The sequence below is a fragment of the Salinibacterium sp. NYA9b genome (genome assembly GCF_976973725.1).
In genome coordinates this window covers 1,595,890-1,653,114 of the sequence record NZ_OZ333476.1, presented here as the reverse complement: position 1 = coordinate 1,653,114, position 57,225 = coordinate 1,595,890, and the positions used below count along the sequence as shown (strand labels likewise).

At 60.0% G+C, this 57,225-nt stretch carries 55 protein-coding genes and 4 tRNA genes (1 of these 59 only partly in view); 50 read left to right on the top strand and 9 right to left on the bottom strand.

From position 1 onward, the window contains the following. Positions 1-592 carry the 5' portion of an HRDC domain-containing protein gene (locus tag ACWFSR_RS07920; protein ID WP_307783866.1) on the bottom strand. The gene continues 665 nt to the left of window position 1, outside the view, so 592 of the gene's 1,257 nt are visible here — the first part of the coding sequence; it begins with the start codon at positions 590-592; its stop codon lies off the left edge, out of view. Continuing rightward, positions 585-1,181: a DUF3000 domain-containing protein gene (locus ACWFSR_RS07915; RefSeq protein ID WP_197105733.1), complete on the bottom strand. Its 597-nt coding sequence runs from the start codon at positions 1,179-1,181 to the stop codon at positions 585-587. Before ACWFSR_RS07915 ends, ACWFSR_RS07920 begins: the two co-directional genes overlap by 8 nt. Positions 1,182-1,260: 79 nt before the next feature. Here ACWFSR_RS07915 and ACWFSR_RS07910 point away from each other — a divergent pair, with 79 nt between their 5' ends. Continuing rightward, positions 1,261-2,469: an alpha/beta hydrolase family protein gene (locus ACWFSR_RS07910; RefSeq protein ID WP_197109892.1), complete on the top strand. Its 1,209-nt coding sequence runs from the start codon at positions 1,261-1,263 to the stop codon at positions 2,467-2,469. 62 nt (positions 2,470-2,531) lie between these two features. On the opposite strand, the gene ACWFSR_RS07905 is transcribed toward ACWFSR_RS07910, so the two are convergent. Together ACWFSR_RS07905 and ACWFSR_RS07900 are read right to left on the bottom strand one after the other, a co-directional pair. Further along, complete coding sequence (locus tag ACWFSR_RS07905; protein WP_197105731.1) at positions 2,532-2,969, bottom strand: SufE family protein; 438 nt, start codon at positions 2,967-2,969, stop codon at positions 2,532-2,534. A 9-nt stretch (positions 2,970-2,978) separates the two neighbouring features. Beyond that, positions 2,979-3,878, bottom strand: a complete 900-nt coding sequence (locus ACWFSR_RS07900; protein WP_197105730.1) for a sulfurtransferase — start codon at positions 3,876-3,878, stop codon at positions 2,979-2,981. Positions 3,879-4,016: 138 nt separating this feature from the next. Between ACWFSR_RS07900 and zapE the strand changes: the two genes are divergently transcribed. Then, positions 4,017-5,027 carry a cell division protein ZapE gene (gene zapE / locus ACWFSR_RS07895; protein ID WP_197105729.1) on the top strand — a complete coding sequence of 337 codons (1,011 nt, stop codon included), beginning with the start codon at positions 4,017-4,019 and terminating at the stop codon, positions 5,025-5,027. Positions 5,028-5,118: 91 nt separating this feature from the next. Beyond that, positions 5,119-6,195 carry an ammonium transporter gene (locus ACWFSR_RS07890; protein WP_307784079.1) on the top strand — a complete coding sequence of 359 codons (1,077 nt, stop codon included), beginning with the start codon at positions 5,119-5,121 and terminating at the stop codon, positions 6,193-6,195. On the opposite strand, the gene ACWFSR_RS07885 is transcribed toward ACWFSR_RS07890, so the two are convergent. Beyond that, on the bottom strand, positions 6,118-6,948 hold the full coding sequence (locus ACWFSR_RS07885; RefSeq protein ID WP_447522138.1) for an EI24 domain-containing protein: 831 nt from the start codon (positions 6,946-6,948) through the stop codon (positions 6,118-6,120). The genes ACWFSR_RS07890 and ACWFSR_RS07885 overlap by 78 nt on opposite strands. An 82-nt stretch (positions 6,949-7,030) precedes the next feature. Beyond that, positions 7,031-7,103: transfer RNA gene (locus tag ACWFSR_RS07880), tRNA-Val, on the bottom strand. 115 nt (positions 7,104-7,218) lie between these two features. On the opposite strand from ACWFSR_RS07880, the gene ACWFSR_RS07875 reads away from it, so the two are divergent. The 18 genes from ACWFSR_RS07875 to ACWFSR_RS07790 all read left to right on the top strand — a co-directional run bounded on the left by ACWFSR_RS07875 (position 7,219) and on the right by ACWFSR_RS07790 (position 24,195). Further along, positions 7,219-7,290 (top strand) — tRNA-Gly (locus ACWFSR_RS07875). Positions 7,291-7,330: 40 nt separating this feature from the next. Continuing rightward, positions 7,331-7,401 (top strand) — tRNA-Cys (locus tag ACWFSR_RS07870). Positions 7,402-7,433: 32 nt separating this feature from the next. Continuing rightward, a tRNA-Val gene (locus tag ACWFSR_RS07865) sits at positions 7,434-7,505 on the top strand. A gap of 130 nt (positions 7,506-7,635) precedes the next feature. Further along, positions 7,636-9,495 carry a glycosyltransferase gene (locus ACWFSR_RS07860; protein ID WP_231599688.1) on the top strand — a complete coding sequence of 620 codons (1,860 nt, stop codon included), beginning with the start codon at positions 7,636-7,638 and terminating at the stop codon, positions 9,493-9,495. Further along, positions 9,488-10,642, top strand: coding sequence for a hypothetical protein (locus ACWFSR_RS07855; protein ID WP_197109895.1), 1,155 nt, complete (start codon positions 9,488-9,490; stop codon positions 10,640-10,642). The genes ACWFSR_RS07860 and ACWFSR_RS07855 overlap by 8 nt, the downstream gene beginning before the upstream one ends. A 95-nt stretch (positions 10,643-10,737) precedes the next feature. Continuing rightward, complete coding sequence (thrS, locus tag ACWFSR_RS07850; protein ID WP_231599966.1) at positions 10,738-12,651, top strand: threonine--tRNA ligase; 1,914 nt, start codon at positions 10,738-10,740, stop codon at positions 12,649-12,651. Positions 12,652-12,654: 3 nt separating this feature from the next. Further along, a complete protein-coding gene (locus ACWFSR_RS07845) occupies positions 12,655-13,218 on the top strand; it encodes an HIT family protein (protein ID WP_197105724.1) in 564 nt (187 codons plus the stop codon). A gap of 50 nt (positions 13,219-13,268) precedes the next feature. Beyond that, positions 13,269-14,171: a pyridoxal 5'-phosphate synthase lyase subunit PdxS gene (pdxS, locus tag ACWFSR_RS07840; RefSeq protein WP_197109896.1), complete on the top strand. Its 903-nt coding sequence runs from the start codon at positions 13,269-13,271 to the stop codon at positions 14,169-14,171. Beyond that, positions 14,161-14,772 carry a pyridoxal 5'-phosphate synthase glutaminase subunit PdxT gene (gene pdxT / locus ACWFSR_RS07835; protein ID WP_307783868.1) on the top strand — a complete coding sequence of 204 codons (612 nt, stop codon included), beginning with the start codon at positions 14,161-14,163 and terminating at the stop codon, positions 14,770-14,772. Before pdxS ends, pdxT begins: the two co-directional genes overlap by 11 nt. An 18-nt stretch (positions 14,773-14,790) precedes the next feature. Further along, entirely contained in the window at positions 14,791-15,405 is a 615-nt protein-coding gene (locus tag ACWFSR_RS07830) for a hypothetical protein (protein WP_447522137.1), read from the top strand. 51 nt (positions 15,406-15,456) lie between these two features. Continuing rightward, a complete protein-coding gene (locus ACWFSR_RS07825; RefSeq protein WP_197109899.1) occupies positions 15,457-16,215 on the top strand; it encodes a YebC/PmpR family DNA-binding transcriptional regulator in 759 nt (252 codons plus the stop codon). A gap of 9 nt (positions 16,216-16,224) precedes the next feature. Beyond that, a complete protein-coding gene (gene ruvC, locus ACWFSR_RS07820) occupies positions 16,225-16,842 on the top strand; it encodes a crossover junction endodeoxyribonuclease RuvC (protein WP_374058847.1) in 618 nt (205 codons plus the stop codon). After that, complete coding sequence (gene ruvA, locus ACWFSR_RS07815) at positions 16,839-17,456, top strand: Holliday junction branch migration protein RuvA (RefSeq protein WP_447522136.1); 618 nt, start codon at positions 16,839-16,841, stop codon at positions 17,454-17,456. Before ruvC ends, ruvA begins: the two co-directional genes overlap by 4 nt. Continuing rightward, entirely contained in the window at positions 17,456-18,484 is a 1,029-nt protein-coding gene (ruvB, locus tag ACWFSR_RS07810) for a Holliday junction branch migration DNA helicase RuvB (protein WP_197105717.1), read from the top strand. The genes ruvA and ruvB overlap by 1 nt, the downstream gene beginning before the upstream one ends. Positions 18,485-18,548: 64 nt before the next feature. Beyond that, the gene (locus ACWFSR_RS07805; RefSeq protein ID WP_197105716.1) at positions 18,549-18,968 is read left to right on the top strand and encodes a preprotein translocase subunit YajC; all 420 of its coding nucleotides are present in this window, start codon (positions 18,549-18,551) and stop codon (positions 18,966-18,968) included. A 109-nt stretch (positions 18,969-19,077) separates the two neighbouring features. Next, on the top strand, positions 19,078-20,820 hold the full coding sequence (gene secD / locus ACWFSR_RS07800) for a protein translocase subunit SecD (protein WP_197105715.1): 1,743 nt from the start codon (positions 19,078-19,080) through the stop codon (positions 20,818-20,820). Continuing rightward, positions 20,820-21,836, top strand: a complete 1,017-nt coding sequence (secF, locus tag ACWFSR_RS07795; protein WP_197105714.1) for a protein translocase subunit SecF — start codon at positions 20,820-20,822, stop codon at positions 21,834-21,836. Before secD ends, secF begins: the two co-directional genes overlap by 1 nt. 112 nt (positions 21,837-21,948) lie before the next feature. Continuing rightward, entirely contained in the window at positions 21,949-24,195 is a 2,247-nt protein-coding gene (locus ACWFSR_RS07790; protein WP_197105713.1) for a RelA/SpoT family protein, read from the top strand. On the opposite strand, the gene ACWFSR_RS07785 is transcribed toward ACWFSR_RS07790, so the two are convergent. The 3 genes from ACWFSR_RS07785 to ACWFSR_RS07775 all read right to left on the bottom strand — a co-directional run bounded on the left by ACWFSR_RS07785 (position 24,192) and on the right by ACWFSR_RS07775 (position 26,954). Then, a complete protein-coding gene (locus ACWFSR_RS07785; protein WP_447522135.1) occupies positions 24,192-24,764 on the bottom strand; it encodes a hypothetical protein in 573 nt (190 codons plus the stop codon). The genes ACWFSR_RS07790 and ACWFSR_RS07785 overlap by 4 nt on opposite strands. A gap of 82 nt (positions 24,765-24,846) precedes the next feature. Continuing rightward, entirely contained in the window at positions 24,847-26,076 is a 1,230-nt protein-coding gene (locus tag ACWFSR_RS07780; RefSeq protein ID WP_197105711.1) for a DUF349 domain-containing protein, read from the bottom strand. Between the two features lie 83 nt (positions 26,077-26,159). Further along, positions 26,160-26,954, bottom strand: coding sequence for a peptidylprolyl isomerase (locus ACWFSR_RS07775; RefSeq protein ID WP_447522134.1), 795 nt, complete (start codon positions 26,952-26,954; stop codon positions 26,160-26,162). Between the two features lie 152 nt (positions 26,955-27,106). On the opposite strand from ACWFSR_RS07775, the gene ACWFSR_RS07770 reads away from it, so the two are divergent. From ACWFSR_RS07770 to ACWFSR_RS07630, 29 genes are all read left to right on the top strand, one after another. Further along, the gene (locus ACWFSR_RS07770; RefSeq protein ID WP_447522133.1) at positions 27,107-28,438 is read left to right on the top strand and encodes a replication-associated recombination protein A; all 1,332 of its coding nucleotides are present in this window, start codon (positions 27,107-27,109) and stop codon (positions 28,436-28,438) included. A 252-nt stretch (positions 28,439-28,690) separates the two neighbouring features. Beyond that, on the top strand, positions 28,691-29,320 hold the full coding sequence (gene rpsD, locus ACWFSR_RS07765; protein ID WP_010202678.1) for a 30S ribosomal protein S4: 630 nt from the start codon (positions 28,691-28,693) through the stop codon (positions 29,318-29,320). Positions 29,321-29,438: 118 nt separating this feature from the next. After that, positions 29,439-29,801: a DUF948 domain-containing protein gene (locus ACWFSR_RS07760; RefSeq protein ID WP_197105708.1), complete on the top strand. Its 363-nt coding sequence runs from the start codon at positions 29,439-29,441 to the stop codon at positions 29,799-29,801. Between the two features lie 59 nt (positions 29,802-29,860). Beyond that, entirely contained in the window at positions 29,861-30,088 is a 228-nt protein-coding gene (locus ACWFSR_RS07755) for a hypothetical protein (RefSeq protein WP_197105707.1), read from the top strand. Positions 30,089-30,135: 47 nt separating this feature from the next. Further along, complete coding sequence (alaS, locus tag ACWFSR_RS07750; protein WP_197105706.1) at positions 30,136-32,790, top strand: alanine--tRNA ligase; 2,655 nt, start codon at positions 30,136-30,138, stop codon at positions 32,788-32,790. Between the two features lie 3 nt (positions 32,791-32,793). After that, positions 32,794-33,255 (top strand): Holliday junction resolvase RuvX, encoded by a 462-nt coding sequence (ruvX, locus tag ACWFSR_RS07745; protein ID WP_447522132.1) that lies wholly within the window; start codon positions 32,794-32,796, stop codon positions 33,253-33,255. Positions 33,256-33,258: 3 nt separating this feature from the next. Further along, positions 33,259-34,800 (top strand): endolytic transglycosylase MltG, encoded by a 1,542-nt coding sequence (gene mltG, locus ACWFSR_RS07740; protein WP_447522131.1) that lies wholly within the window; start codon positions 33,259-33,261, stop codon positions 34,798-34,800. Beyond that, entirely contained in the window at positions 34,794-35,678 is an 885-nt protein-coding gene (locus tag ACWFSR_RS07735) for a shikimate dehydrogenase (protein ID WP_197109905.1), read from the top strand. The genes mltG and ACWFSR_RS07735 overlap by 7 nt, the downstream gene beginning before the upstream one ends. Before the next feature lie 45 nt (positions 35,679-35,723). Further along, positions 35,724-36,929, top strand: a complete 1,206-nt coding sequence (gene aroC, locus ACWFSR_RS07730) for a chorismate synthase (protein ID WP_197109906.1) — start codon at positions 35,724-35,726, stop codon at positions 36,927-36,929. Then, entirely contained in the window at positions 36,919-37,428 is a 510-nt protein-coding gene (locus ACWFSR_RS07725; protein ID WP_447522130.1) for a shikimate kinase, read from the top strand. The genes aroC and ACWFSR_RS07725 overlap by 11 nt, the downstream gene beginning before the upstream one ends. Then, a complete protein-coding gene (aroB, locus tag ACWFSR_RS07720) occupies positions 37,425-38,501 on the top strand; it encodes a 3-dehydroquinate synthase (RefSeq protein ID WP_197105701.1) in 1,077 nt (358 codons plus the stop codon). The genes ACWFSR_RS07725 and aroB overlap by 4 nt, the downstream gene beginning before the upstream one ends. A 26-nt stretch (positions 38,502-38,527) precedes the next feature. Continuing rightward, on the top strand, positions 38,528-38,983 hold the full coding sequence (locus ACWFSR_RS07715) for a type II 3-dehydroquinate dehydratase (protein ID WP_197105700.1): 456 nt from the start codon (positions 38,528-38,530) through the stop codon (positions 38,981-38,983). 71 nt (positions 38,984-39,054) lie between these two features. Next, positions 39,055-39,618 carry an elongation factor P gene (gene efp / locus ACWFSR_RS07710; RefSeq protein WP_197105699.1) on the top strand — a complete coding sequence of 188 codons (564 nt, stop codon included), beginning with the start codon at positions 39,055-39,057 and terminating at the stop codon, positions 39,616-39,618. Continuing rightward, on the top strand, positions 39,619-40,032 hold the full coding sequence (gene nusB / locus ACWFSR_RS07705) for a transcription antitermination factor NusB (RefSeq protein ID WP_197105698.1): 414 nt from the start codon (positions 39,619-39,621) through the stop codon (positions 40,030-40,032). Between the two features lie 91 nt (positions 40,033-40,123). Then, on the top strand, positions 40,124-40,936 hold the full coding sequence (locus ACWFSR_RS07700; protein WP_447522129.1) for an ABC transporter ATP-binding protein: 813 nt from the start codon (positions 40,124-40,126) through the stop codon (positions 40,934-40,936). A gap of 54 nt (positions 40,937-40,990) precedes the next feature. Further along, positions 40,991-42,031 carry an aliphatic sulfonate ABC transporter substrate-binding protein gene (locus ACWFSR_RS07695; protein WP_447522128.1) on the top strand — a complete coding sequence of 347 codons (1,041 nt, stop codon included), beginning with the start codon at positions 40,991-40,993 and terminating at the stop codon, positions 42,029-42,031. Continuing rightward, entirely contained in the window at positions 41,994-42,872 is an 879-nt protein-coding gene (locus ACWFSR_RS07690; protein WP_447522127.1) for an ABC transporter permease, read from the top strand. The genes ACWFSR_RS07695 and ACWFSR_RS07690 overlap by 38 nt, the downstream gene beginning before the upstream one ends. A gap of 78 nt (positions 42,873-42,950) precedes the next feature. Next, the gene (gene pyrR, locus ACWFSR_RS07685) at positions 42,951-43,478 is read left to right on the top strand and encodes a bifunctional pyr operon transcriptional regulator/uracil phosphoribosyltransferase PyrR (RefSeq protein ID WP_447522126.1); all 528 of its coding nucleotides are present in this window, start codon (positions 42,951-42,953) and stop codon (positions 43,476-43,478) included. Beyond that, on the top strand, positions 43,475-44,422 hold the full coding sequence (locus ACWFSR_RS07680; protein WP_197105694.1) for an aspartate carbamoyltransferase catalytic subunit: 948 nt from the start codon (positions 43,475-43,477) through the stop codon (positions 44,420-44,422). Before pyrR ends, ACWFSR_RS07680 begins: the two co-directional genes overlap by 4 nt. A 58-nt stretch (positions 44,423-44,480) precedes the next feature. Next, positions 44,481-45,806 carry a dihydroorotase gene (locus ACWFSR_RS07675; RefSeq protein ID WP_197105693.1) on the top strand — a complete coding sequence of 442 codons (1,326 nt, stop codon included), beginning with the start codon at positions 44,481-44,483 and terminating at the stop codon, positions 45,804-45,806. Then, positions 45,799-46,293: a PH-like domain-containing protein gene (locus ACWFSR_RS07670; protein WP_447522125.1), complete on the top strand. Its 495-nt coding sequence runs from the start codon at positions 45,799-45,801 to the stop codon at positions 46,291-46,293. Before ACWFSR_RS07675 ends, ACWFSR_RS07670 begins: the two co-directional genes overlap by 8 nt. Continuing rightward, a complete protein-coding gene (gene carA / locus ACWFSR_RS07665; RefSeq protein WP_447522124.1) occupies positions 46,290-47,429 on the top strand; it encodes a glutamine-hydrolyzing carbamoyl-phosphate synthase small subunit in 1,140 nt (379 codons plus the stop codon). The genes ACWFSR_RS07670 and carA overlap by 4 nt, the downstream gene beginning before the upstream one ends. Further along, positions 47,429-50,743, top strand: coding sequence for a carbamoyl-phosphate synthase large subunit (carB, locus tag ACWFSR_RS07660; protein WP_197109915.1), 3,315 nt, complete (start codon positions 47,429-47,431; stop codon positions 50,741-50,743). Before carA ends, carB begins: the two co-directional genes overlap by 1 nt. Next, positions 50,736-51,578 (top strand): orotidine-5'-phosphate decarboxylase, encoded by an 843-nt coding sequence (pyrF, locus tag ACWFSR_RS07655; RefSeq protein ID WP_447522123.1) that lies wholly within the window; start codon positions 50,736-50,738, stop codon positions 51,576-51,578. Before carB ends, pyrF begins: the two co-directional genes overlap by 8 nt. Beyond that, positions 51,578-52,507 (top strand): guanylate kinase, encoded by a 930-nt coding sequence (gene gmk / locus ACWFSR_RS07650; protein WP_447522122.1) that lies wholly within the window; start codon positions 51,578-51,580, stop codon positions 52,505-52,507. The genes pyrF and gmk overlap by 1 nt, the downstream gene beginning before the upstream one ends. Next, complete coding sequence (gene rpoZ / locus ACWFSR_RS07645; protein ID WP_197105687.1) at positions 52,500-52,760, top strand: DNA-directed RNA polymerase subunit omega; 261 nt, start codon at positions 52,500-52,502, stop codon at positions 52,758-52,760. Before gmk ends, rpoZ begins: the two co-directional genes overlap by 8 nt. Before the next feature lie 9 nt (positions 52,761-52,769). Next, complete coding sequence (gene coaBC / locus ACWFSR_RS07640; RefSeq protein WP_447522121.1) at positions 52,770-53,969, top strand: bifunctional phosphopantothenoylcysteine decarboxylase/phosphopantothenate--cysteine ligase CoaBC; 1,200 nt, start codon at positions 52,770-52,772, stop codon at positions 53,967-53,969. A 29-nt stretch (positions 53,970-53,998) separates the two neighbouring features. After that, positions 53,999-55,195, top strand: coding sequence for a methionine adenosyltransferase (metK, locus tag ACWFSR_RS07635; protein ID WP_197105685.1), 1,197 nt, complete (start codon positions 53,999-54,001; stop codon positions 55,193-55,195). Between the two features lie 2 nt (positions 55,196-55,197). Beyond that, positions 55,198-57,174 (top strand): primosomal protein N' family DNA-binding protein, encoded by a 1,977-nt coding sequence (locus ACWFSR_RS07630; RefSeq protein WP_447522120.1) that lies wholly within the window; start codon positions 55,198-55,200, stop codon positions 57,172-57,174. The last annotated feature ends 51 nt before the right edge of the window (positions 57,175-57,225 follow it).

Here is a 57,225-nt window from a genome sequence, read left to right as displayed (position 1 = left end):
CGATCTCGCTCTTGTCGTCGCCCTCAAGTACGTCGCCGAGCGCCTCGCGAAGATCTACGAGCAACTCAACGTCGAGCGCGGCGTACACGAGCCACGACTGGGGAAGTGGCCGCGTAGACCAGTCCGCTGACGAATGTTCCTTTGCGAGATGGATGCCCAACAAGTGTTCCACGACGGTTCCGAGTCCCACCCGCGGGAGGCCAGCGATCCGCGCCCCCAGTTCGGTATCGAACAGGCGCGTTGGGTGGAGGCCAACTTCACGCAAGCAGGTGAGGTCCTGTGTCGCTGCATGCAGAATCCACTCTTCCTCAGCGATAACGTCGTTCAGCTCGCTAAAGTCACCAATGGCCGGCGGATCGAACAGAAAAGTACCCGCACCGCGACGGAAGATCTGGATGAGATAGGCGCGCTGCGAGTAGCGGTAGCCGCTTGCTCGTTCTGCGTCTATTCCGATAGGGCCATGGCCGGCAGCGATGGCTGCCACGGCGGCAAGATATTCGTCCCGATCGTCAATGACGTCAACGGGAACATGAGGGGCTTGGGTAGCGTGCGACTCGCCCTCGGGGGCTGCACTGTCGGTGGCGCTACTCACGCCCAGCTCTACGGGCCGACAACATAGTGACTCCTTCATTCGTGGGAGGAAGTCCGGCAAGCATGCAGACTAACTCGCTCCAGCCTTCCACATGTGCGGCGATATCGAGGTCTTGGGGGCTCCAAGACGCGCGAAGTTCGATTTGGGCGCCATCCGGTTGGGACTCAAGTTCGCCAAATCCAGTGGAGAGAATACGGGTCGCGGTTCCCGACACCTGGTCGTATTGTGCACCCCTGCTATCGAGAGCATCGACGAGCCAGGACCAGGTAACTTCACTCAGAAACTGGTCAACACCGATCTCGGGTTCGAGCGGCGCCTGAGCAAAACAGATGATCCGGAATTCGCCCTCCCACGCCTCGGGAGACGAGGGGTCATACAGAAGCACGAACCTGCCGGTGCCAAGATCGGAGTCTTCGCCGTGACGAGAGGGCGTGACATCCGCAGCCAAAGCAAAGGACCACGGGGCAATCTGCGTTGGTGCTGAAATCTCGGTAATGGCGAGCTCAGGGCGCAAAGTCGCAGCACGAAGCGACTCAACCGCTGAAGCAAATGCCGCGGGTGGTGTTGGTCCAGCTGGCGAATCGGGCACGAGTGAAGATTAGGCTTTAGGAGAACGATCGCTAGTGAGGCACGCCGCGCTAGGGCGGCTGCGAGACGGAGGTTTAGGGATGCGGGCACGGGATCGCTTGCGCATAGTCGCCGGAATCGCAGGCGGGGTCGCTATCGGGGCGGCCGCAATCGCCGCGATCGGAGTAGCGGTCGGTGCCGCGCTTTCAGTCTTTGTAGCGCGTCGTGTGGTGACGCCGCCGGGCCGAGCCGACAGTAACTTGCGAATTCTCGCTGTGGGGGAGTCCACGATCGTCTTGTCGTCGGCAGAGGAGAGCAGAGCACCCGGTCGATTCAGCCTGTGGTTCGCCGACGAAACCGGATTCGCACGCATCGGGCCCGTGGTTTCGCAGGGCGCGCAGTGGGTTGCGCGGGAACTCATCGACGTTGAAACCGGTGTTCCGCATCCGGGAGACAACGCGCGCACGAGTGGATGGTTTTATCTGACGCCGGCTGGGCTAGGGCTTAAGTACTCTGAGGTGCTGATTCGCACAGAGCTCGGCTTCGCGCCCGCGTGGTTGATCCCCGCGGATTCGCCGAGCGCCACGTGGGCAATCCACATTCATGGTCGAGGAGTGCAGCGGCCAGAGACAGTGCGCGCGCTAGGTGAGTTTCACGATGCTGGAATCACTTCGCTGTCAATTTCGTACCGGAACGACACTGAAGCGCCCGATTCGGCAGATGGCCGGTATGGCTTAGGTTCCACCGAATATCGCGATGTTGACGCCGCGATCGCCTACGCACGTTCCGCTGGTGCCGAGCGCATTATTCTCATGGGCTGGTCAATGGGCGGAGCGACTGCGCTTCACACGCTGATCCGATCTCGCTATCGAGACATGATTATGGGGCTGGTGCTCGACTCGCCTGTCATCGCCTGGGGTCCGACGCTCGCGCTGCACGGCGACTTGAACCGCATCCCGTCGTTGATTCCTCGTGCTGCGGTAGCTGTACTGGGGAGCGACCAAGCCCAGTTTCTCGTGGGAACGGAGAACCCACTCGACTTCGCCACGCTGAACTTCGTCGAGCGCGCTCACGAGCTGGATCGCCCTATTCTGCTTATGCACAGCGAAGACGATGGCTACGTTCCCGTCGAACCCTCTCGAGCGTTGGCCGAGGCTCGACCTGACATTGTCACCTACGAGGAGTTCGACACCGCAGGTCACACGCGATTGTGGAACTATGACAGCGAACGCTGGCTATTGGCCATCCGCTCGTGGCTCGCAATCCAACGGGGTGTGGATGCTGCCGCTGACGTCACCGACGTAGCGTAGGGCTAACAACACGGGGTCGATGCGCACTGTCCCGGCTGCGTGGCCTCTCTGAGCGAGAGCAGTTACGCGATGCTCTTCAGTCGAATTTGTCGCTTTGCCCGCGCCAACATGCCCGTCATGCCGCGCAATCTCAGCGGACTGACGGCTTTGGCAAGTCCCAGAGACTGCGGGTAATCGTCAGAGAGTTCTAATACCTCTTTGCTACTGAGGCCCGACAATCCTTGCGCCAAGATCGAAGCGAAGCCCCGAGTGGTCGGCGCCTCTGGTGGTGCCGTCGCGAACATGTGTACGACGTCGTTTTCAACCTCGATGAAGATGAAAACGGGGGACTGGCACTCCTCGACCCGTTCGAACAAATCGGGGTGGTCGCGGTACCGGTCTGGCAACTCCGGAAGCTCGTTCGCGAACTCCAGCAGGAGCTGCAGCCGATCCCGTAGTTCGAGCCCCAGAAAGTCGTCACGAATTTCGGCCAACTGGGATGGGATCTGCTGCTCACTCACCGCTTTAGTCTAACGGGACGGAACGTCGCCAGGTTCAGTGCCGACCGTGATCGGTACAGCAACCAAGGAGCCCCACTCGGTCCACGAACCGTCGTAGTTGCGCACGTTCTCGAAGCCCATCAGGTAGTTCAGAACGAACCAGGTGTGGCTCGAACGCTCGCCGATGCGGCAATAGGCCACTACTTGGTCGCCATTTTTGAGACCAGCGCCCTCACGATAGATCGCGTTGAGCTCATCGAGTGGACGGAAAGTTCCGTCTTCTGCAACTGCCTTTGACCACGGCACGCTCTGCGCGCTCGGGATGTGACCGGCACGCAGGGCGCCTTCTTCGGGATACGCGGGAGCGCTTGTGCGTTCGCCGCTGTACTCCTCGGGGGAGCGGACATCGATCAGTGGGTTTCCCAAGTGGGTCAGCACGTCGTCGCGGAACGCACGAATAACTGAGTCATCGCGCTCGATGATGGGGTACTCGGTGGGCGTCGGAGTGGGAACTTCGAGGGTGTATTCACGACCATCCGCTTCCCACTTGGCGCGGCCACCATCCATGAGGCGTACGTCTTCGTGGCCGAACAAGGTGAAGACCCAGAGAGCGTAGGCCGCCCACCAGTTGGTCTTGTCGCCATAAATGACCACAGTCGTGTCGCGCGCAATCCCGCTGCGTGACATGAGTTCGGCAAACTCTTTGCCATTGATGTAATCGCGAGTCACCGGGTCATTGAGGTCGGTGTGCCAGTCGATCTTGACAGCAGTGCGAATGTGTCCGGTTTCGTAGAGCAGTACGTCTTCGTCGGACTCGACGACAACGAGCCCTGGCTTGCCGAGTCTTTCTTCAAGCCAGTCTGCAGTGACCAATCGTTCCGGGTGCGAGAACTCAGCAAATTGCGGGGCTGGGTCGTGTTCGATAGTCATAGCTACCTCCGATTGTGGGTGGAAAAACTGGTGCGGGCTTCAAACTAAGCTTGATGGGTCCCTTGCCCAAGAAATTACGCATTCGCCGCTGATTACACCGCGTTGCCGTAAGACTGCGAAAAATAACCGAGGCTGAGAATGAGCGCTACTGCGCCTACGACTCCTGAGCGTCTAGTCGATCGTATCCCGTCGTTGACCGGAGCGCAGATGCTTGCCGAACTTGTGCCTCCGCGCCAGTTCACCGGCGCGACTTTGGAGTCGTACCGCCCCGACCGGGACTACCCGTCACAGGGTGCTGCCGTAGCAGCAATGCGCCACTTTCTCACTAGTGCGCAGAAGGCCAAGCTCTTCTCTCGCAAGAAGGCGCCGGTGGCGAAGCCGGGCGTGTACCTCGATGGCGGATTTGGCGTTGGCAAGACTCATTTGTTGGCTGCGCTGTGGCACCAGACCGCTGGCCGCAAGTACTTCGGAACCTTCATCGAATACACCGCTCTCGTTGGCGCGGTCGGCTACGCGCCTGCAGTGCAACTCCTCAAGGGTGCGACTCTTGTCTGCATTGATGAGTTCGAGCTTGACGATCCCGGCGACACCCGCCTTATTTCGCGGTTGCTCTCGGAACTGGTCGCATCGGGAACAAAAATCGCGGCGACATCAAACACTCCTCCCAACGCCTTGGGAGAGGGCAGATTCGCCGCCCAAGACTTTTTGCGAGAGATCGACTCTCTCTCTGCCAAATTCGAAACGATCCGAATTGATGGTCTCGATTACCGCCGACGTGACACCGGTGCACATGCGATTGCGGTGGATGATGCGGCCGCCGCAATTTCCGCTGTGCAGGGGGTCGTAACCCTCGACTCCTTCGACGGAGTGCTCAAGCACTTGGCTGGCGTGCATCCTTCGCGTTACGTCAAGCTCATCGAAGGCGTCGACGCGATTGCCTTGACCGGCGTGCACGAGTTCACCAACCAGACAGATGCACTGCGATTTGTGGCTTTTGTGGATCGGCTCTACGACGCCCAGATCCCGGTTTACGCCGAGGGCACTCCGCTCGATGCGGTATTCCCTGACGACATGCTTGATGGGGGATACAGCAAGAAGTATCTCCGAGCAGTTTCCCGCCTCATCGCCCTCACTTCTAACAACGCCTAGTACGATTCGCAGTACTGGCTAGGCGCTCGGTGATCCTGGCAGTGTGCGGGGTGTCTGAGCGGGATCTAGAGGGCTGGGGAGGCTGACGTTGGTGGGAGACGTAGCGACGGCAACTATAGGCGTGGTCGCGCTCGTGACACTGCTGTTCTCCCTACTCGTGCTGTACTCAAGCACGCTGCCGGCTGTGAAATGGCGGAGGCTCGTTCTGGAGTCGCTCGCTTGCGCGATTCCAGGTGCTCTGGCCTGGGCATTGATCGTTCCCGCAATGGGGCTGAGCCTGCGTTTTGTCATGATGCCGTCGCTGGGGGCTCTCGGCGCTGTGTGTTGCCTTCTGGTGACGCTCGTGTCCCGAAGCTCAGGGGCGTCACTCGTTCGAAGTATCGCGTATAGCTGTGTGTGGGCAGTCGGCGTCTATGTGCCCATCGCCGTGCGAACGTTTGAGCCCTTCGGAACGACGACGCCGTTGGGATTGAACCCCATCGACCACGGCGGTGCGCTCGTCATGAGTGTTGCGGTTGGGGCGAGCATGCTCGCGGTGCTGGTGGTAGAACGTCACTCGCTCATCAGGGGCGCCCGAATGACGCTCCCGGCGCCAGTCGGGGTCATCGCCCTCGTCGGAGTTGTCCTGTCGTGGCTGCTGTGGCTCGTAGGGGCCGAATTTGCCCTCGACGACGTTGTAGGCCTCATCCTCACAAACGGAGCCGTGAGCGCGGTATTTGGCGTGATCGGCTGGGTAACGGTGCAGCTGATCAACCATGGAGTGGTTGGGCTGAAGTCACTCGCCGGTGGCGGTGTAAGCGGCTTGATCGCCGTTACCGCAGGTGCGCCGCTGTTCACTCCGGTATCCGCAGCAGTTGCGGGGTTGATCGCCGGTGCCGTGGCCTGCGCCTTTACCGTTCGAAAAGGATCTCCCCTGGGCAATCAGCTTCGCTTTCTCGTCAATGCCCATTTGATGGGCGGGAGCATCGGAGTGGTTTCGCTCGGCGTTCTCGCGACCGGGTCGGGATTCTTATTCACCGGTCAGACCTACATCGTCGAGCAGCAGTTTTTGAGCGTCGTTGCCACAGCAAGCTATGCGTTCGTGGTGTCGTCAGTCTTCTGGTGGCTGCTCGGAAGGATCAGGAGCGTTGTCGAGGGCCCCCGGCCGCGCATCCTCTCCTCGCACTGAACGAGTCAGCAGCGTTGCCCCGGCGAGTGCTGCAGGCATCGCGACCACCGCGCCGAAGGGAATAAGAAATACCAGATAGGTAGCAGCCCCGAACCCGACCGCCCGGGCGCGACTGCCGCGAAGGGCGCGGAGCCGAGCAGTGAGATGCAATCCACGAGCCTCAAAAGGGATGTTGCCCAGTTCGACGACGAGAAGCCAGCCGCCGAGCAGCGCGCCAGCGGTAGCAGCAACGATGCTGCCCACCACCGGGATAAAGCCGAGGACGAGAACGAGAATGGCCAACCCGACTGTCGGAATCAGTACGCGAATACCTTCACCGATGCCCCGGCGAAAGTCCTTCCAAAAACCCAGCGGCTGCTGTGCCGGGGGAGCGCCGTAGACCGCATCCACGTGGGCCGAAATTTTGCGGTAGAACGCATCACCCACCATCAACGTCGCGGTTGTGTAGGTGTTGACTACGAGCAGGATGCTGGCGAGCACCACCGCCAAGCCCGCGGCGAACTGAGTTGCCCCCTTCGCAAGCTCGCTCCAGTCGTTGGCGAATGGCGTAATAAATGCGGCCACCGTTTGGATGTTCGCGAACAGAGTCGCGAGCACAGCAATAGCGACCACACCAACAATTGCGGCTGGAACCATTCCCAGGACCATGAGGCGAGGCGCGCTAATCCATGTCCGAAAACCTCGAAACAAAAAACTCGCACCAACGAAGAACTCGCGGATGGCCGACGGGCGTTTCGGCGAAAGCGTAGTCATGTAGCCAAGGCTACTTGGCCAAACAGAGTCGACTCTCCCGCGAGAACAGGCTTGTGAGCTGTTCAGACGGTCTAAATTTCAGTGGGCGATACCGGACTCGAACCGATGACCTCTTCCGTGTGAAGGAAGCGCGCTACCAACTGCGCCAATCGCCCGCAGAGCAATCTTCGCATATCTTGACGACACGCTCGCCGCCGAATTGGAAGTTCACGCACTCTTCGTATACAGTCATCTAGCACGCGAAAACGGGTAACCGAATAGCTTGTAAATGCGGATGTGGCGCAGTGGTAGCGCATAACCTTGCCAAGGTTAGGGTCGCGAGTTCGAATCTCGTCATCCGCTCAAGTGGGAAGTGTCAGCCTCGCTGGCACTTTCCATGTGCGGTGGAGTGGCCGAGAGGCGAGGCAGCGGCCTGCAAAGCCGTATACGCGGGTTCAAATCCCGTCTCCACCTCGTAACGAGTGTTTTATGTAACTAAATAGCATGAGCGATTGGCGCAGCGGTAGCGCGCTTCCCTGACACGGAAGAGGTCGCTGGTTCGATCCCAGTATCGCTCACAGATGAAGCCCCGGTTCGCCGGGGCTTCTGCTTTTAACTCCCTAGCGCGCACGTGTGCGAAAGCCAATGGCCCACGCGAAGTCAGCGTGGCTCCCTCCCCGCGGCATGAGAGTGCGCGACGATAGGGCCATGGGGAAAATCGGGGAACCGTCGCGCCAGAGTGAAGCCTTTGTGAAGCTCCTGCTCGACGAAGGACTGGCGACCCGCAGCCAAATTGCTGAAGCCCGCGCAGTCAAAGCACGCTCCGGCGTTCACATCGACCAAACTCTCGCTAGCCGTGGGCACCTCGACGACGCCACGTTGGTGGATGTGATCTCCCGCGTCTGGGGCATTGATCGTGCCACCATGTCTGACGTCGATGGTGACTTCGCTCGCCGGTGGAGCGGGCAGCTGTACATTGCCGAAAACTGGATGCCTCTCCGCGAGTTGCCAGACGGCCGAGCCCTCGTCGCGACCGCTCGGGTTCCGGACGAAGAACGCAGCGAAAGAATCGCTGATGCGCTCGGGCGAGACGTTGTCTTTGTGGCGGCGACATCCGCCCAAATCTGGCACACCATTCTTGATGTCTTTGGGCCGCTGATTGCCGATCAGGCCGCGAATGAATTGTGGAACCGCAATCCGGTGTTGTCGGCGAGAACTGTTGCGTCCCGCGGCCAGAAGATCGGTTTGCTCATACTGCTTATCGTCTTTGTGATCGCTCTGGTGCTCTGGCCGGTAACAACGGTGATTACCCTCATCGCGATCACCAGCCTGGTATTTCTCGCAGGCACAGCCTTCAAGTTCTTTATTTCCTTGCGCGGAGCGCGGTTCGATCTCGTCGAGCGGGTGTCTGCTCGTGAAGTCGAAGCGCTTAATGACGACGACCTGCCGCGCTATACAGTGCTCGTGCCGGTTTTCAAAGAAGCAAACATCGTCGCCCAGCTGGTCAGGAACCTAGGGGATATCGATTGGCCGACTAACCGGCTTGAGGTCTTTGTCTTGATCGAGGAATCTGACGATGAAACACGAGCGGCGTTCGAGGCGAGCTCTCCACCCGATCACTTTCAGATCATCACTATTCCTGCCGGGCACCCGCAGACCAAACCGCGGGCCTGCAACGTTGGTTTGTTCTTCGCAACGGGCGACTACCTAGTTATTTTCGATGCAGAAGACACGCCTGAGCCTGACCAGCTCAAAAAGGCCTATATTTCGTTCCAGCGCGGCGGCGAGAAGACGGTGTGCGTTCAGGCAGCGTTGAACTATTTCAATGCCAGCGAAAACGTGTTGACCCGGATGTTCTCGCTCGAGTATGGCTACTGGTTCGACTACATGTTGTCCGGCCTCGATTCGCTCGATTTACCTATCCCGCTTGGCGGCACTTCGAACCATTTCCGCACGGAGGCTCTCAAGAGCCTCGGGGGATGGGACCCGTACAACGTCACCGAAGACGCCGATTTGGGCATCCGTGCCAGTGCGCTCGGCTATCGCGTCGGTGTCGTGAACTCGGCAACGATGGAAGAGGCCAACAAGTCCATTCCCAACTTCATACGGCAGCGCAGTCGGTGGATCAAGGGGTACATGCAGACCACCCTCGTGCATGCGCGTCGGCCGGTGGCACTCATGCGAGAGATCGGGTTCTGGCGATTCTGTAGCTTCGTCCTGCTTATCGCCGGCACGCCAGCCACCTTTTTAGGGGTGCTGCCGTTCTACGTGCTCACGGTTCTGTCTCTTGTTCTGCCTACAGAATTTGTGGGGCAGTTCTTTCCCGTGTGGTTGCTCTGGGTGTGCTTTCTCAACTTCATCATCGGCAGCTCGATCATGGTGTATTTGTCGATGATGGGGCCGTACAAACGGGGAACATTCGCCCTTGTTCCCTGGGCGCTGCTGAATCCCTTGTATTGGATTTTGCACTCGATTGCGTCCTACAAGGCGCTCTGGCAGCTCATCACGAAACCGCACTACTGGGAGAAGACGGAGCATGGCCTGACAAGCCAGACCAATCATGAGTGAGCCGCTGACGAATACGCGGGCGCTACGTATCGCGACCCGCCCGCCACGCACTCGCCTCGATGTCTGGCCGCGGCGCACTCCTCGACGGTGGATGCTCCGTGGGGTCTTCGCGCTTCCCTATGTCATCTTTGCGCTCGTCGTTTCAGCGCTTGGAGCGACAGACTCGCCCAACGCCACCCTTGTTGCGCGAGCAACCCAGATAGATTGGCAGCGAGCAGACGCCCAATGGCTGGGAGATATTTTCCCGCCTATCAGCACCCTGCTGGCAGCTTTTGTACCTGGTGGGGCGCTGACGCTCTCGATCATCGGAGCGCTGAGCGCCGGAGTCTTCTTGCAGAAGCTCATCGAGATCATGGTGCAGCGGCGCTTCGCGCGATCCACGATCGTGATCCTGATGATGGCGCTCGCGCTCAACCCGCTCTTTTTCTACAACGCGACTCAAAACTATGCTGCGTTCTTGGGGCTTATTCTCTTCGGCCTCGGGATGTCACACATCGTGAGATTTGTGGCGTGGGGTAACACAGAGTCCGGTTTTCGGGTCGGAATCTACTTCATGGTTGCCGTTCTCACCGATGTGACAGCACTCGTTTACGTCACCGCTGCGGCCCTCTCCGCGCCCATCCTTCGCCATCGTCGCGCGGGAGTGTTTGGCGCTCGACGGGCGAATGCGCTCGTCATCCTTTATCCTGCTGCGTCTGCGCTCATTTCACTCGCCGTGCTCAACGCTCTGTTTCTCGGACGTCCATTTGCCGGGGCAACGCAATCGGCCTTTATTGGATTCGGCGATCGACTCGTTATCGTTGGCCAGTTCTTCAGCACTGTTGAAGGCTTCTTCGTGATCGCACCACTTGTCAGTGCGTGGCTGGTTGCGCTCATCGTTCGCAGGCCGGGCGCGATCATTATTTCGACCCTTGTCTTCGCGGCCTTTATCGTCGGGTTCGCCCTCGGGCTCTTGCCTGACGGCTCGACCGGAAATATTTTCATGGCGATGACACTTCTTGCTATCGCCCTCATTCCTACGGCTCGCAGCGCCCGGGGAACGCTAATGATCTCGCTCGTGGGGGTGCTGCAACTCCTGATTGGGTGGGCCAACGCGCTCACCAGTACGGCACTTGCTCTGTGGGCGAGCCAGATCTTTGGTGGCTAGCGCATTGAGTGACGCGGAGTTGTCGGTATCGCGGCTAAAGTTGTTGTGTGAGTAAGACTGGATTCGACCTATTTACCGACCGCAACGTCGTCGCCATGCGCGTCAACGGTGAGCTGAAAGACCTTGCCTCGACGGTGACCGACACGGATGAGGTCGAGGCGGTCACTATCGACTCGCCTGACGGGCTCAACATCCTTCGCCATTCGGCGGCGCACGTCGCGGCACAGGCGGTTCAGACGATCAACCCCGAAGCGAAGCTTGGTATTGGTCCACCCGTGACCGATGGTTTCTACTACGACTTTGACGTCGAGGAGCCGTTCACGCCCGAGGATCTCAAAGCGATCACCAAGGCGATGGATCGCATCATCCGTCAGGGTCAACGTTTTCAGCGTCGTGTTGTGACGGAGGCTGAAGCTCGTGAAGAGCTCGCCAACGAGCCGTACAAGCTCGAACTGATTGGCCTCAAGGGCGCCGTAGCCGAGGGCGATGCTGACGCTGACAATGAGTCAGTCGAGGTCGGCGGCGCCGAGCTCACCATTTATGACAACGTCGACGGCAAGACCGGCGAGGTTTACTGGAAAGACCTGTGCCGCGGGCCGCACCTGCCGAACACTCGCATGATTGGCAACGGTTGGTCGCTCACACGTACCGCGGCCGCATATTGGCGCGGTTCGGAGAAGAACAAGCAGCTTCAGCGTGTGTATGGCACGGCGTGGCCGACCAAGGACGAGCTTCGTGAGTACCAAGCTCGTCAAGAGGAAGCGCTCAAGCGCGACCACCGCAAGCTTGGTGCTGAGCTAGACCTATTCTCTTTTCCAGACGAAATCGGTTCTGGTCTTGCTGTCTTCCACCCCAAGGGCGGAATCATCCGTCACGAGATGGAGGACTATTCGCGCCGTCGTCACTTGCAAGAGGGCTACTCGTTCGTTAATACTCCTCACATCACCAAGGCGGCTCTGTTCGAGACCTCCGGTCACTTGGGCTGGTACAAGGACGGCATGTTCCCACCGATGCACCTCGATGAGGGGCGCAACGAAGAGGGCGAGATCACTCGCCAGGGCGCCGATTACTACCTCAAGCCCATGAACTGCCCGATGCACATCCTGATTTACAAGTCGAGCGGACGCTCGTACCGCGATCTTCCGATGCGCCTCTTCGAGTTCGGCACGGTTTACCGCAACGAAAAATCCGGCGTCATTCACGGCCTCACGCGAGTTCGTGGCCTCACGATGGACGACGCGCACATTTTCACCACGAAGGAGGGGATGAAGGAGGAGCTCACGAACACCCTCAACTTCGTTCTTTCCTTGCTGCGTGACTACGGCCTGACCGACTTCTACCTTGAGCTGTCGACGAAGGATCCAGAGAAGTATGTCGGCGATGACGACGTGTGGGACGAAGCGACGCAGACCCTTGCTGAGGTTGCAGCCGAATCCGGTCTAGAACTTGTTCCTGACCCGGGTGGGGCGGCGTTCTACGGCCCGAAAATTTCGGTTCAGGCTCGAGACGCTATCGGCCGCACGTGGCAAATGTCCACGGTGCAGCTCGACTTCAACCTTCCTGAGCGCTTCGAACTGGAATACACCGCTGCGGATGGTTCACGCCAGCGCCCGGTGATGATCCACCGTGCGCTGTTCGGTTCGATCGAGCGCTTCTTCGGTGTGCTCACTGAGCACTATGCCGGAGCATTCCCGGTCTGGCTGTCGCCGGTCCAGGTTGTCGGCATCCCCGTTGCTGAGGCCTACGAGGAATACTTGGGCGGCGTGATCGATCAGCTCACAGCGCTCGGTGTTCGCGCTGAGCTTGATGCCTCGAGTGAGCGGATGCAAAAGAAGATCCGCACTCACACCAAATCGAAGATTCCGTTCCAGCTCATTGCTGGCGAACAGGATCAGGCTGCGGGTTCAGTGAGCTTCCGTTTCCGTGATGGAACTCAGGAGAATGGCATCCCGATTGCTGATGCTGTCGCGCGCATCACTGAGGCGATCGCGACCCGAGCGCAGGTTTAGTTCGTGCAGGATTACGACGGTTCGGAATTGCCTGCGGGGGAGTCGAGTGCTGACTTCGCTGCGGTTCCCGATGCCTTCCAGCGGCTGTGGACACCGCACCGCATCGCATACATCATGGATCAGTCGCAGCCTGACAAGGACGACTGCCCCTTCTGCGTTGCGCCGACGCTTGACGACGAGAAAGCGCTGATCGTCGCGCGCGGTGAGCACGCTTTCGTTCTGCTCAACCTCTTCCCCTATAACAGTGGCCACCTCTTGGTGTGCCCCTATCGGCACGTGCCCTTGTACGACGAAGCGACGGATGAGGAGACGGCAGAGATCGCGTCGCTCACTCAGACAGCGATGCGAGTGCTCCGCGAAACGTCGAAGGCTCACGGTTTCAATATCGGGATGAATCAGGGTGCGCTAGCGGGCGCCGGTATCGCTAATCACCTGCATCAGCATGTTGTTCCGCGGTGGGCAACTGACTCGAACTTCTTCCCGATTGTGGCCGGAACGAAGGCCATTCCTCGGCTGCTTGGTGAGGTTCGCGAAGAACTGGCGAAGGCCTGGCCGACGAACCACTGAGTTCAAATTGGCTGCATTCTTTTGAGGGCTCCGGTCTTAGCGTTGTAGCTATGAGCGAGAACACTTCATCCAACGAATCCGGTACGAGCCGCGTTAAGCGCGGACTGGCAGAAATGCTTAAGGGTGGCGTCATCATGGATGTCGTCAACGCTGAGCAGGCAAAGATCGCTGAGGATGCCGGCGCTGTTGCCGTCATGGCCCTCGAGCGCGTTCCTGCCGACATCCGTTCGCAGGGTGGAGTAGCTCGCATGAGTGACCCCGACCTCATCGACGGCATCATTGACGCAGTTTCAATCCCCGTTATGGCCAAGGCCCGAATCGGACACTTCGTTGAAGCTCAGGTTCTTCAGGCGCTCAAGGTCGACTACATCGACGAGTCCGAGGTGCTGAGCCCCGCAGACTACGTCAACCACATCGATAAGTGGAACTTCGACGTTCCCTTCGTCTGTGGCGCAACCAACCTTGGCGAGGCGCTTCGTCGCATCACCGAGGGTGCTGCGATGATCCGATCAAAGGGCGAGGCGGGCACGGGCGACGTTTCTGAGGCGACCAAGCACATCCGCACCATCAAGGGCCAGATCAATGAACTGCGCTCGAAGTCAGCTGACGAACTGTACGTTGCGGCTAAGGAACTTCAGGCCCCCTATGAGCTCGTGCGCGAAATCGCGGAGACGGGAAAGCTTCCCGTTGTACTCTTCACGGCCGGCGGCGTGGCAACTCCCGCCGATGCTGCTCTGATGATGCAACTCGGTGCCGATGGAGTCTTCGTCGGGTCCGGAATCTTCAAGTCGGGCAACCCGGCGCAGCGCGCGGCCGCAATCGTGAAGGCGACGACCTTCTTCGATGACCCGAGCGTTATTGCTGCTGCCTCGCGCGGACTCGGCGAGGCCATGGTTGGCATCAACGTGTCTGACCTTGCTGCTCCCCACCGTCTCTCTGAGCGTGGCTGGTAGTCACACGGTCGATCAGCTCCCTATCGGAGTATTAGCTCTCCAGGGTGACTTCCGTGAGCACCTCGCTGTGCTCGAACTGCTGGGCGAAACCGCAATCGCGGTCAAGACCGCTCAGCAGCTTGAGCATATTGCTGGACTCATCATTCCCGGCGGAGAGTCGAGCGTGATCGACAAGCTCTCTCGTCTCTATGGGCTGTATGACCCGATACGCGAAGCGATTGCGGGCGGACTTCCGGTCTATGGCACGTGTGCGGGGCTGATCATGCTGGCAGATACTGTGCTCGATTCGATCGACGGGCAACGGTCTTTTGGTGGGCTGGATGTCGTGGTGCGCCGTAACGCGTTCGGGTCACAGACTGACTCCTTCGAGACGGACATCCATGTGCCGGAGTTGGGTGACGTGCCCGTTCACGCCATCTTCATTCGGGCTCCTGTTGTCGAATCCGTTGGCGCGAGCGCGCGAGCAATCGCAACGCTTGACGATGGGCGGATTGTGGCTGTCGAACAGGGAAACCTTCTCGGTACCTCCTTTCATCCGGAGATCACGGGAGATACCCGTTTTCACGAGTACTTCGTTTCTCGCGTACGCGCTAAGCCATAGTTCCTGCATCATGGGGGAATGCAACTGTACGCAGACCTTCCCGCCCGCAGAGCTCGCCAGATTACGGCCGATGTGTTCTCGCTAGCATTCATTGTTCTCTGGATTGTGATCGGCAGTTGGGTTTACCAACTCATTGCAGCGTTCCGAGAGCTCGGCGCTCAGATGCAGGATGCCGGGGCAGGCTTCCGGTCGACGATGGTCGAGCTGGGAGACACCCTCGGTGCTGTTCCGCTGATTGGATCGGGCATCCGCGCTCCTTTCGATGGGGCGAGTGATGCCGGGGCTGCGCTAGAGGCGGCGGGGCGGAGTCAGCAGGAGACGGTTCTGGCTGCGGCAACTCTGGTTGGCGTCTTCATCGCTGTGGTTCCGGTTGTGCTGATACTGCTCGTGTGGTTGTTGCCACGGATCCGTTTTGCGGTGCGAGCGGATGAGGCCAAGAGACTTCTCGCAACGCCGGGCGGCACCGATTTGCTCGCGCTTCGCGCACTGGCTTCTCAGAATTTGACCGCGTTATCTCAGGTTTCCGCTGATCCGGCTGCCGAGTGGAGGGCAGGGAACGCCACCACTGTCGCTCGGCTCGCCCAGCTTCAACTGAACGACGTCGGCGTGCGCACGAGGCTTGATCAGGCCTAGCGCGGGGATTCGCGCACGCGGGACCTCGCGAGGCCAGATAGAATAGCCGTCATGTCAGGGCATTCTAAATGGGCAACTACCAAGCACAAGAAGGCGATTACTGATTCTCGCCGCGCGAAGTCATTCGCGAAATTGATCAAGAATATCGAGGTCGCCGCCAAGATTGGCGGAGCAGACCTTGCGGGCAACCCGACTCTTGTCGACGCCATTCAAAAGGCTAAAAAAACGTCGGTTCCCAATGACAACATCGATCGTGCGGTCAAGCGTGGCTCCGGCCAGCTTGGCGACGCCATCGAGTACCTCAACATCATGTACGAGGGCTACGGTCCCAACGGTGTTGCTCTCCTGGTTGAATGTCTTACCGACAACAAGAACCGCGCGGCAGCCGATGTTCGCACGATCATGAGCCGCAACGGTGGCTCGTTGGCCGATCCCGGCAGCGTTGCGTACAACTTTGAACGCAAGGGCGTCATCTCGATCACCAAGACTGAGGGCGTCACCGAAGACGACATTCTCATGGCAGTGCTCGACGCTGGTGCTGAAGAAGTCATGAACCATGGCGAAGGCTTCGAGGTCATCACCGATACAGCTCACCTGGTTGAGTCGCGTAACGCGCTTCAAGAGGCTGGCATCGACTATGACGCCTCGGAAGCCGAGTTCGTTCCGAATGTCAAGGTCGAAGTCGACGCCGATACTGCCCGCAAGGTTTTCAAGCTGATCGATGCGCTTGAAGAGTCCGACGACGTTCAGAACATCTACTCCAACTTTGACATCACGCCTGAGGTTCAAGCCGAGCTTGACGAGGACTAGTCGATGACGCTGCGTGTGATCGGGATCGATCCCGGGCTCACGCGGTGCGGCATCGGTGTGGTCGATGTTGCGCCCAATCGTCGTGCGACTTTGGTGTACGTCGGTGTAGTCCGCACTCCGCCAGCAATGGCATTGGAAGAGCGGTTGCGCGAGATTGGTGACGGTATTGACGCCATCATTGCCGAGTTCGCTCCACAGCAGCTCGCGCTTGAGCGAGTCTTCGCCCAAAACAATGTGAGCACGGTGATGGGCACGGCCCAGGCCAGTGGCGTCGCGATGTATGTCGCCGCACGTCACGGCATCCCGGTGACGTTGCATACACCTACCGAAGTGAAGCTTGCCATTACGGGCTATGGCGGTGCGGAGAAGAAGCAAGTGGGCGCCATGGTGGCGCGCGTGCTCGGTCTCGCTGAAGCACCCAAGCCAGCGGATGCCGCTGATGCGTGTGCGTTGGCGATCTGCGGTGCCTGGAAGAGTGGCCCCGGATTCACAGCAGCACCCGTCGCAGCACGAAGCGGAGCGGCAGGCGCACCAGCGGAATCGTCACGCTCAACCGGGCTCACCCCTGCTCAGGAGGCGTGGCGGTCAGCAGAGAAGTCAGCGGGTGCTCGTAGGCTGAACCTATGATTTCTTCCCTTCGTGGCACCGTTCTCGCCGCGGTCGGAACTTCGCTGGTTGTTGAGGTCGGGGGAGTTGGCCTGAGTGTGAGCGTGACTCCCGAACATGCCCTGTCCGTGCGGGTGGGCGCTGAAGCCCAACTCAATACAGCGCTGATTGTGCGGGAAGACGATCTAGCGCTCTATGGTTTCCGCACCACCGACGAGTTAGACGTGTTCAACTTATTGCGCGGCGTCACCGGTGTGGGGCCGAAGAGCGCGATGGGTGTTCTCGCCGCTCTGACCCCTGACGATGTCGCGCGAGCTGTCGCTGAAGAAAACGACTCCGCGTTCCGCAAGGTATCGGGTATCGGCCCCAAGACTGCCAAGCTCATCGTGTTGAACCTTGCCGGCAAGCTCATTGTTTCTGCGCATCGGCCCACCGCTGCAGCACCGCGCTCTACGTCTGTGTCCGAACAAGTGTCATTGGCCCTTCAAGGCTTGGGCTGGGCCGAGAAGCTCGCTCAACCCGCAGCTGAACGCGCGGTTCAGGATGCCGACGAGTCGGAGCAGAGTGATGTGCAGGCCATTCTGCGCCGCGCCCTGCTGCTTGTTGGCTCGCAGACCGGCAAGGCGGGTCTCTGATGGCGGAGAACGATGACGTCGTGACTTCAGGCGTCGAGTCGGATGCCGAACTTGCGTTCGAGGGTGCCCTCCGCCCGAAATCTCTCGACGAGTTTGTCGGCCAAACGAAGGTCCGCGGTCAGCTGCAGTTGCTCTTGCGGGCGGCTGCGATGCAGAATCGCACGGCAGACCATATTCTTCTCGCCGGTCCTCCTGGGCTCGGCAAGACCACATTGGCCATGATCGTCGCTCACGAGAGTGATCGCCCGTTGCGCATGTCAAGTGGCCCGGCTATTCAACATGCTGGTGACTTGGCGGCGGTACTGTCGTCGTTGCTTCCCGGCGAAGTACTGTTCATTGACGAGATCCACCGCATGGCACGCTCCGCAGAGGAGATGCTCTACCTCGCGATGGAAGACTTCCGCATCGACATCATGGTGGGCAAGGGAGCGGGAGCCACATCCATCCCGCTCGATATCGCGCCCTTTACTCTGGTCGGTGCCACGACGCGTTCGGGCCTTTTGCCGAACCCGTTGCGCGACCGTTTCGGTTTTACAGCCCACCTCGAGTTTTATGACGAGGGCGAACTTGAGCGAGTGCTGGCTCGAGCTGCGACGATGTTGGAGCTGGATATCGACAAAGAGGCGATTGCAGAGATCGCCGGGCGCTGTCGCGGCACACCTCGAATCGCCAATCGTTTGCTACGCCGGGTTCGCGACTACGCGCTTGTTAACGGTATTCCCGCCAGCACGGATGCGGTCCGTGCGGCGCTCGAACTCTACGACGTTGACGAACGTGGTCTCGATCGCCTTGACCGCGCCGTCATGCACACGGTCCTCAGCCGTTTCGACGGGGGACCAGTCGGTCTCAGCACGTTGGCTGTCTCTGTCGGTGAAGAAGCGGAGACAGTCGAATCCGTTGTCGAGCCATTCCTCGTTCGGATCGGCTTGTTGTCTCGCACCCCGCGAGGCCGAGTGGCAACGCGCGCGGCGTGGGAACATTTTGGAATGGCTGACAGGAATTCGTCGCTGTTCAGCGATGAACTATAGTTTTACTGGCTTAACACGCGCATCAGCTTGAGCGCCAGGCCCACAGACCACCGAAAGGTACCTCATGGATCCTCTTTCTATTGCGATGCTCGCCATCCTCGGCGTGCTCATCTTCTTCATGTTCCGCAACAGCCGTAAGCGCAAAGCTCAGATGGAAGAACTGCGTGAGCAGATGATTCCTGGCGTCGAGGTCATGACCAACTTCGGTCTCTTCGGAACTCTCATCACGATGGACACTGTCAAGAACGAAGCTGAGATCGAAATCAGCAAGGGCGTTATCGTCAAGGTCCACAGCCAGACTCTTGCGAAGGTTGTCGCTGAAGACGCCGTCGAAGATGGTTCACCTCGTTCGGTTGAAGAAGCGATGGAAATCGCTAACCGCGAAGCAGCAGAGCGCGAAGCCGCTGGCGAAGCTGCTGTGTCCGAGACTGACCCGGAGTTCGGCGAGCTTTCCGACTCTAAAGACGACAAGTCGTCTAAGTAGAAGAACGAGTTCCAGTAACCCACTAGTGTTGAGAGTCGTCCTCCCCGGGGGCGACTGTCCAACGGCGTGCGATCCTGCACTGCTCTGTCAAGAAAGCTGAGTCAAATAGGTGGCAAGAACAACCCCTGTGAAAAACGCGTGGCGAGCCATCGTCTGGCTCACAGCACTCACGGTGGGGCTCGCCGTTTTGATCGGTGCTGGCTCCATGTTCGGTGCGGCCTCCTGGGCCCCGAAACTTGCGCTTGACCTTGAGGGCGGAACGCAAATCGTTCTCGCTCCTCAGCTCGAGAGTGGTCAGACGGTCACTGGCGAGCAGCTGACACAGGCTGTGTCGATCATTCGTGATCGGGTCGACGCCAGTGGTGTTGCCGAGGCAGAGGTCACCACTCAAGGTGCTAGCAACGTAGTGGTCTCGATCCCAGGCGTTCCTGACGAAGAGACGCTGAAGCGCATCCAATCGTCGGCAAAGCTCGAGTTCCGTCCGGTTCTGTACACGGATGTTGCGGCAACGTCGACGGCGACCGAAACTCCGGAGCCTACCGACACCGCTACACCTGATGGTGAAACTGCGACGCCGACTCCTGAGCCGACGCTCGCGACGACCCCAACGGCAGCACCTACCGATGCCAGCGACCTCAATTGGATTACTGAGGCGTTGTTCGATGAATTCACTAACTTTGACTGCGCTTCGCTGGATAACTTCAGCGTCGCGCCGGCGGGCGAAGCCCTCATCACGTGTGATTCCGATGGGCTGTACAAGTACATCCTCGGCCCGGTCGAAGTCGAAGGAAGCACGATCACCGACGCCTCGAGCGGACTTGTCACGAGCTCGCAGGGCATCAGCACTGGCCAGTGGGGCGTCTTCCCGACGTTCAACGCTGAAGGAACTGCGGATGTCGCTGAAATGACGACTCGCCTCTTCGGTTTCGATGAGACCGACCCGCGCAACCGGTTCGGCATCGTTCTCGATGGTCAAGTGATATCGGCCCCGACTACGCAGGGTGTCATCACCGGTGGAAACCCGCAGATTTCGGGCAGCTTCACTCAAGAGACTGCTGAGATTCTGGCTGACCAGCTCAAGTTCGGTGCACTGCCGATCGGGTTCGAAGTTCAGAGCAGCGAGAATATTTCCGCAACTCTGGGTAGCAACCAGTTGAACTCCGGATTGATCGCTGGGCTAATCGGTCTTCTGCTCGTTGTTATCTACTCACTCTTCCAATATCGACTTCTCGGTTTGGTGACGGTTGCATCGCTTATTGTCGCCGGCGTACTCACGTACTTGGTCATCGCGTACCTGTCGTGGCGTCATGGCTATCGCCTCTCACTCGCTGGCGTTGCGGGTCTCATCGTGGCTATTGGTTTCACAGCGGACTCGTTCATCGTCTACTTCGAGCGGATTCGCGATGAGCTCCGTGACGGACGTTCACTCACTGGTGCGGTAGAGGCCGGCTGGAAGCGCGCATTGCGCACGATCTTTGCCGCCAAGGCTGTCAACCTGCTCTCTGCGGTTGTGCTCTTCGTTCTTGCCGTGGGCAACGTTCGAGGCTTCGCACTCACGCTGGGAATTACGACGGTAATTGACGTACTCGTTGTGGTGCTGTTCACCCACCCGGTTCTTCAATTGCTCGCAACCACCCGGTTCTTCTCGAGTGGTCACCGTTTGAGCGGACTCGACCCCAATGCGCTCGGTGCGATCTATCGCGGACGAGCACAGTTCCGCACTCCGGCCCCCTCGAAGAACAAGACAGGCGCAAGCCGCGAAGCTGCGCGTCGACAGACTATTGCTGAACGTAAAGCTGCTGAGCTGGCAGGTACTGCCTCTGATGCCAGTTCAGATGGAAAGGACTCCTGATGGCTAGCTTCTCTAAGTTCGGCAACGACCTCTACACCGGCGACGTATCGATCAACTTCATCGGCCGCCGCAAAGTTTGGTACACGCTGGCCGCGGTATTGCTCGCCGTTTCCATCGTCGTACCGGCGCTGCGTGGCGGATATGTCTTCGGCATCGAGTTCACCGGTGGATCACAGTTCCAAATTGACTCGGTTGAGCAGCTTTCGGACCCAGATGTTAACGCTGAGGCCCAGACGCTGGCCACAGACACTGTTATCGATGTTGTAGCGGAAGCTGATCCCAAGGTCACCGTCGTCGGGACGAACTCGCTCCGTATTCAGACGGAGCAGCTTGAGACCGACGAGTCCAACGCCGTGCGTGACGCTCTTGCTAACGCGTTCGATGTCGAAAATGACCTAGTGGCGGCATCCTTCGTTGGCCCCTCGTGGGGCGCCGACATCACGAGTTCAGCCCTTCGTGCACTCATCGTCTTCATCGCCCTCGCCGCGATCATGATGGCAATTTACTTCCGTACCTGGAAGATGTCGATCGCCGCAATGATCGCATTGCTCCACGACATCGTGATCACCGCTGGTGTATACGGAGTCTTCGGTTTCGAAATCACTCCATCGGCGGTGATCGGATTCCTGACGATCCTAGGTTTCTCGCTGTATGACACGGTCGTTGTGTTCGACAAGATTCGAGAGAACACGTCGGAAGACGGCTCTGAATCGCGTCGCACGTTCGCGGAATCAGTGAACCTCGCGGTGAACCAGACTCTCGTTCGTTCGATCAATACCGGTGTCGTCGCGGCTCTGCCCGTCGCTGCCATCCTGTTCATCGGTGCTTACGTGCTTGGCGCAGGAACACTGCGCGACATCGCTCTGGCGTTGTTCATCGGTATTGTCGTCGGCACATATTCCACGATCTTTATCGCTGCTCCGCTCTATGCCCAGTTCCGCCAGAACGAGCCAGCGATCCTTAGCCGCACCAAGCGACTGACCGCTGCCCGCGCTGCAGACAAGGGCGGCAAGTAGCCACTGTGGGCGCACGAACGGTTGTTCGTGCGCAAGCAAAAACGCTGGTTGGTTGCGGTCGTGAACTTCTTGCTCTCGAACGCGTCCTAGAATCGATCTAGGAGGGAGCGGAATGAGCGATTCGCAGCAGTCATCAGCTTCTTTTCGCGCGCTTCTTCCGCGTCTGTTTTCGCGAGCTCAACCGGCGGGTTCGGTCGAGAAGCTTCTGCGCACCGTCAAGGCGAGTCACCCCAAGGCAAACCTTGCTCTGATCGAGCGCGCGTATGCCGCAGCATTTCGGGCGCACGACGGCCAGAAGCGCAAGAGCGGTGAGCCGTACATCACTCACCCGATTGCCGTTGCGCAGATTCTTGCGGAGCTCGGCATCGGTGAGAAGACGATTGCCGCGGCGCTGCTGCATGACACGGTAGAAGACACCGCCTATTCTCTCGACGAGCTTCGCCTCGAGTTCGGCGATGAGATCGCCATGCTCGTCGACGGCGTCACCAAGCTCGACAAGGTGAAATACGGCGACAGCGCTCAGGCGGAAACAGTTCGCAAGATGATCGTCGCGATGTCGAAAGACATTCGCGTGCTGGTAATCAAGCTTGCTGACCGCCTCCACAACGCCCGTACGTGGGGCTTTGTTCCTCGGGAGTCTGCCTCGCGCAAGGCGCAGGAGACCCTGGAAATTTACGCTCCTCTCGCCCACAGGCTCGGTATTCAGGCGATGAAGACCGAGCTTGAAGATCTGTCGTTCGCGGTGTTGCACCCGAAGATCTATGTCGAGATCGAAAGCCTGGTCTCAAAGCGAACCCCGCAACGTGACGAATTTGTCAAGCAGGTTATCGCGTCGGTGAAAGACGACCTCAGAACGTCGCGGATCAAGGGAACCGTCGCCGGCAGGCCCAAGCAGTATTACTCGATCTATCAGAAGATGATTCTGCGGGGTCGGGAGTTCGACGAGATTTATGATCTGGTCGGTATTCGCGTGCTCGTAAACTCGGTACGCGATTGCTACGCCGTGCTCGGATCGATCCACGCTCGCTGGAATCCGATTCCTGGTCGCTTCAAGGATTACATCGCAACTCCCAAGTTCAACCTGTATCAGTCACTTCACACCACAGTCATCGGACCTGATGGTCGTGCCGTCGAGATCCAAATTCGAACGAACGAGATGCACCACCGTGCTGAGTTTGGTGTTGCTGCACACTGGAAGTACAAGGACCGTGCCGCTGGTAAGGCGATTGAGTCAGGCCCGGCAGACAATGACATGGCGTGGTTAGCCCACATCACTGACTGGCAGGCAGAGACCTCTGATCCCAGTGAGTTCCTCGAGTCGCTGCGCTTCGAAATTGGCGCGAAAGAGGTGTACGTCTTCACTCCTCAGGGCAAGGTAATCGGCCTGCCTGCTGGCGCTACCCCTGTCGACTTTGCCTACGCAGTGCATACGGAAATCGGTCACCGCACCATGGGCGCCAAGGTCAATGCCCGTCTGGTTCCGCTTGAGACGGTACTCAACAGCGGGGACTCCGTCGAAGTCTTCACATCGAAGAGTCCCGATGCGGCACCGAGCCAGGACTGGCTTGGGTTCGTCAAGAGCACGCGAGCGCGCAACAAGATCCGTGCCTGGTTCACAAAAGAACGCCGAGACGAGGCCATCGAGCAAGGCAAAGATGCCATTGCTCGAGCGATGCGCAAGCAGAACATGCCCCTTCAAAAACTCATGAGCCAAGAGTCTTTTGCCGAGCTCGCTGCGAACATGCGCTACGAAGACGTATCCGCGCTCTATGCGGCTGTTGGCGAAGGGCACATTTCCACTCAGTCAGTGATTGAGAAGCTTGTTGGCTCTCTGAGCGCTGGAACCGAAGAAGACGACGGCGAGCTCACCTTCCCTGCTGCGGGCAAACTGCGTCCCTACAAGCATTCAGACTCAGGCATCCTAGTGCGAGGCGCGCCGGATATTCTGGTGAAGCTTGCACGCTGCTGTACTCCCGTTCCCGGCGATGACGTCGTCGGCTTCGTTACTCGTGGAGCTGGCGTTTCGGTTCACCGCGCTGATTGCAAGAACGTGCAGTCGCTTCTCGATGAGCCCGAGCGCATGATCGAAGTGGAGTGGGCTCCTACGTCTAAGAGTTTGTTCCTCGTTCAAATCCAGGTTGAAGCTCTCGACCGTGCTGGACTGCTCTCTGACATCACCAAGGTGCTCAGTGAGACCCATGTCAACATACTTTCGGCTACCGTCAACACGTCGACTGCGCGCCTCGCGATTAGCAAGTTTGTTTTTGAGATGGGCGACACGACTCACCTCGACCGTGTGCTCAACGCCGTACGGCGCGTAGACGCTGTCTACGACGTCTATCGGGTCAATAGCGGCTAGCTGGCAGAGGTGAGCGCTGCGGGAGACTGTAGCGCTGCTAAGCGCGCGAGGGCGATTCGCTTTTGTGGCAAGTTTCGGCGCGCGTTGAGCGAATCGACGCACTGACCGTAGTCGAGTTTGCCCTCGGCCATGAGCACTCTGACTGCAGCCTCTTCTCGGGCTCCAAATGGGTCGCTAAAGCGGACGAGGTCAAAAACCGTGCGCAATCGAGACGTGACGCTAACGCCCGACACCGTGTCGATGTCATCATCGGTGATGACGACTTCCCGGAGCACCGCATTCAGGCTTGGATGTGGTCGCGTTCGGGCGCCAATGGCTACGCACAACTGGTGGCGAGCCGGGGGATTGAGGGCAGCGCCCCACACCCAGGCGGCTGTCATCCGTTCGGCAATTATGCGGGCATCCAAGACGACGCCGAGCGCACGGGCGCGTAAATGAATGGTGTCGAATTCATCGATCGGGCAGAAGCACTGGTCAAGAGCGAACAGTTCACCGTCGAGTGCGGCGCATTGGAGTTCCGCTAGCGGCAAATCGATCGCGCTGAGCACTGGGGGGAGTCGTGGTGTCATGCGTCTATCGTGCGGTCGCGAGCAACCGCACGAAGACAACATCAGCGATTCAGTGGAGAACTAATCACCTGTGGACAACGACCTACTTGAGAGCGCCCAACCATGCCTTGCGGGCATCGAGCGCATCTTGGGCTGAGGCGATCTTCTTTGCATTGCCCGTGGCCTGGGCTTCCGCCAGTTCTGCCTCAAGCTTTGCGATCGCTTCGTTGAGTTGACCTAGGAAGCCTTCTGAGCGTTCTTGACGCTCAGGGTTGTTCTTGTGCCAGTGGTCCTCGTCGAGCTTGCGCACGGCAGTCTCGACCTTGCGGAGGCGTTCCTCAGCGGTCTTGATCTTGTCGCGGGGAACTTTGCCAATCTCATCCCAGCGCTTCTGAATCGAAAAAAGAGCCTTCTTGGCTTGCGCACGATCAGTTGCAGTGAGCAGCGGCTCGGCTTCGTCGAGCAGCGCTTTCTTCAACTCCCAGTTTGCGGTGAACTCGACGTTGTCGTGAGCATCAACTTCTGACTTAGCGGCGTAGAGCACGTCGCCGGCCTGCTTGAACTTCGCCCAGAGAGCGTCGTCAAACTTCTTGCCCGCGCGGCCAGCGGCCTTCCAGCTATCGAGCAATCGACGGTAGGTGTGGATGCCCTCGGCACCCTGCGCGGCAAGAGCCTCTGCTTCGTCGACAAGAGCTTGCTTGTCTGCGCGCGCCTTCTTGTGCGCGGAATCTAGTTCGGCGAAGAAGGCACGGCGGTGGGTGTCGATTGTGCTGCGCGCCGCACGGAATCGCTTCCACAATTCGTTCGCTTCGCTCTTGGGAAGGCGAGGACCGTCAGTCTGATGGGCTTTCCAGCGCGCAAAGATGTCGTCCATCTGAGCCGTGACTTGCTTCCACTGCGCTTTGGCCGGATCGCCAGCAGCGAGCGTCTCTGCCTCAACAACGAGTGCGTTGCGGGCAGCAATTGCCTCCGTGAGTGCAGCTTTCGCTTCTTCGCTTTGCTGTTCTGTGAGCTTCGATACGGAACCGCCAAGCGCCTGCACTCGCGTAAGCAGTGCTGCGAGGTCGCCGACAGCGTTCGCTGTGGCAATCGACTCGTTGAGTGCTGTAACAGCCTTCGCAACGTCAGAGGCGGGAGCGCCGTTCTTGACCCGCTGTTCAAGCAACGTCACTTGCCCAGCAAGTTCGTGATACTTGCGGGTGAAGTAGGCCAATGCCTCTTCGGGAGTTCCGTCAGGGTACTGGCCGACGGCACGTTCGCCGTCCGCCTCGCGGACGAATACGGTGCCTGTCTCGTCGACGCGGCCCCACTCGTTCTGGTTCTCTGTAGCCAATTACTTCACCTTGCTGCTTATGCCGGAAGTTGCTGCCGGGTTACCCAAGCTTAGGACAACCGTACTCACGGTCGCTGACGCTGTTATTGGATCGTGAAGCCCGTGATGCTTGTGGCAGTCACCAGGGCCCCATCTTGGGCATCGCCAACGATGCCGCCAGCGACGATCTCCGATTGGAGAGCGTCGAGTCCAGAGGTGACCTGACCGACGATGCTGTAGCCGCCGGCCGTGTCATCAGGAATGATCGCATCGTCAAAGACGATGAAGAATTGACGGCCATTCGAGAAAGCGTTGTCGCCCGTTCGTGCCATCGCGATGGTGCCTGCGGGGTAGAAGCCGCCGACTCCGGAGTTTTCAACGGGGCCGTAGGCATAGTCGGGGTCGCTCGCGCCGGTGCCGTCCAGCGAACCGCACTGAATCAATCCTGCGTTATCGGTGACGACCAGCCGGTGGCAGACGGTGCCAACGTAGTATTCGGATGCCGCGGAGTCGACCAGAGAAGCCACGGCTTGTGGTGCCGCTGCGCCGTCGAGCTCAATGCCGAGTGCGACATCGTTGAGAGTAAGTTCCCCAGACCACGTGCGGGCTTCGGCGAGAGCAAGATCCGGAACATCCCCGACATTGCCGGGTTCGGTGGCTTCGGCCTCCGGAGTGAAGGACGGCGCAGGCTCTGGAGTTCCCGGCCCTGCCGAGAAGTAGAAGACCTGAGCCGTAGCTACGAGCGCGATGATGACAAGACCGACGCCCACGGCGAGAACGTTGTCACGCTTGCGGCGAGCCACGGTCTGTTCATGCACTGACGCACGCGCAGTGTAGAGGCGCAGTCGTTCCCGAGCTTCTCGTTGCTCGCGGGAATGCTTCTTGCTGGATGCCACCATTACTCCTTGAAGAATCGCGGACGTCGCCGCTGTCGTAGGAACGCCACAATGAACCTTACGGTCTCCCGGGAATCTCAACCAAACGCCACGACGCCCGAACGTAATGAAGGTGCACTGTGCCGACGGTCAGTGCGGGCGATTACGATTGAGCTATGGATGCTTCCGCAACTCTGCACAGCGGAGCAACACCTCTTGCCGTGCGCATGCGGCCGCTGACTCTCGACGAGATCGTCGGTCAAAAACATTTGCTGCAGCGCGGGTCGCCGCTGATGAGCCTCGCAAACGATGCCGAAGGCAGCCATGGTTCGGCATCCATTATTTTGTGGGGCCCGCCTGGCACCGGTAAGACCACAATCGCTAAGGCGATCGCACGGGGGTCTCAACGAAAGTTTGTAGAGCTTTCTGCGGTCACCGCCGGCGTGAAGGATGTGCGTCAGACCATGGAAGAGGCGCTGACTGCCCGCGATCTTTATGGTGTGTCTACGGTTCTGTTCCTCGATGAGATTCACCGTTTCACTAAGGCACAACAGGATGCGTTGCTTCCTGGGGTAGAAAACGGCTGGGTCATTCTGATTGCGGCGACGACAGAGAATCCGTCGTTCTCCGTGATTTCACCGCTATTGTCGCGGTCCCTGTTGCTGACGCTCAACCCGCTTGACGACAACGATCTGGGGGACTTGGTCGATCGCGCGGTCTCAGACCCCCGAGGGCTTCGGGATGCGGTGGTGCTGGAGCCTGAAGCGCGCGCACTCCTCATCCGACTGTCATCCGGAGATGCGCGCCGGGTGCTGACTGCGCTCGAAGCCTCCGCTGTTTCTGCATCGAATGACGAAGACGCAGCAACTCCAGCGCTAGTGAAGGCAGAACATGTCGCGAATGCTGTTGATCGCGCCCTATTGCGTTACGACAGAAACGGTGATGAACACTACGACGTGATCAGCGCCTTCATTAAGTCTGTGCGTGGTTCTGACGTTGATGCCGCGCTCCATTACTTGGCACGCATGATCGAAGCGGGGGAGGATCCCCGTTTCATTGCGCGGCGCGTGATTATTAGCGCAGCGGAAGACGTGGGTGTTGCCGACCCTCAAGCGCTCGTCATTGCCGTAGCGGCCGCCGATGCGGTGCAGCTCATCGGAATGCCCGAAGGCCGCATCCCGCTGGCCGAAGCTGTTGTTTATCTGGCGACAGCCCCGAAATCGAATGCTGCCTATTCCGCTTTGGATGCCGCGATAGCCGATGTGCGTGCAGGCAAGATTGGCCGGGTGCCCAAGCCGCTTCGCGATGCTCACTATCCGGGTGCCAAACGTCTCGGCCACGGAAAGGGGTATCGCTACTCTCACGATTCTGAGTTTGGAGTGGTGAAGCAGGAGTACCTTCCCGATGTCTTGAAAGGCACCGAGTATTACACTCCGACGAACAACGGCAACGAGCGCGAAGTGTCTGCCCGTCTCGCGAAACTGCGAGAGATTATTCGCGGCGAATAGCTGCCTCAACTCGCTCTCTGGCTCGGTGTGGCGAGTCGTGGCCTGCAGGGTGCTGCCGTGATAGAGTTACACGTCCCAACGATACGGTTTCGGCGCGCGGCTGCAATGAAATCGAATATCGCGGAACACCGGTCTGTAGCCGACCAGGTTCCCTAGGGTCATCCCTCTACTTCGTCTGGTGTGTTGTGTACGCGCGTTCGCGTGCGAGTGATCGCCAGATTGTTCTTACTTGAATCAATCGAAAAGGATCCTGTGTCTACTAAGTCACGTACCCGTAGCAAGACTCGCCTGTCGCGCGCGTTGGGCATTGCCCTCACGCCGAAGGCTGCCAAGTACCTCGAAAAGCGCCCCTATGCTCCCGGTGAGCACGGCCGCACCAAGCGCAAGCAGGACAGTGACTATGCTGTTCGTCTTCGCGAGAAGCAGCGTCTGCGTGCCCAGTACGGCATTCGTGAAGCTCAGCTGAAGATTCAGTTCGAGGAAGCTCGCAAGACCGCTGGTCTGACCGGTGAGAACCTGGTTGAGCAGCTCGAAATGCGTCTCGACGCTCTGCTCGTTCGTTCGGCAATCGCTCGCACGACCGCACAGGCTCGTCAGATGATCGTTCACCGCCACATCTTGGTTGATGGCCAGCTCGTCGACCGTCCCTCGTTCCGCGTTAAGCCGGGACAGCTCATGCACGTCAAGGCTCGCAGCGAAGGCATGGAAATCTTCCAGGTCGCCGCAGCTGGCGGACACGTGGATGTTCTTCCTAAGACTCCTGGTTACCTCGAAGTTGAAATCGACAAGCTGCAGGCACGTCTCGTACGTCGCCCCAAGCGCGCCGAGGTTCCCGTGACCTGTGAAGTTCAGCTCGTTGTTGAGTACTACGCAGCACGCTAACTACTGAAAGAAAGGGCCGGAGCTTTTGCTCCGGCCCTTTCTTGGTTTACGGCGGAGTTCGGCACGATTGTCGAATAGCGTGTACTTGTACCTTTTCTTCAGATTGACGGGAGTAGCCATGACTGGTGGAGATATCGCAGGGCTCATTGCAGCCGGAGTGTTCGCAGTGCTGGTGGCATTGCTCGCTGTTCCTCTTCTCAAGCTGGGGAAGGTCTTTGACGAAACCAGCACCGCCATCCGTGGGGTGAGCGATAACCTCGATCCCATGCTGACGGAAGCCACGACAACGATTTCGGAAACTAACCGTCAAATCGCGCGCGTGGACGCCATCACTCGCAATGTGGAAGAAACGACGGGCAACATTTCTGCCCTCGTCGCCCTCGGCGCGGCCACCGTTGGCGGCCCGTTGATTAAGATCGCAGGCTTCAGCGCCGGAGTTCGGGCCGCTGTCCTGAGCCTTCGCCCCAAGCGCCGTCGCTGAGGCGTCGAAACCGCCTAAGCTAATACGGTTCGTGTTACCCCCAATCTGAAGGAGAAATCATGAAAGGCGCAGTCCTTTTCGTCGTTGGAATTGCCGTTGGGTTCGTGGCAGCACACCAAGTCGCAAAAACGCCAGAGGGAAAGCAGTTTTTCTCCGACGTTGACAGCAAAGCACGTGAGTTCACGAGTGCTGTTGTCGATGGCTATCGCGAACGCGAAGCAGAGCTTCGTGACGCCGTAGCGGATGTCGAAGAAGCAGTAGCTGACTTCTCTCAGCGTTCTAAGTAAGACCATCAGGGCCCTTGGGCCGCATCATTGAGTTCCCGGGGATCCCCATGCAAACCGCAGAAATCCAAAAACGTTGGCTGACCTATTTTGGTGAGCGTGGCCACACGATCGTTCCATCCGCATCGCTTGTCAGTGATGATCCGACACTGCTCTTTACTGTCGCCGGAATGGTTCCGTTCGTCCCCTATCTGACTGGGCTGGTCCCGGCTCCGTACGACCGTGCTACCAGCGTGCAGAAGTGCATCCGTACCCTCGACATCGAAGAGGTCGGCAAGACGCCACGCCACGGCACGTTCTTCCAGATGAATGGCAACTTCTCGTTCGGAGATTATTTCAAGAAGGAAGCTATCCAGTTCGCATGGGAATTCCTGACGCTGCCAGAAGATGAGGGCGGACTCGGTTTTCGACCTGATGACCTCTGGGTCACCGTGTACGAAGATGACGACGACGCTGTTGCATTCTGGAAAGAGACAGCAGGACTGCCGGATGAGCGCATCCAGCGACTCGGCATGGACAGCAACTATTGGTCGACCGGGCAGCCGGGGCCAGCTGGACCGTGTTCGGAGATCTTCTTCGACCGTGGCCCCGCTTATGGTGCAGATGGTGGCCCCGCCACCGATGACGACCGTTACGTCGAAATCTGGAACCTCGTCTTCATGCAGTACTTGCGTGGCGAGGGCAAGGGCAAAGACTTCTCGATCCTTGGTGAACTTCCGAAGCAAAATATCGACACTGGTATGGGGCTTGAGCGCGTCGCGTTCCTCAAGCAGGGCGTCGAGAACATGTACGAGATCGACCAGGTTCGCCCTGTCCTTGACAAGGCGGCGGAGCTCGCCGGTCGCACTTACGGCGCCGACCACGAAGCTGATGTTCGGCTGCGTGTAGTCGCTGACCACGTGCGTTCGAGCCTCATGCTGATCTCGGATGGCGTGACTCCCGGCAACGAAGGCCGCGGCTATGTGCTGCGTCGTCTGCTCCGTCGCACCGTGCGCGCGATGCGACTGTTGGGCGTTGAAGGCACCACGTTCGCAGAGCTCTTCCCGGCATCCCGCGATGCCATGAAGGCGGCGTATCCCGAGGTGGAGAAAGACTACGATCGCATCTCGCGGATCGTGCTCGCTGAAGAAGACGTCTTCATGCGCACCCTCGCGAGCGGCACCACAATTCTCGACACTGCAGTAGAGAACACGAAGAAGTCAGGCGCGACTGAGCTGCCGAGCGACACCGCATTCTTGTTGCATGACACCTTCGGATTCCCCATCGACCTCACTCTGGAGATGGCTGCTGAAGCGGGGTTGAGCGTCAATCGCGATGCTTTCGACACCCTGATGAAGCAGCAGCGTGATCGCGCAAAGGCGGATGCCGGCTCAAAGAAGCAGTTCTTGGCAGACCTTTCTGTTTACGGTGCGTTCCGTGCTCTCGGCGAAACGACGTTCACCGGCTACGACACCCTGGAAACCGAGTCCAGCGTGATCGGCATCATCGTTGACGGCGTCTCAGTGAGCCGGGCCACGACCGGGCAGACGGCTGAAGTCATCCTTGCCGAGACTTCGTTGTACGCCGAGTCTGGTGGACAAGAAGCGGATGCCGGTGCCATCGTGGGCGCCAGTTTCCACCTTGAAGTTCTCGATGTGCAGCGCCCGGTTAAGGGCCTCATCAGTCACAAGGTCACCGTCACAGCCGGCGAGGTCGGAGTCGGAGATCCTGCTTCTGCGCTTGTTGACGCTGAATGGCGTCGCGGGGCGACTCAAGCTCACTCGGCTACCCACGTCATCCACGCAGCATTGCGTCAGATCTTGGGCGATGACGCTCACCAGTCTGGTTCCTACAACAAGGCCGGCTATATGCGCCTTGACTTCTCTTGGTCGCAAGCGCTGTCGGTTGAGACGAAGACCGAGATCGAAGAGGTTGCCAACACTGCAGTGCGCGACAACCTCGAGGTCTCGACGCGCATCATGGCCTTGGACGATGCCAAGGGGCTCGGCGCTATGGCGCTGTTCGGAGAGAAGTACGGCGACACAGTGCGCGTTGTCGAAATCGGCGGACCCTGGTCGCTCGAACTCTGTGCAGGAACCCACGTTGCACGGTCATCCGAAATCGGACTGATCTCGCTGGTAGGGGAGTCGTCCGTTGGTTCGGCCAACCGGCGAATCGAATCTCTCGTAGGGCTCAATGCATTCCGCAACTTCGCGACGGAACGCGCGATCGTGTCTGAACTGACGACGAATCTGAAGACTCCGCGCGAACAGCTTCCTGACCGTATCGCCGAACTGCTGGCCAATCTGAAAGCGGCTGAGCGCAAAATTGCTCAGCTGGAGGCCGGTCAGCTGTCGCAGCGTGTTCCTGCGCTCGTGGAGACCGCTCGTGTTGCCGGATCTGTGACTGCTGTCATTGAGAATGTTGGCGAGTTGGCTTCGACCGACGATCTGCGCGGTCTTGTTCAGTCGGTGCGCGAACGGTTGGGTGCAGAGTCGGCAGTAGTCGCCCTCGCGGCCACCATCGGTGACAAGCCTGCTGTGATCGTCGCAACCAACGAGGCCTCACGGGCGCACGGCTTCAAGGCGGGCGAACTGGCCAAGGCTGCTGCTGGCGTGCTCGGCGGTGGCGGGGGTGGAAAGCCAGATATTGCTCAAGGTGGCGGTGCACACCCCGCGGCTATTCCGGATGCCCTCGCTCTCATTCTGTCGAGACTGTCGGCGTAACCGATGCGTTCGGGAACCAGAATCGGCGTAGATGTCGGCAAGGTCCGCGTCGGGGTCGCTCGCAGCGACCCTCACGGGATGCTGGCAACACCGGTCGAGACTGTGCAGCGAGCCCAGAAGAGCGTGAAGCGTATTCTCTCGCTTGCGGAAGAGTATGACGCTGTCGAGTTCGTTGTCGGGCTTCCGATTGCGCTCTCTGGTCGCGACACCGCGTCGACGGGCGATGCGCGAGAGTTCGCTCAGCAACTCGCTAACAAGTCGTCGCTGCCCGTGCGACTGGTGGATGAGCGGATGACGACGATGACGGCGCAATCCGCTTTGCGTGCATCCGGTCGAACCACGAAGAATTCACGGTCGGTGGTCGATCAGGTTGCCGCCGTTATAATTTTGCAACATGCCCTCGACTTCGAGCGCTCGGCGGCCCGCCCGCCCGGAGAGCTCGTGGACCCGACGCAAGGATCCTGAATTATGGCTGACGAACCCAACTGGGAAGACATTTTCGGCGAGCAACCCGCCGAGAGTGCTCCTAAGTCAGCGCGCGAGGCTGCCGCGCACGGGACGGATCGTTCCGCGGAGTCGGGCCAGCCAGCTGACAGCGGCACCCCCGCCGAGCCGGCGAACCCCGCAAACCCCGCTGACCCCGCGAACCCCGCGATCCCAGCGAACCCTGTCTTGGGTTCAACGCCACCGGCGGCGAGTGGTCAGCCCATGACCCGTCGCGAGGCTCGGGCGGCGCAAGAGGCCGCGGCTGCCCGGCGGGGCGGCGATCCGCACCTTCCCGCTGTGACACAGGCGGCCCGAGAAGCCGATGCTTTCGCCACCTTTGAACAACTGACCGCCGGAACGGCAGAGTCAGGCAATGATGCCGCCGCAGTGCCCGGGGCGACGATGCCCGCGCAGGGCGATGGCGATGGAGGAGCGCCCGGTCGCAAGAAGCGTCGGTGGGGGCTCATCATCGGGCTTCCACTGCTCATCATCGCCCTCCTCGGCGCTGGAGTCGCTGCGTACGCCTGGGTCAACTACGAAGACAAAATTCGCGAAGTGATGGGCTGGGAAATTCCCAATGACTTTGAGGGTTCGGGCAACGGCGAAGAGGTTATCGTCACAGTTAATTCGGGCGATATCGGCTCGGACATCGCTCGCAGCCTGAATGTTGCCGGCGTCACGATGAGCTTTGACGCGTTCTATGACCTCCTCTTGGCACAAGAAAGCGACCCAGCGTTCTTTCCCGGAAACTACTCGCTCCAAAAGGAGATGAGCGCGCAATCAGCTCTCGACGCACTGCTCGATCCCGAGAATATCGTGACGGACAGGCTTCTCATCACTGAGGGCACCACGCTGCCGAATGCGCTTGAGATCATTTCTGAAACGACCGGTATTGCCTTGGCAGATCTGCAAGCGGCATCCGAAGACCTTGAGCACTTCGGGCTTCCGTCGGAAGCGGTGAGTCTCGAGGGGTATCTATTCCCCGCGACGTATGAACTTGATGGCAACCAGGATCCGTACGCCGTGCTCGACCTGATGGTCAACACGATGTACGAGAAGTTGGATGCCGCTGGCGTTGCTGTCGAAGACCGCTACCGGATTCTGACGATGGCGGCGCTCGTGCAACGCGAAGCCGGACCCAACACGGACGACTTCTACAAGATCGCGCGCGTCTTCTACAACCGGCTCGACCAGGACATGTTGCTGCAGTCTGACGCCACCGTCGCCTATGGCACCGGCAACCTACACACGGTGTGGACGACGGATGCCGAACGTGCGGATGCGAGCAACCCCTACAACACGTACGCGAACCCCGGCTTGCCGGTCGGCCCCATCGGCCTGCCAGGCGAACTGGCGATTGATGCGGCGCTGAACCCTGCAGAGGGAGACTGGCTCTTCTTCGTGCCGATCAACCTGGCCACGGGCGAAACAGTCTTCACGACCAACGTTGACGACCACGAAGCAGCGGCACAGCAATTGCGCGACTGGTGCGCAGCGAGTGACGAAAATGGGAGCTATTGCTAGAGAATTCTGAGGTGCCGGCCGAGGCATCCGATCGTTCGAAGCTCGCGGTACTCGGGTCACCGATTACGCACTCCTTGAGCCCCACAATTCATCGCGCGGCGTATGAGACGCTCGGGTTCGACTGGGAATATGACGCCGTTGAACTGACGGGGGAGTCCCTTCCTGCGTTCTTAGGCGCGCTCGACCGGCGTTGGCGAGGTCTCTCTCTTACGATGCCCCTCAAGCGGGACGTAGTGCCCTTGCTCGATTGGGCGGATCCGCTCGTTGAGCTCGTCGGCGGAGCGAACACTGTCGTAGTGAGCGAAGGGCGCCTTCGCGGGTACAACACGGATGTCGAAGGCGCGATGCGCAGTTTTCTCGACGCGGGCCTGTCGAACTTAGATTCCGTGTGGATTTTGGGAGCAGGGGCCACTGCAGCCTCACTTCTCGTGGCATCCATTCGCATGGGCGCTCAGAGTATCGAGATTTTTGCACGCACTCCTTCGAAGGCGGAGCCGTTGAAGAAGCTCGGCGAGTCTCTTGGCGCCACCGTCACGCTGCGGCAATGGCAAGAAGCGGCCACTGCGACCACGACGCCCGACGTCATCATTACGACGGTTCCGGGAGGCGCAATGGATCTCCGTTTCGCCGAAGCTGTGCGCACCACCTCGGTGCTCTTTGATGTCGCCTACGACCCGTGGCCGAGTGATATTGCAACGAGCTGGTTCGAAGCGGGCGGCACCGTAATCTCGGGGCATGATCTCTTGATTAATCAGGCGATCGCACAAGTGCGCATCTTTGCCGCCGGTACCTCCGACGTGCCACTGCCTCATGAGGCAGACGCAATCGACGCGATGCGCGCTTCAATTGAGCAGCCCGAGGGGCACAACCATCCGTAACTGACGGCGCGAAAGTGTCACCCGCTCATGTGGGAGGATTGACGCATGCTTCGATGGTTAACGGCCGGTGAATCTCACGGCCCAGAATTGGTCGCGATCCTTGAGGGGATGCCGTCGGGCGTCCCCATTTCTCCTGAGCAGATTCAGGCGGATCTTGTGCGTCGCACGCTCGGCTACGGCCGGGGTGCTCGCATGAAGTTCGAGCAGGACGAGCTGACCCTCAGTGGCGGAATTCGTTTTGGCGCAACGATGGGAAGCCCCATTGCGCTGCGGATCGGCAACACTGAGTGGCCTCGCTGGGTGGATGTAATGAGCCCCGTTCCCGTCGATCCCGAAACCCTGCCGAAGGGTCGCGGTGCCGCTCTCACGCGCCCTCGCCCGGGGCACGCCGACCTCGTCGGTATGCAGAAATACGACTTCGCCGAGTCCCGCAATGTTCTCGAACGGGCCAGCGCCCGCGAGACTGCAGCTCGGGTGGCGCTCGGAGCGATCGCTCGTGCCTTCTTGGGCGGGCTCGGCATCCGTTTGGTCAGTCACACCCTGTCGATCGGCACCGTTCGTTCGCCCGAGGGAAGCGCGCTCCCTGCGCCAGACGACGTCGCGACGCTCGATGCTGATCTGCTGCGCTGCTTCGACCCCGCTACCTCTGAGCGCATGGTCGCCGAAGTCGATCAGGCTCACGAGGACGGCGACACTCTTGGCGGAGTAGTCGAAGTTCTCGCCTATGGTCTTCCGCCCGGGCTCGGTTCGTACACACATTGGGATCGTCGACTCGACGCTCAGCTCTCTGCCGCGCTCATGGGTATCCAAGCTATTAAGGGTGTCGAAGTCGGCGATGGCTTCGAAACCGCTGTTCGTCGCGGTTCTGTTGCTCATGACGAACTCGTGCAAGACACGGATGGCATCTCACGCTTGAGCGACCGCGCTGGCGGTATCGAAGGCGGCATGACAACCGGCACCGTTTTGCGAGTGCGCGCAGCGATGAAGCCGATCTCCACCGTGCCTCGCGCTCTGCGCACCGTCGATGTTGCGACCGGTGAAGCCGCCGTTGCTCATCATCAACGTTCAGACGTGTGCGCCGTGCCAGCAGCCGGCGTTGTTGCTGAAGCGATGGTCGCGTTGACGCTCGCTAACTCAGTACTCGAGAAGTTTGGGGGCGACTCGCTTGGTGAGACCAAGCGCAACCTCGACTCGTACCTCGCATCGATCCCAGAATCGCTCAACACCACACGGGCTTCGCGTGCTGAATGACAGCGGTGCGCTCGTCGTCATCATCGGCGCACCAGGCTCAGGTAAGACGCGCGCAGGCAAGAAGCTGGCGAAGATTCTGGATGCCCCGCTTATCGATACCGACAAAGTAGTAGTGGCATCCCACGGACCGATTCCGGAGCTTTTCGCTGAGTTCGGCGAAGAATACTTTCGGGAACGAGAGCGTGAAGCGGTCGCCAATGCGCTGCTTGAATCTGCTGTCGTAACCCTGGGCGGGGGAGCAGTGCTTAATCTCGACACGCAGGCTGACCTCGCTTCGCACCGTGTTGTCCAACTGACCATGTCAAAAGCTGCGGCTCGGCTTCGAATCGCCGGCAGCAAGCGCCCTCTGGCAAAGAACGCGGACGAGTGGGAGAAACTCGTTGACGCTCGCCGCCCCATTTACGACGAGCTTTCGTCGCTCACGATCGATACCTCACTGAAGCCAATGGAAAAAGTTGCGCGCGAGATCGCCGACTGGTTGGGAACCCAACAACAATGACTGAAACCACGATCATCCCGGTCGCCGGGACCAATCCTTACGACGTTCTCGTCGGCCACGGTTTGTTGCCGAAACTTGCGGAACAGCTTGGTACCCGCGTCGCGAAGGTGCTCATCATCCACCCGGCGACGCTTGGCGCGCGTGCAAACGCGCTGCGCGACTCGCTCTCGGAGAAGTACGAAGTGCTTCTTGCTGAGGTTCCGGATGCCGAAGATGCGAAGCGAATCGAAGTTGCCGCATTCTGCTGGCAGATCATGGGCCAGACCGATTTCACGCGCACGGACGCCGTCATCGGGTTCGGCGGCGGGGCATCAACCGACCTCGCGGGCTTTGTCGCGGCGACGTGGTTGCGCGGCGTGAAGCTTATTCAGTGCCCGACGAGCGTCGCCGGAATGGTTGATGCTGCCGTCGGTGGTAAGACGGGTATCAACACCGCTGAGGGCAAGAACCTCGTGGGCGCTTTTTATGCGCCGAGCGCGGTTGTTGCCGACCTCGATGTTCTTGACGATCTTCCTCGCAATGAGGTTTTGGCTGGCTTCGCGGAAATCGTGAAGTGTGGCTTCATCGGTGAGCCCGAGATCCTCGACCTGATCGAAGCCGATGTGGATGCTGTGACTGATCCGCATTCGGAGTCGTTCCGTCGTGTCGTTGAGCTCTCGATCGCGCTCAAGGCTCGGGTCGTTGGCGAAGACTTTATGGAGAAGGGCCTGCGCGAGACGCTCAACTACGGCCACACTCTTGGCCATGCAATCGAGCATGCCGAACGCTACCGCTGGCGCCACGGTGCCGCAGTGTCGGTCGGAATGGTGTTCGCTGCCGAGCTTGCGCATCTTGCGGGTTCGTTGAGTTCAGACGTGGTGGACCGTCACCGCAGCATCCTGCAGTCGCTGAGTCTTCCCATCGACTACCCGCTCGGCCGCTGGAACACGCTGCTCGCCACGATGCAGCGTGACAAGAAGGCGCGCGCCGGCATGATTCGGTTTGTCGTGCTCGACTCCGTTGGTCATACGTCGATGCTCAATGGTCCAGACGAAGCCATGCTCTACTCCGCCTACCAAGAAGTCGGGGTCTAGCGGGTCATCCTCGCTAGAGTGGAGCGGTGACTACAGTATTCGTGCTCAACGGGCCCAACCTCGGTCGGCTCGGCAGCAGAGAACCCGATGTCTATGGCGGGGGAACGCTCGTCGACTTGAGCGCCGAGCTTGACGCTCACGCGCAGACGTTGCCCAACGCGGCATCCATTGTTCTCGATTTTCGCCAGACTGATAGCGAGACGGAACTCATTTCCTGGCTTCATGAAGCTGTGGATGCCGGTGCTCCCGTCATCATGAACCCCGCGGCGTTCACTCACTATTCGTATGCGCTTCGGGATGCTGCAGCTCAAGTGTCAGGCGCTGGACTGCCTCTGGTTGAGGTCCACATCACGAACCCACACACTCGCGAAGAGTTCCGTCACACCAGCGTGATCTCGGGAGTTGCCACCGGAGTGATCGCCGGCTTTGGTTTTGAGTCCTATATTCTTGCCCTCGACGCGGTTGCTCGACGACTCAGTTAGACTCGAATGTTGGTTTTTGTCGCTAGTCGACTCAATCGCGCTTTTGCTCGTTAACAGAAACGGATTTACGCATGGCCTCTACCGCTGACATCAGGAACGGCGTCGTTCTCAACATGGACGGTGGATTGTGGACCGTTATCGAGTTCCAACACGTCAAACCCGGCAAGGGTGGTGCTTTTGTTCGCACCAAGGTGAAGAACGTTCGCTCGGGTAAGACCGTAGACCGCACGTTCAACGCCGGCGCCAAGATCGAAACCGAAACCGTTGACCGTTCCGAGTTCCAGTACCTGTACAAGGATCTCGAAAACTTCGTGTTCATGAACACGAGCGACTACGACCAGATCACCTTGAGCGAGACTGCCGTTGGCGATGCTGCGAACTTCATGCTGGAAAACCAGAATGTCGTTATCGCGCTGCACAACGGTGAGCCGCTCTATGTAGAGCTTCCGGCATCCGTAGTTCTCGAAATCACGTACACCGAGCCTGGCCTTCAGGGCGACCGTTCCACCGGTGGCAGCAAGCCCGCCACCGTGGAGACCGGTTACCAGATTCAGGTTCCGCTGTTCGTTGAACAGGGCACTCGCGTCAAGGTTGATACTCGTGACGGCAGCTACCTCGGTCGCGTGAACGACTAAATGGGGGCCCGCAGCAAGGCGCGTAAGCGCGCGCTTGACGTCATGTACGGCGCGGATGTCCGCGGTGAGAGCATCAACGCAGCTCTCGCGGCCGAATCTTCGCGCGCAATGAGTGAACCCGCCCGTGCAACAGCATGGGCTTACGCCCAAGACATCGTCGTGGGCATCACCGAGCACGGTGAAGAGATCGATGAACTCATCGAAACTTATTCGCAGGGGTGGCCTTTGAACCGCATGCCTGCGGTTGACCGTGCTCTGCTCCGCATTGGTCTGTGGGAGATCATGTACAACGACGAGGTCCCGACGGGTGTCGCGATCTCCGAGGCTGTTGAATCAGCAAAAGTGCACTCCACCGAAGACTCCGCCGGATTCATCAACGGTTTGCTCGGTCGCATCGCGGCCAGCACCGAATAGTTCGACTTATGTGACGTAGCGTTACGCCTGTGCGTGACGCTACGTTACGACCTCGCTGGCCAGCGCTTTCGTGCGGCCCTAGCGTTCAGGGATGAGTTCTTCCTCCCTTCGCGACAGCACGGCTGCCGATGCGCTGTCTGTCTCCATTCACGACCTTTCGCGCCGCTTTGGCGACCGCGTGGTCTTGAGCGAACTCTCACTCGAGATCGCAGCAGGAGAGATTGTCGCGCTGATTGGCCCGTCTGGTTGCGGTAAATCAACGCTGCTACGCCACATCGGTGGCTTGGATAGCCCTACCGGTGGCTCAATCGCTATCGGAGGCACTCCCGTCACTGGACTGGATGCTCGCTCCGCGATCGCCTTCCAGGAACCTCGCCTTCTTCCGTGGCGCTCCATCACCCGCAACGTCGAGGTGGGGCTCCCGCGCGGTAAGCGCGCCCACGACGATCGGGACCGGGTTGCCGCACTGCTTGAGCTGGTGAAACTTTCCTCGTCGGCCCATCTGCGTCCCCGGGAAATCTCCGGTGGTATGGCCCAGCGTGTGTCGTTGGCGCGGGCATTGGCTCGTCGTCCTGGCGTACTTCTGCTCGATGAGCCGTTTGGTGCTCTCGACGCTCTGACTCGCCTGTCAATGCAGGACCTGCTCCTTGATCTCCACGCCGCAGAGCCCGCGACGATCGTCATCGTCACTCACGACGTCGATGAGGCCCTGTATCTCGCCGACCGCGTGATTCTGCTTGGCGCAATTGACGCCGAGGACAACGCCGCTCAGGCGAGCATCCGCTCCACCGTCGTCGTGCCAGGGGTTCGCCCGCGCGACCGGGGGAGCGGAGATCTTGCCGAACTACGGGCTGAACTGCTCGAAGGGCTCGGCGTTCCCACCCATCACCTCGCGGCGCGCTAGCGTCCGCTGACCATTTCCACCATCCATTCTCATTTCTCTCCCCTGAAGGAAACAATGTCTCCCCGTTCTCGTATCGCTTCTGTTGCTGCTGGTGTTCTTGTTCTCGCTCTTGGCGTCTCGGGCTGCGTCGAAGGCGAAGGCTCGTCGCTCTCGCCCGATGCCCCTGACGCCACCGCAGGATGGAGCAGTGACCAACTCACGGTCGACTTCGCAACGTACAACCCACTCAGCCTCATCATCAAAGAAGAGGGCTGGCTAGAAGAGACGCTTGGCGATGACGTTGAAGTCACCTGGATTCAGTCATCAGGCTCCGCCGCAGCCAACGATGCGCTTCGCTCCGGCTCACTCGATGTCGGGTCAACGGCTGGTTCCGCTGCCCTCTTGGCGCGAGCCAATGGTTCGCCAATCAAGACGATTGATGTCTACTCGCAGCCCAACTGGTCGGCAATCGTTGTTGCCGCCGATTCGGACATTCAGTCGGCTGACGACCTTCGCGGCAAGAACATTGCGGCTAATGCGGGAACCGACCCTTATTTCTTCCTGCTCCAGACTCTTGCGGAGGCCGGTATCGGCCTCGACGAGGTTACGATCACGCAGCTTCAGCACGCTGATGGAAAGACCGCGCTCGAAGCGGGAACTGTAGATGCGTGGGCCGGGCTCGATCCACTCATGAGCGCATCCGTCGTCAACGCAGGTTCGCGCATCGTTTACGACAATCCTGATTTCAATAGCTATGGCTTCCTGAACGCTACAGAGAGCTTCCTCGAGACATCACCCGACCTCGCGCAGCTCGTCGTTGATGCGTATGAGAAGGCGCGTCAGTGGGCCGCCGATAGCCCGGATGACGCTGCAGCGATCTTCGCGGATGTCGCCGGCATCGATCTCCCCATTGCCAACTCTGTGCTGCTGGAGCGCACGAATCTCGCGATCGACCCCGCGCCCGGCCAGAAGCAGCTCGACGTTCTGAATGTCATTGGCCCGATCTTCGTTGACTCAGGTGCCGTTGCGGAGCAGTCGCAAATCGATGACGCTCTCGCGTCGCTCTTCGAAACAACGTATGTCGACGCTGCGGACCCGAGTCGTGTCAGTGAATAGCGGAACGCCGGTGCTCGAGCGGCCTCTGGTCGACGACGCGGCGGGTGCCCCGGTGCCCGTCGCGTCGGCGTTACCACGGCCGCGACGCCGTTGGGTGCGGGCCGCCATCCTCGGCGCAGTGATTCCCATCGCCGTGATCGTTCTTTGGCAAGCGATCGCGACATCGGGGTTGATTCCGAGCTACCGGCTGCCGACGCCGCTCAGCGTGTGGGCCGCGGGAGTCGATCTCTACGAGCGCGGAGTGCTCTACCAACACATCGCGATCTCCACGCAGCGCGTGCTGCTGGGGTTTGGAATTGGGGCCATCGTCGGACTGGCGCTTGCTTCGATTGTCGGGCTCTCGGCGCGGGCATCCGAACTCTTCGCACCGACTCTGGGCGCATTGCGGGCCGTGCCGTCTCTGGCCTGGGTACCGCTTCTTGGGCTCTACCTCGGTCTCAACGAAGACTCGAAGGTGGCTCTCGTCGCTATCGGAGCGTTCTTTCCGGTCTACACGACCGTCGCCCCGGCCCTTCGGCATGTGGATGCTCATCTTGTGGAGCTGGGGCGCAGCTACGGCTACTCCGGTCCGGCGTTGCTGAGCCTCGTGCAGTTGCCCGCCGTAGTTCCCGCCGTTATTTCATCGCTACGCCTTGCGCTAGCCCAAGCGTGGCTCTTCTTGGTCGCGGGGGAGTTGCTTGGCGCCTCGCTCGGGCTGGGGTTCTTGCTCGTGGATTCCCAAAATAACGGCCGAATAGATCGACTGTTTCTCACGATCATCCTGCTCGGCATTCTGGGCAAGGGAACCGATGGAGCGGTTGGTTTACTCGAACGGTTCTTACTGAAGCGTTGGGGGTCGTAACGCTGCCGCGAGCGCGGTATAGTCGGTGAAACAGATTTCCTTTAAATTCCGTCCAGAGAGGCGGGGAAGGAGGTCAGAATGTCTGTACGCACCGTCTTGCAGCATGCTGATATCACCCGAGCGTTGACTCGGATTTCCCATGAAATCCTTGAGTCCAATCGCGGTTCTGACGATCTCGTCATTCTCGGTATTCCTACGCGTGGGGTGACCCTCGCTAGGCGGATTGCGGCGATCATCCAGTCGGTCGACTCCACGTCCGTGACGTCAGGTGTACTCGACGTCACGATGTACCGCGATGATCTGGCTCAGAATCCCACTCGAGCAACTGGCCCGACCGACATTCCTGCGGGCGGCATTGACGGCAAGACCGTCGTGCTGGTCGACGATGTGTTGTATTCCGGGCGCACCATCCGTGCGGCACTCGATGCTCTGGGCGATCTCGGCCGCCCTCGCGCTGTGCGGCTCGCGGTTCTGGTCGATCGTGGCCACCGGGAATTTCCGATCCGGGCCGACTTTGTGGGCAAAAACCTGCCGAGCTCCATGGAGGAGCGTATTAACGTGCGCCTTGAAGAGATCGACGGATCGGATGAGGTGACGATCGGATGAGGCACCTACTCAGCACCCAGGGTCTGCCCCGCGACGAAGCTATTGCAATTCTCGATGTCGCGGAAGATATGGCAGCCGTCTCCGAGCGCGAAGTGAAGAAGCTTCCGACGCTGCGTGGCAAGACCGTGATCAACCTCTTTTTTGAAGACTCAACGCGCACGCGCATCTCGTTCGAAGCAGCGGCGAAGCGACTGAGCGCCGATGTCATCAACTTTGCGGCCAAGGGATCGAGCGTCTCCAAGGGGGAGAACCTCAAGGACACCGCTCAGACTCTCGCTGCCATGGGAGCCGATGCGGTCGTCGTTCGACACTGGGCGTCCGGCGCTCCGAAGACCTTGGCCGATGCTGGCTGGATTGATGCCGGAATTGTGAACGCCGGTGACGGCACGCATGAGCATCCGACTCAGGCTCTGCTCGACGCTTTCACGATTCGTCGTCGTCTTCACGGGGCTGCTGCTCGGGGCAAAGGTTTGGACGGCGTGACCGTCACGATCGTGGGAGATATCGTTCACTCTCGAGTGGCACGCTCGAACGTGTGGTTGCTCACAACGCTTGGCGCTCACGTGACGCTCGTCGCCCCGGCGACTCTTCTTCCCGTGAACATCAGCGGTTGGCCTGTTGAGGTCTCCTATGACCTTGACCACGCGATCGCCCAGGGCCCCGACGTCATCATGATGTTGCGAGTGCAGGCCGAGCGCATGAAAGCAGCATTCTTCCCCAACGCACGCGAGTATTCACGGCAATGGGGTCTCAATGATGAACGGATGGCGGCCCTGCCAACAAGTAGCATGGTTATGCACCCTGGGCCGATGAACCGCGGCCTAGAAATCTCGGCTGGAGCCGCGGATTCGCCACAATCGACAGTGCTCGAGCAAGTGGCGAATGGCGTCTCGGTCAGAATGTCGGTGCTGTATCACTTGCTGTCCGGAGCTGTGGAGCGGTGAGAGCGGGATTTATGCCTGCCGCCCCTGATTGCGTACTAATCCAGAGAAGAGGACTCTCGTGAGTATCAGAATCGTTAACGCCACGCTGCCCAACGGCGAGCGCGCCGACTTCACGATTGAGCGCGGGGTTTTCACCGACGCGACATCCGCTGATCGCACGATTGATGCCTCAGGCCTGCAGGCTCTGCCCGGACTTGTTGATCTCCACACTCACTTGCGTGAACCTGGCTTCGAGCAGAGCGAAACGGTGCTTTCGGGCAGTCGTGCTGCTGCGATGGGTGGCTTCACCGCCGTCTTCGCTATGGCCAACACCATGCCGGTTCAAGACACCGCTGGAGTTGTTGAGCAGGTTCAGTCGCTCGGTATTGATCACGGGTACGCGACAGTGCGCCCCATCGGCGCCGTCACCGAAGGGCTTGACGGCGTCAAGCTTTCGGAGATCGGTGCCATGGCCAATTCGCGAGCCGGCGTGCGCGTTTTCTCCGATGATGGCAAGTGCGTTCACAACGCGTTGCTCATGCGTCGCGCGCTCGAATATGTGAAGACGTTTGACGGTGTTGTCGCTCAGCATGCTCAGGAGCCGACGCTCACTGTTGATGCGCAAATGAACGAGGGCGCAGTATCCAGTGAGCTTGGTCTTGCGGGCTGGCCTGCCGTCGCAGAAGAGTCGATCATCGCGCGCGACGTGCTCCTCGCCGAGCATGTGGGGGCACGCCTCCATATCTGTCACCTGTCGACCGCTGGCTCGGTTGACGTCATCCGCTGGGCTAAGGCTCGCGGAATTGCTGTGACGGCAGAAGTGACGCCTCACCACCTGCTTCTCACTGAGGAACTGGTGCGCGGCTACGACGCTCGCTTCAAAGTGAACCCGCCTCTGCGTCGTGACGAAGACGTTCACGCGCTTCGTGCCGCTCTCGCCGACGGAACCATTGACATCGTCGCTACCGACCACGCGCCGCACCCGCCAGAGGCAAAAGAGTGCTCCTGGGCAGAAGCTGCGTTTGGCATGGTCGGTCTTGAATCCGCTCTCAACGTTGTTCAGCAGGCTGTCGTCGATACTGGTCAGTTGAACTGGACGGATGTCGCCCGCGTTCTTTCACAGAAGCCGGCCGAGATCGGTCGCCTCGACGGCTACGCGACCCCGTTCGCTCTCGGCTCGGCCGCGAATCTCGTGCTGCTCGACCCGAGCGCACGGTCAACGTTCTCGACCGAATCGCTGCGGGGCAAGAGCACGAACTCGCCCTACCTAGGCCGCGAACTCCCTGGCCGAGTAATGACCACCATCCACAACGGCTACGAAACCGTTCGCGATGGCGACGTCGTCGATGCGACTGAGGTCGCTCAGCAGGCCAGACTGGCTGAAAGCGAGGCAGCGAATGTCTAAAGACGTCTCACTGCTCATCGTGATCGGCATCCTGGTTATCTTGCTGGCACTCATGGTTGCTGGCTGGTATTCACGAAAGCGACGACAGGCTCACATCGGGCTCCCGGTTGCACCGCCGGCTGACCTCGCCGACACTGACCTTCGGTTTAGCGGCAAGTACGTATCGACCACGGTTGCCGGCGATCAGCTCAACCGTGTGAACGTGCACGGCCTGGGTTTCCGGGCGAACTGTTTGCTCGAAGTGCATCCCGAAGGCATCGTCGTCTCGCGCGCGGGATCAGACGATCTCTGGCTTGCTCGTGACACAGTGCGCGGCATTTCCCGCGCTACCTGGACCATCGACCGTGTGGTCGAAAACAACGGATTGCAGGTGATCGAGTGGACGCTCGATGGCACTGCAGTCGATAGTTATTTCCGAATGGACGACCCCGAGACGTGTGAACGCGCTCTCGATACAGTCGTCGGCAATGAAAGGCAGTCCCTGTGACTTTTGAACCTGCAGTGCTCGTCCTTGAAGATGGCACACGCTATCTCGGTCAGGCCTACGGCGCCCGCGGTCAGCGCCTCGGCGAAGTAGTCTTCGCCACCGGCATGACGGGCTACCAAGAGACGATCACCGACCCCAGCTATGCGGGCCAGATCGTTGTCATGACGGCACCGCACATCGGCAACACCGGTGTGAATGATGAAGACCCTGAATCCTCACGAATTTGGGTCTCCGGTTTCGTCGTGCGCGATGCGAGCCGTGTGGTGTCGAACTACCGTGCCGATGGATCGCTGGATGACGACCTCGTCACCCAGAACGTCGTCGGCATCAGCGGCGTCGATACCCGCGCGATCACCCGTCGCTTGCGCGACTCCGGCTCCATGCGTGGAGGAATCTTCTCCGGCGCGGATGCTGAACTCAGCGACGCCGAGCAACTTGCCGCGGTCACCGCCGCAGCACAGATGAGCGGCCAAAGCCTGTCGTCTGAAGTGTCGACATCTGAGGCCTACGTTGTTGCCGCAGTGGGGGAGAGCATCGGCCGCTTGGCTGTTCTTGACCTCGGAGTGAAGACGTCAACGCTCAACTACCTCGCCGAGCGAGGTTTCGACGTTCATGTGCTGCCCCAGACCGTTACTTTCGACGAGCTGCTGTCGATCGAGCCGGTCGCTGTCTTCTACTCGAACGGACCAGGCGACCCGTCGGCATCCGACGCTCACGTTGCACTCCTCACAGAGGTGCTCAAGAAAGGGCTTCCTTTCTTCGGTATCTGTTTCGGCAACCAGCTTCTCGGTCGCGCACTCGGCTACGGCACCTACAAGCTGCCGTTTGGCCACCGCGGAATCAACCAGCCCGTCATCGATGTGCAGACGCAGCGCACCGAGATCACCGCCCACAACCACGGCTTTGCTGTTGATGCTCCGGTCGGCGAGATCAGCCAATCACCGGCTGGTTTCGGCCGCGTCGAGGTCAGTCACGTCAACCTCAACGACAACGTTGTTGAAGGACTTCGAGCCCTCGATATCCCCGCATTTTCTGTGCAGTACCACCCCGAGGCGGCCTCAGGCCCCCACGACGCCAATTACCTTTTCGACAGGTTCCGCGACCTTGTCCTCGAGAACGCAAAGGACAGCAAGTAATGCCCAAGAGAGAAGACATTTCCTCGGTACTGGTCATCGGCTCCGGCCCGATCGTTATCGGTCAGGCCGCAGAGTTCGACTACTCCGGAACGCAAGCCTGCCGCGTACTGCGTGAGGAGGGCATCCGAGTCATCCTGGTGAACTCGAACCCGGCCACAATCATGACTGACCCCGATTTCGCCGATGCAACCTACATCGAACCGATCACGTGGGAAGTCATCGAGTCGATCATTGCCAAGGAGCGTCCGGATGCGCTGCTGCCGACATTGGGTGGCCAGACCGCTCTCAACGCAGCCATCGAGCTCGACGCTCACGGCATCCTCGAGAAGTACAACGTCGAACTGATCGGCGCGAACCTCGAAGCGATTAACCGTGGTGAAGACCGCCAGATCTTCAAGCAGCTCGTGATCGATTGTGGGGCCGAGGTCGCGAAGTCCTACATCGCGCACACGGTTCCTGAGGCGGTTGAGTTCGCCGAGGATCTCGGATACCCACTCGTGATCCGCCCCTCCTTCACGATGGGCGGCCTCGGCTCGGGCTTCGCGTATTCACGTGAGGAACTGATCCGGATGGTCACCGACGGCTTGCACCAGAGCCCCACGACCGAGGTGCTGCTCGAAGAGAGCATCCTGGGCTGGAAAGAGTACGAGCTCGAGCTCATGCGCGACACGTCAGACAACACCGTTGTCGTGTGTTCGATCGAGAATGTTGACCCGGTCGGTGTTCACACCGGCGACTCGATCACGGTGGCTCCGGCGCTCACGCTGACCGACCGCGAGTACCAGAACCTTCGCAATATCGGCATCGACATCATCCGCGCGGTTGGCGTCGACACCGGCGGCTGCAACGTTCAGTTCGCTATCGATCCCGCTACCGGGCGAGTGATCGTCATCGAGATGAACCCCCGCGTTTCGCGGTCGAGTGCTCTCGCATCGAAGGCAACGGGCTTCCCGATCGCCAAGATCGCAGCCAAGCTCGCCATCGGCTACCGTCTCGATGAGATCCCCAATGACATCACGAAGGTCACCCCGGCGAGCTTTGAACCGACCCTCGACTACGTCGTGGTCAAGGTTCCGCGGTTCGCGTTTGAGAAGTTCCCGGCGGCAGACACCCGCCTCACGACCACGATGAAATCGGTCGGTGAGGCCATGGCAATCGGTCGCAACTATTCGACCGCTCTGCAAAAGGCTCTTCGTTCACTCGAAAAGCGCGATTCGAGCTTCCACTGGAAGGGCGAAGTCGGCGACAAGGCTGAACTATTGGCTCTGTCGTCCATTGCGACCGATGGTCGTATCGTCACGGTGCAGCAGGCGATGCGCGCTGGCGCCACGACCGAAGAGGTCTTCGAGGCCACCAAGATTGATCCGTGGTTTGTCGATCAGATCGCTCTCATCAACGAAGTTGCGGTTGACATTGCGGATGCCGCAGAGCTGTCAGCCGCATTGCTCACGCACGCCAAGAACCACGGTTTCAGTGACGCGCAAATCGCTGAGCTTCGGGGGACCACTGAGGCAGAGGTTCGCGACCTGCGTTGGGGACTCGATGTGCGCCCCGTCTTCAAGACGGTCGACACGTGTGCCGGAGAGTTCCCGGCTCTCACCCCGTACCACTACTCAAGCTACGACTCCGAGACTGAAGTTGCCCCGAGCGATAAGACGAAGGTCATCATTCTTGGTTCCGGCCCGAACCGTATCGGTCAGGGAATTGAGTTTGACTACTCGTGTGTTCATGCCTCGTTCGCCCTCTCTGATGCGGGCTACGAGACCATCATGATCAACTGCAACCCCGAGACGGTCTCGACTGACTACGACACGAGTGACCGTCTCTACTTTGAGCCGCTCACGCTCGAAGACGTGCTCGAGATCGTTCACGCGGAAAGCCAGAGTGGCGAACTCCTCGGAGTGATCGTGCAGCTTGGTGGCCAGACGGCACTTGGTCTTGCTCAGGGTCTCAAGGATGCCGGCATCCCGATTTTGGGAACAACGCCCGAGGCGATCGACCTTGCCGAGGAACGTGGTTTGTTCTCCAAGATTCTCGACAACGCCGGGCTGCTCGCACCCAAGAACGGCACTGCCACGAACCAGACCGAAGCGATTGAAATCGCCGAACACATTGGGTTCCCGGTTCTCGTTCGTCCCTCGCACGTTCTTGGTGGGCGTGGCATGGAGATCATCTATGACTCCGAGGCTCTCGCTGACTACTTCGAACGGGTTCGCGATGTCGTCATCATTTCGCCGAGCTCACCGTTGCTCGTCGATCGGTTCCTCGATGACGCGATTGAGATCGATATCGACGCGATTTACGACGGCACTGAGCTCTACGTCGGCGGCATCATGGAACACATCGAAGAAGCCGGCATTCACTCCGGCGACTCTGCCTGCACGCTTCCTTCGGTCACTCTTGGCCGCGACGTGCTCAAGCGCGTGCGGGAAGCAACCCTCGCTATCGCGGAAGGCGTCGGCGTGCGCGGCTTGCTGAACGTGCAGTTCGCGATCGGTCAGGGCATCCTCTACGTGCTCGAAGCCAACCCGCGTGCCAGCCGCACGGTTCCCTTCGTCTCGAAGGCGCTCGGGATTCCACTCGCGAAGGCTGCGGCTCTCGTCATGGCCGGTTCAAGCATCCGCCAACTCGTCGACAGCGGACTGCTGCCGATTCTTGACGGCTCGCAAGTACCGTCGACGTCACCGGTCTCGGTGAAAGAAGCGGTACTTCCGTTCCGACGCTTCCGCACCGTTGAGGGCCAAGTCGTTGACTCGGTGCTCGGCCCGGAGATGCGTTCCACCGGTGAGGTTATGGGTATCGACTCGAACTTCCCCAAGGCATTCGCCAAGAGCCAAGAGGCCGCGTACGGCGGGCTGCCCGACAGCGGGTCGGTATTCGTGTCGGTTGCTGACCGCGATAAGCGTGCCGTCATTCTGCCGGTTCTGCGCCTTAGCCAGCTGGGCTTCACGATTCTCGCCACCGAAGGCACCGCCGAGATTCTCGCGCGCAACGGCATTGAGGCTCAGGTCGTGCGCAAGTACTTCATGGGCCAGGAAGCAAATGCTGCTGAACCGTCGATCGTTGAAATGATCAACGACGGCAAGGTGGATGTCGTGATCAATACGCCAAGCGGACGCAGTGCGCGTGCCGATGGCTACGAGATCCGCACCGCGACAGTCGCCGCCGACAAGCCGATCTTCACGACCATGGCCCAGCTTGCGGCCGCTGTCGCGTCGTTTGAAGCTATTCGCGACGGCTTTGATGTGCGTTCGCTTCAGGACTACGCCTTGGATCGCGCCGCCGAGCTCGAGAAGGTAGCCAACAATGCCTAGTTTCTCCTCACGGCTTGCGCAGACCTTCGAAGAGTTCGGGGGAGTGTGCATGGGAGTGGACCCGCATCCGTTCCTGCTCGAAAGCTGGGGCCTCTCCAATGACGCCCACGGCGTGCGCGAATTCGCCCTCCGTGCGGTAGATGCTGCCGCCGGCAACGTGGGAATGATCAAGCCCCAAGTCGCTTTCTTCGAACGCTTCGGGTCCACGGGCTACGCGATTCTCGAGGAGTCTTTCGCCCTGGCGCGCTCCGCCGGTTTACTCGTGATTGCCGATGTGAAGCGTGGCGACCTGTCGTCGTCCGTCGATGCTTATGGGCAAGCCTGGCTGACGCCGGGCTCACCCCTGGAGGCCGACGCAATGACTGCCGTGGCCTATCAAGGAGTGTCGGAACTGTCTGGGCCATTCGAACTTGCTCGCTCAGCGGGCAAAGGAATCTTCGTGCTGGCAGCAACCTCTAACGCTTCGGCGCACAGCATCCAATCGGCGCGAATCGCTGAAGGTGAACACGCGGGCGCGACTGTCGCCGCTAGTGTCGTGCGCGATGTGGCGGCGCTCAATACTGAAAGCGGGCTTGGGTCGTTTGGTGTCGTAATCGGTGCGACGGTTGAGGTTGCCGACTACGGCATCCGCAATGGTGAACTGGTTGACTTGCCCATTCTTGCTCCAGGGTTCGGCGCTCAAGGGGCGCAGGTCGAGCAGGCCCGCGAACTGTACGGTGATGCCGTCGCGAATACGATCGTGACCGTTTCCCGCAGTGTGCTGCAAGAGGGTGCCAGCCAGATACCGGCAGAGCTTCGATCGCTGCGCTCGCAACTTCGTGAGCAGGTTCGCTAATGGGACCTCGCCCGGAGCCACCCGCCGTTGACCGTGCAGCGGCATCTCGCGCGGCAATTGCAGCGCGACGCGCCCGGGCTTCTGTCAAACGTGAAGTTGCTGAGCGCGCTCGAACCGCCCTCAGCGTCGCTCGCACAGCATGGGCTCAGCCCGACAGCGCAGAAGCTCGACTGCTCGTGCGCGAACTACTGATGAGCGTTCCCTCTCTCGGGCCAACCCGGGTCGAATCGATCATGGCCGATCTGGCTATCGCCGATCGCAAACGGGTCGGCGGCCTCGGTCCGAAACAGCGTGAACGCCTCACAAATTACTTGTCAGAGCGTCAGGGGCCTGAGCCAACACGACTCGTTGTCTTGGCTGGTCCGACCGCTGTCGGCAAAGGTACCGTCTCCAGCTTTATCCGCGACAACCACCCCGATGTGCTGCTGAGCGTGTCAGCGACTACTCGTAAGCCACGTCCGGGCGAGGTGAACGGTGTTCACTACTATTTCGTGACCGACGACGAGTTCGATTCTATGATCGCGAATAATGAATTGCTGGAGTGGGCGGTAGTCCATAATTCCTATCGTTACGGTACTCCACGACCCCCGATCGATATCGCACTCTCTGAGGGAAAGCGCGTGATGTTGGAGATTGATTTGCAGGGTGCACGCTCGGTGCGCAAGGTTATGCCCGAGGCACTTTTGGTCTTTCTTCTGCCGCCAACCTGGGAAGAATTGGTGCGCCGCTTGATCGGTCGCGGCACCGAGGATGCCGCAGAACAGAGCCGTCGTTTGGAGACCGCCAAGGTAGAAATGGCGGCCCAAGAAGAGTTCGATGTGAGAGTCGTGAACACAGAAGTAAGCCAAGCGGCTCAAGAAGTCGTAGAATTGATGGATGCGCCCGCTGGCGCGACCACTTCCGACTCCAAGGAGCACCCTCATGGCTGACAAGAACTCGGGCATCATTGATCCCCCCATCGACGAACTGCTGTCGAAGGTTGACTCCAAGTACCAGCTCGTTATCTTCGCTTCGAAGCGCGCTCGCCAGATCAACGACTACTACGCTGACCTCCACGAGGGCAGCCTCTTCGACAACGTCGGACCGCTCGTAGATTCCACGATCGACGACAAGCCGCTGTCCGTTGCTCTCCACGAGATCAACGAAAACAAGCTCGAGCTCAAGCGCCTCAGCAACGAATAGAACTTTTCGGTGGCCGCGCTCAACATTGTCGTCGGTATATCCGGCGGAATAGCTGCCTATAAGGCGGTGTCCGTTGTGCGTGAGCTGGTGCTCGCGGGCCACGACGTTCATGTCGTGGCCACGAGCAACGCTCTCAAATTCGTGGGTCTTCCCACCCTTGAGGCCATCAGCCGAAATCCGGTTCACACCGACCTCTATGAGGGTGTGGACGAAGTACGGCATGTCTCTGTCGGCCAAGCCGCAGATGTCATCGTCGTCGCTCCTGCGACTGCGAATACGATCGCTAAGATCGCGACCGGTCAAGCGAGTGACTTCCTCGGCAACACCATCCTCGCGACCCGTGCGCCCGTCATTGTGGCGCCGGCGATGCACACCGAGATGTGGCAGAACCCGGCGACCGTCGCCAACATCGAGACGCTGCGTTCGCGTGGCATCCGCATTGTTGGTCCAGAGTCTGGCCAGCTGACTGGTTCCGATAGCGGGCCCGGTCGGATGTCTGAGCCCAGCGACATCGTCGCCGCGGTTCTTGAGACGGTGGTCTCCTCGCGCGACCTCCTCGGTCGCTCGGTGCTGGTCACGGCGGGTGGCACTCGGGAACCCCTCGATCCTGTGCGCTTCATCGGTAATCGTTCGAGCGGCAAACAGGGCGTCGCTCTGGCAACGGCAGCCGCGGCGCGCGGCGCTGATGTCACCCTCATCGCCGCCAATCTTGAGGTTCCGCTTCCTGCCGGGGTTCGCTGCATCCAGGTGTCTACGACCCTGGAGTTGCAATCAGCGGTGCAGGCTGCAGCGAAGTCGGCCGATGCCATCGTTATGGCGGCGGCGGTTGCTGACTACCGCCCAGCCGAGACTGCTCAATCGAAGATCAAGAAACGCAGCGATTCGAGCACCCTCGAGTTGCGTCTTGAAGAGAACCCCGACATTTTGCGTGGTCTCGCGGCAGAGAGCCCCGAGAGCCAAATCGTCGTGGGCTTCGCTGCGGAGACTGAGCCTCAAGACGCTGCGCTGCTTGAGTTGGGCCGCGCAAAGATTGCCCGTAAGGGCTGTGACTTCTTGGTCATCAACCGCGTCGGGTGGACTGAAGGTTTTGCCTCAGACCGTAACACCGTGATCGTCATCGATAAGGTCGGCGATAGAGTGGGTGAGGCAAGCGGAAGCAAGTTGTCGGTGGCTCACCGCATTCTGGATCTTGTGTTCGCAGCCCGCTGACATCCATTCATCACTACCGGAGACGGCTTATGACTTCGCCCCTGCGCACCTTCACCTCAGAGTCTGTTACCGAGGGACACCCCGACAAGATCTGCGATCAGATCAGTGACAGCATTCTTGACGCTTTGCTCGAGGAAGACCCGAATGCTCGGGTCGCTGTTGAGACTCTCGTGACAACGGGGCTCGTGCATGTCGCCGGTGAAGTGACGACAACCGGCTACGCCGACATCCCCGCGATTGTGCGTGATCGCATTTCCTCCATCGGTTACAACTCGTCTGATGTTGGCTTTGATGGTCGTTCGTGCGGTGTGTCCGTCTCTATTGGTGCACAGTCACCCGACATCGCTCAGGGTGTTGACCGTGCGCTCGAAGCGCGTGAAGGCAATTCAACAGACTCGCTGGATGTCTTGGGCGCTGGCGACCAGGGCGTCATGTTCGGGTACGCCACTAATGAGACTCCGCAGCTCATGCCCGCCCCTGTCTGGTTCGCTCACCGCATGGCCGAGCGTCTCGCGGCTGTGCGAAAAGAGGGGCTTGTCGACTACCTGCGTCCCGACGGAAAGACTCAGGTCACCGTGGGCTACGAGGGATCGGTGCCGCGCAGCATTGAAACCGTCGTGTTATCGACGCAGCATTCGCCCTCGGTGTCAACCGCTCAGTTGCGCCGTGAGATCGAAGAACTCGTCGTGCGACCGATTGCGGAAAGCTCGGGCCTCGACCTGTCGAATCTGCAATCAATCGTTAATCCCAGCGGCCGTTTTGAGATTGGCGGCCCTCAGGGCGACGCCGGTGTCACCGGTCGTAAAGTCATTGTTGATACTTACGGCGGAGCATCCCGTCACGGTGGGGGAGCATTCAGCGGTAAAGACCCCTCGAAGGTAGACCGCTCGGCAACCTATGCCATGCGCTGGGTGGCGAAGAATGCGGTTGCCGCAGGTCTTGCTGATCGTCTCGAAGTGCAGATCGCGTATGCGATTGGCCGGGCAGCACCCGTCAGCCTGTACGTCGAAACCTTCGGCACCGGCCATGTTTCTGACGAGGCCATTCTGGGCGCGATCCATGATGTCTTCGATCTGCGCCCGGGCGCGATCATCCGCGATCTCGATCTCTTGCGTCCCATTTACGCGAAGACTGCAACCTACGGTCACTTCGGTCGTGAGCTTCCTGAGTTCACCTGGGAGCGCCTTGACCGCGTTGAGGCTCTTCGCGGGGCCGCCGGGCTGTAGAGATGAGTGAAGCATCCATCGCTCGGGTGCTCATTGATTCGCCGCTGCCCCAACTCGACAGACTCTTTGACTACGCGGTTCCCGAGAAGTTTCGTGCCGAGGCGCGCGCTGGCGTTCGCGTCAAGGTGCCGCTGCGCACGCTCGGCCGGCTTGTGGAGGGCTGGATCGTCGAGCTCACCGACACCGTCGCCTACGCCGGCAAACTCAGCGAGCTTGAAGCAGTAATCTCCCCGTTCCCCGTGTTGTCTCCCGAGGTGTGGACACTAGCGCGCACGGCGGCGGATCGAGCGGCGGGCAACGCAGCTGATGTGCTGCGGTTGGGCATCCCGAAACGTCATGCTCGGGCGGAGAAGTCACTTCTCGACCCCACGACGGTGACGTACGAACCGCTCCCTGAAGCACGTGCAGTGTCGTACTTCGACGCGGGTGCCATCGGCACTCTTATCGCCGAGCACAAGCGGGCCGCGCTGGCCGCACCGACCGGCGTAGCGGAGGTCGCTCCCGGCGTGTGGGTTGGCCGTTGGGCTGTCACGATGGCCGAACTCGCCTCGCAGGCTCTTGCTCGCGGCACGACTGCGATTCTGGCGACCCCCGACTTTCGTGATCAGGAACAACTTGAGGCAGCCGTCGCGGCTCTGCTGCCCGCTGAGCGCGTGTTGAGATTGGATGCTCGCCAGAGCGTTCAGAAGCGCTACGGCAACTTTCTGCGCACCCATGAAGACACCCCGTTCGTCATCATCGGCAATCGTTCCGCGGTGTATGCACCCGCGTCTAACCTCGGGCTGATCGTGGTGTGGGATGACGGCGATCCGCTCTACAGCGAGAACCTCACGCCCTACATCCATACGCGGGATGCCGCGCTGCTCCGCCAAGAGCAACAACAGTGCTCGCTGGTGTTCATGAGCCATTCGCGCAGCACCGAAGTGCAACGACTCGTTGAAGTCGGGTGGTTAGCGGCCATCAGCCCCGGCGGCATCCGACCGCCAAAGGTGATTCCCACCGCAAACCAGGAGAGCCAGGACCGCCTCGCAGCCCTTGCTCGTATTCCCTCATCAGCGTGGAAGGCGGCGCGCGCCGGGCTCGACGAAGGTCCCGTGCTCGTGCAGGTGGCGCGCCCCGGCTACGCACCCCGCTTGGCCTGCGCCGAGTGCTCGCAGACTGCCCGCTGCACCACGTGCGCCGGTCCGCTTGCTCAACGGTCGGCATCGGCGACTCCCAGCTGCGTCTGGTGTGGCGCGCTTGCCGTCAAGTGGCGCTGTCGCGAATGCGATGGCACCCGACTGCGCATGGTGGGGTCGGGCACCGGCCGTACCGCGGACGAACTGGGGCGCGCCTTTCCTGGCTATCGAGTGATCGTCGCCGACGGCGAGCATCAAATCCTCACGGTGGCGAACGAACCTTCGCTCATCATTGCCACTCGCGGTGCAGAGCCGATCGCGGAGGGCGGCTACCGCGCCGTCATCCTGCTTGACGGTGCCGGAATGTTGGCGCGAGAGAGTCTGCGTGTCGCCGAGGACTGTCTGCGAGCGTGGTCAAATGCGATTGCTCTCGGCGCTGACGGCGTCCCCTCCGTCGTTGTCGGGGTCGGCGGCTCACTCGCGACGGCACTTGTCACGTGGCGCCAAGAAGATTTCGCGCAAGCGGAACTCGCCGATCGCCGTGAGTTGCGGTTTCCGCCGGCAGTGCGGGTCGCGACTCTCACGGGAAAGATTCCGCTCGTTTCGGATGCGATTAGCCAGCTGCCGGTCGCTCCGCTCGATGTGCTCGGCCCCGTCGATCTGCCCGAAGGGCTGGTTCGCACCATCATCCGTTTCGACTACAAAGACGGAGCAGCCGTCGCTGAGCAACTCAAAGCACTCGTGGTGGCGGCCACGACGGTCTCCCGCAGCAGCCGCAAACCGGGGGCTCCGCGCTCCAGCCAGCCGGCGCCAGGGCTTCGCGTTCATCTCGACGATCTGGAGCCGTTTGTTGACCTGTAGCCCCAGCGTGCACCCGTTCGGGCCAATTCGCGAGACAATTGGGGGATGACT

Coding starts and splice junctions, on each gene's coding strand:
- ACWFSR_RS07910 (WP_197109892.1), top strand. CDS start 1,261: ATGCGGGCACGGGATCGCTTGCGCATAGTCGCCGGAATCGCAGGCGGG.
- ACWFSR_RS07900 (WP_197105730.1), bottom strand. CDS start 3,878: ATGACTATCGAACACGACCCAGCCCCGCAATTTGCTGAGTTCTCGCAC.
- zapE (WP_197105729.1), top strand. CDS start 4,017: ATGAGCGCTACTGCGCCTACGACTCCTGAGCGTCTAGTCGATCGTATC.
- ACWFSR_RS07885 (WP_447522138.1), bottom strand. CDS start 6,948: ATGACTACGCTTTCGCCGAAACGCCCGTCGGCCATCCGCGAGTTCTTC.
- ACWFSR_RS07860 (WP_231599688.1), top strand. CDS start 7,636: ATGGGGAAAATCGGGGAACCGTCGCGCCAGAGTGAAGCCTTTGTGAAG.
- ACWFSR_RS07855 (WP_197109895.1), top strand. CDS start 9,488: ATGAGTGAGCCGCTGACGAATACGCGGGCGCTACGTATCGCGACCCGC.
- thrS (WP_231599966.1), top strand. CDS start 10,738: ATGCGCGTCAACGGTGAGCTGAAAGACCTTGCCTCGACGGTGACCGAC.
- pdxS (WP_197109896.1), top strand. CDS start 13,269: ATGAGCGAGAACACTTCATCCAACGAATCCGGTACGAGCCGCGTTAAG.
- ACWFSR_RS07830 (WP_447522137.1), top strand. CDS start 14,791: ATGCAACTGTACGCAGACCTTCCCGCCCGCAGAGCTCGCCAGATTACG.
- ACWFSR_RS07825 (WP_197109899.1), top strand. CDS start 15,457: ATGTCAGGGCATTCTAAATGGGCAACTACCAAGCACAAGAAGGCGATT.
- ruvA (WP_447522136.1), top strand. CDS start 16,839: ATGATTTCTTCCCTTCGTGGCACCGTTCTCGCCGCGGTCGGAACTTCG.
- ruvB (WP_197105717.1), top strand. CDS start 17,456: ATGGCGGAGAACGATGACGTCGTGACTTCAGGCGTCGAGTCGGATGCC.
- ACWFSR_RS07805 (WP_197105716.1), top strand. CDS start 18,549: ATGGATCCTCTTTCTATTGCGATGCTCGCCATCCTCGGCGTGCTCATC.
- secF (WP_197105714.1), top strand. CDS start 20,820: ATGGCTAGCTTCTCTAAGTTCGGCAACGACCTCTACACCGGCGACGTA.
- ACWFSR_RS07790 (WP_197105713.1), top strand. CDS start 21,949: ATGAGCGATTCGCAGCAGTCATCAGCTTCTTTTCGCGCGCTTCTTCCG.
- ACWFSR_RS07785 (WP_447522135.1), bottom strand. CDS start 24,764: ATGACACCACGACTCCCCCCAGTGCTCAGCGCGATCGATTTGCCGCTA.
- ACWFSR_RS07775 (WP_447522134.1), bottom strand. CDS start 26,954: ATGGTGGCATCCAGCAAGAAGCATTCCCGCGAGCAACGAGAAGCTCGG.
- ACWFSR_RS07770 (WP_447522133.1), top strand. CDS start 27,107: ATGGATGCTTCCGCAACTCTGCACAGCGGAGCAACACCTCTTGCCGTG.
- ACWFSR_RS07760 (WP_197105708.1), top strand. CDS start 29,439: ATGACTGGTGGAGATATCGCAGGGCTCATTGCAGCCGGAGTGTTCGCA.
- ACWFSR_RS07755 (WP_197105707.1), top strand. CDS start 29,861: ATGAAAGGCGCAGTCCTTTTCGTCGTTGGAATTGCCGTTGGGTTCGTG.
- alaS (WP_197105706.1), top strand. CDS start 30,136: ATGCAAACCGCAGAAATCCAAAAACGTTGGCTGACCTATTTTGGTGAG.
- ruvX (WP_447522132.1), top strand. CDS start 32,794: ATGCGTTCGGGAACCAGAATCGGCGTAGATGTCGGCAAGGTCCGCGTC.
- mltG (WP_447522131.1), top strand. CDS start 33,259: ATGGCTGACGAACCCAACTGGGAAGACATTTTCGGCGAGCAACCCGCC.
- aroC (WP_197109906.1), top strand. CDS start 35,724: ATGCTTCGATGGTTAACGGCCGGTGAATCTCACGGCCCAGAATTGGTC.
- aroB (WP_197105701.1), top strand. CDS start 37,425: ATGACTGAAACCACGATCATCCCGGTCGCCGGGACCAATCCTTACGAC.
- efp (WP_197105699.1), top strand. CDS start 39,055: ATGGCCTCTACCGCTGACATCAGGAACGGCGTCGTTCTCAACATGGAC.
- nusB (WP_197105698.1), top strand. CDS start 39,619: ATGGGGGCCCGCAGCAAGGCGCGTAAGCGCGCGCTTGACGTCATGTAC.
- ACWFSR_RS07700 (WP_447522129.1), top strand. CDS start 40,124: ATGAGTTCTTCCTCCCTTCGCGACAGCACGGCTGCCGATGCGCTGTCT.
- ACWFSR_RS07695 (WP_447522128.1), top strand. CDS start 40,991: ATGTCTCCCCGTTCTCGTATCGCTTCTGTTGCTGCTGGTGTTCTTGTT.
- ACWFSR_RS07690 (WP_447522127.1), top strand. CDS start 41,994: ATGTCGACGCTGCGGACCCGAGTCGTGTCAGTGAATAGCGGAACGCCG.
- pyrR (WP_447522126.1), top strand. CDS start 42,951: ATGTCTGTACGCACCGTCTTGCAGCATGCTGATATCACCCGAGCGTTG.
- ACWFSR_RS07680 (WP_197105694.1), top strand. CDS start 43,475: ATGAGGCACCTACTCAGCACCCAGGGTCTGCCCCGCGACGAAGCTATT.
- ACWFSR_RS07670 (WP_447522125.1), top strand. CDS start 45,799: ATGTCTAAAGACGTCTCACTGCTCATCGTGATCGGCATCCTGGTTATC.
- carB (WP_197109915.1), top strand. CDS start 47,429: ATGCCCAAGAGAGAAGACATTTCCTCGGTACTGGTCATCGGCTCCGGC.
- pyrF (WP_447522123.1), top strand. CDS start 50,736: ATGCCTAGTTTCTCCTCACGGCTTGCGCAGACCTTCGAAGAGTTCGGG.
- gmk (WP_447522122.1), top strand. CDS start 51,578: ATGGGACCTCGCCCGGAGCCACCCGCCGTTGACCGTGCAGCGGCATCT.
- rpoZ (WP_197105687.1), top strand. CDS start 52,500: ATGGCTGACAAGAACTCGGGCATCATTGATCCCCCCATCGACGAACTG.
- metK (WP_197105685.1), top strand. CDS start 53,999: ATGACTTCGCCCCTGCGCACCTTCACCTCAGAGTCTGTTACCGAGGGA.
- ACWFSR_RS07630 (WP_447522120.1), top strand. CDS start 55,198: ATGAGTGAAGCATCCATCGCTCGGGTGCTCATTGATTCGCCGCTGCCC.